The sequence below is a fragment of the Mitsuokella sp. UBA4253 genome (assembly GCF_002395285.1).
In the GTDB taxonomy this organism is placed as follows: Bacteria; Bacillota; Negativicutes; order Selenomonadales; family Selenomonadaceae; genus Mitsuokella; species Mitsuokella jalaludinii.
Genome location: NZ_DGWR01000004.1, coordinates 115344 through 171162, shown reverse-complemented (window position 1 = coordinate 171162; position 55819 = coordinate 115344). Strand labels below are relative to the sequence as shown.

Below are 55819 nucleotides of genomic sequence, written 5' to 3'. Positions count from 1 at the left end.
TCCATGCTCTCATCCTGCTCTTCCATGCCCATCTCCCAGAGTGTCTGGGCATCCTCGAACTTGCTGACGAGGTTCTTGTACTTGTCGACGCTGATCTTGACGTCATTGAGTTCCTGGTTGATCTTCTGGGCCTTCTCTGCATCGTCCCAGAACGTCGGTTCACCCATCTTGTATTCGAGCTCGGCAATCTTCTCTTCCTTCGCCGGGACCTCGAGCGATTCGCCCATCTGGTCCAGCTTCGTCTTGAGTTCGCCAAGCTGCGGTTTGATATCTTCGAGCATAATATCCTTTCCTCTTCGTGATCTATATCCATCGCGATGCGCTACATTCGCTGCATTGCATCATTCCCTATCATTTATCGTCATTCATCTTTGCCGCAGCAGTTCTTGTACTTCTTGCCGCTGCCGCACGGGCACGGGTCGTTGCGTCCAACCTTCTTGCCGTCCTTCGTCACAGGCTTCTTCTTGACTTCAGCCGCGCTGACCTCATCACCATGCGAAGCCTGTGCGTTCTGCAGGTGATCCTGCAGCTGCGACTTCTGCTTCTTGATGATTGCTTCCATCTTGGCCTTGTCCTGCTCCGAAGCGGGAGCTTCCTGTGCATCAGGCTGCTGTGCTGCGGCCTGCTTTGCGGCGGCTTCCTGCTGCTGCTCCGGCGTGATGATGCTCACATGGTACATCAGCGAAGCGATCTGGTCCTGGATGTCGGCTTCCATCTCCTCGAACATGTCGAGCGCCTCGATCTTGTACTCGACGAGCGGGTTGCGCTGACCGTAAGCGCGCAGGTTGATGCCGTCGCGCAGCATGTCCATGTGGTCGAGGTGCTCCATCCACTTCTTGTCGACGACGCGCAGCATGACGACCTTCTCGAGCTCGCGCATGTTCTCCTCGCCAAAAAGCAGCTCGCGGTTGTGGTAGCCCTCCTCGGCGAGCTTCTCGAGGCATTCCTGGAGCTCGTCGCGGCTCATCGCGGCGAGCTCTTCCTTCTTGAGGCGGCCCTGCGGCGCGTAGATCTTCTCCGCGTCCTCGATGAGCCCATCGAGCTGCCACTCCTCCGGATAGAGCTGCGCGTTCGCGTACTGGTCCATCTCCGCGCGGATGATGTGCTTGACCATGCCCATGATGTTCTCGCGCAGGTTCTCGCCGAAGAGGATCTTGCGGCGCTCGCCGTACATGACCTCGCGCTGCTGGTTCATGACGTCATCGTACTCGAGGACGTGCTTGCGGATGTCGAAGTTGCGCGCCTCGACCTTCTTCTGCGCGTGCTCGATAGAATTCGTGATGAGCTTGTGCTCGATCGGTTCGTCCTCGTCCATGCCGAGCTTGTCCATGATGCCCGAGATGCGGTCCGAAGCGAAGAGCCGCAGCAGGTCATCCTCGAGCGACAGGTAGAAGCGCGAAGCGCCCGGATCACCCTGACGGCCGGCACGGCCGCGCAGCTGGTTGTCGATGCGGCGTGACTCATGGCGCTCCGTGCCGATGATGAAGAGGCCGCCGAGTTCCGGCACACCCTCGCCGAGCTTGATATCCGTACCGCGGCCTGCCATGTTCGTCGCGATCGTCACGGCGCCCTTCTGGCCGGCGCCTGCAATGATCTCGGCTTCCTTCTCGTGGAATTTCGCGTTGAGCACGTTGTGCGGGATGCCGTTCTTCTTGAGGATGGCGCTGAGCTCTTCCGATTGCGTGATCGACGTCGTGCCGATGAGGACCGGCTGCCCCTTCGCGTGCAGCGAGGTGACGGCGCGTCCTACAGCTTTGTACTTCGCGCGCTTCGTCTTGAAGATGAGGTCCGGGTAGTCCTTGCGGATGACCGGCTTGTTCGTCGGCACGACGATGACCGGCAGATTGTAGATCTTGAGGAACTCGTCTTCCTCCGTCTTGGCCGTGCCCGTCATGCCGCCGAGCTTGTCGTACATGCGGAAGTAGTTCTGGAATGTGATCGTCGCGAGCGTCTGGCTCTCGCGCTGGATCTTCACACCTTCCTTCGCCTCAATGGCCTGGTGCAGGCCGTCCGAGTAGCGGCGGCCCTCCATGAGGCGGCCCGTGAATTCATCGACGATGATGATCTCGCCGTTGCGCACAACGTAGTCGCGGTCGCGCTTCATCAGGGCCTTGGCGCGCAGCGCTGCCGTGAAGCAATGCGAGAGCTCGATGTTCTCCGGCGCGTAGAGGTTGTTGATGCCGAGGATCTTCTCGACCTTCGGGATTGTGTTGTCGGCCGGCGCGACTGTCTTCTGCTTCTCGTCGACCGTGTAGTCGATGCCTTCCTTGAGGCCGGCGACAGCCTTGGCCATGACGGCATACATGTCCGTCGACTTGGCGCCAGGGCCCGAGATAATGAGAGGCGTGCGCGCCTCGTCGATGAGGATCGAGTCGACCTCATCGACGATGGCGTAGTGGAGCTTGCGCTGGACCATCTGCTCCGGGTAGATGACCATGTTGTCGCGCAGGTAGTCGAAGCCGAACTCATTGTTCGTGCCGAAGGTGACATCGCGGCTGTACGCGAACTTGCGCTCCGGGAAGTCCATGTCGTGCACGACGAGGCCGACCGTCAGTCCGAGGTAGCGGTAGAGGCGGCCCATGTCCTCGCTGTCGCGGCGGGCCAGGTAGTCGTTGACCGTGACCATGTGGACACCCTCGCCCGTCAGGGCGTTGAGGTAGACCGGCAGCGTCGCGACGAGCGTCTTGCCTTCGCCCGTGCGCATCTCAGCGATCTTGCCCTCGTGCAGGCACATGCCGCCGATGAGCTGAACGTCAAAGTGGCGCATGCCGAGCACGCGGCGCGAACCCTCGCGGACGACAGCAAAAGCTTCGGGCAGGATATCGTCAAGCGTCTCACCATTCGCGAGGCGCTCACGGAACTTGTTGGTGTATCCCGTCAGCTTGTCATCCGTGAGAGCCTGCATCTGCGGCTCCAGTGCATTGATCTTCTCGACCACCTTGCGATAGCGGGCAATCTCTTTATCGTTATTGTCACCTAAGAATCTCTTGATGAATCCCAGCAACCAAATCACTCCTTACTGCGTATAGGAACGCCTCTTGCGCGCCCAGTCCCCGATAGTTAACCTACCTTACAATATTATCAGACTGACCTTTAGAAGTCAATTTTCCCTTTGCGCCGCCGCGCCTTTGAGATGACGGAAGTTGACTGACTCGATCTGCCCTTCCCGCAAGGCCGCCATGACGCGCGGCGAGGTGATGGCGCGCAGCTCTTCTTCAAAGTCATGCTGCCATCCGCTGTCTTCCTGCAGCACTTCATTGCAGGTGCCCGGATGCATCATGACCTCCGTCGTGCCCTGCGGCAGATGCGCGATGAGCTTGAGAAGCTCCGCCTCACTGACGGCCTCGCCTGCCACGATGCCCGAAAAGTGCTCCGTCACCGCGAGCCCCCGGCGGTGCGCCTTAACGGCGGCGAGCTGTGCCAGCGTGCTGAGCCCGAGCCGTCCGACAAGCTGCCCGAGGCCGCCGAACGCACCGGCAAAGAGCGGCGTGCGCGGCGCGCGCACCGCCCCGATGCGCGCGCTTACCGCGAGGTCCAGCACGATGTCGATGATGCCGGGCAGCGTGTGCATATGCTGATGGCTGTCCACATGCGAGATGGGCACGCCCGTCGCCTCGACCTTCCGGAGCTGTGCAGCGAGTTCCCGGCGCACCTCTTCGAGGTTGACGCCGCCCTTCAGGTAGCGCCTCAAAAGCGCTGTGTGGTCGGGCAGGAAGCGGCCATCCTCTGCCACGAGCGAAGGGATCTCTGACGGCGGCAGGATGGGATTGCCGTCCACGAGCGTGAAGTGCACGCCGAGCCCGAGCGCTTCGTGGCGGCGCGCGATGTCGATGGCCCCCGCAAAGGCGGCGCCGCCCGGCATGACGGTCGCCGAGCGCAGGCAGCCATGCACAAGCCCCTGCTCCACCGCCCGGTTGATCTCCGCATGGCGGCCAAAGTCGTCGGCATTGATGATGATATATCGCAAGACAGGCACCTCTTTCTTGTACATTCGTCCTTATATCTCTCTGAATGGCATGGAAAAAGGAGCCTGTGAACAGGCTCCTCTCGTTTCAGTCTCGCTGCATGCAATCAGTTATTCGACTCAATGAGGCCGTAGTTGCCATCATTGCGGCGGTAGACAACATTGACAGCCTCCGTCTCCGAATCGCGGAAGACGAAGAAATTGTGGTTCAGGAGGTTCATCTCCATGATGGCTTCCTGGACATCCATCGGCTTGACGATGAAGTGTTTCGTCTTGACGACCTTATAAGTATCGCTCTCATCGTGTACATCCGGCAGCGGGCTCGACTTGAGCTCCTCCGTCTTGAACTGGCCGGAACGCAGGCGGCGCGAGAGTTTCGTCTTCTGTTTATGGATCTGACGCTCGAGTTTCTCGACGACAAGGTCGATGGACGTGTACATATCCATCGTCGACTCCTCGCCGCGCAGCAGGATGCCACCAGGGATCGGGACAGTGACTTCTACGATGTGACGCCCCTTCGAGACGGTCAGCAGAACCTTGATGTCGCCGACGGACTCAAAGTATTTCGTGACTTTGCCAACGCGTTTCTCCACGTACTCACGCAGGGAAGGAGTGATCTCGATGTTCTTGCCTCTTACAGTGAATGTTGCCATACGACACATCCCCTTTCTTATTTCTATGCCGACGAACGGCACAAGTGATCGAGTAAAGCAGAGCGCTGGATGTTACACTTTCTTCAGATAATCCATTCATCCTGACGTCTTCTGTTTATATTGATAGTATTCGCCAAAGCCGCAGGAAACCCTTCTTCCAAATCAGGAAAATCGAATTATTTTATTGAGGATCTGGCCGCAAGGGGAGGCGAACATGCCAGGATACAAGAAAAGCCAGGTCCTTTACCGGGACCTGGCTCCTTTTCATCCGTTCTTATGCCGTCTTGATGACGTTGGCAGCCTGCGGGCCACGCGCACCTTCGACAATCTCGAACTCGACATCCTGACCCTCATTGAGCGTCTTGAACCCTTCGTCCTGGATTGCAGAGAAGTGAACGAAAACATCATCCCCGCCTTCGCGAGCGATGAAGCCGTAGCCTTTCTCAGGACTGAACCATTTTACCTTGCCAACCATAATGATTCCTCCTAGCGTAACGAAAACCTATCAGGTTGCTAAAACATCCTGACTCACTCTCGATTATACTGAGTCGCTGCGAGGTTGTCAATGAGATTGTTCCCTGTTAACACAACTGTACTGGGAGAAGACTATCATCCTTCCAACTTGATGGGACGGGGTTGCCAAGGGCCATCGCACACCATAGGAATCCGAGATCAGAGGACTTTCGAGAGGAAGAGGCGCGTGCGTTCCTCCTGCGGATGCTCGAAGACTTCCTTCGGATCGCCCTGCTCGATGATGCGTCCATCATCGACGAAGAGCAGGCGGTCGCCGACTTCGCGGGCAAAGCCCATCTCGTGCGTGACGATGACCATCGTCATGCCCTCTTCGGCGAGCTTGCGCATGACGTCGAGTACCTCGCCGACCATCTCCGGGTCGAGAGCCGACGTCGGCTCATCGAACAGCATGACCTTCGGCTTCATCGCCAGAGCGCGTGCGATGGCGACGCGCTGCTGCTGGCCGCCTGAGAGCTGGCTCGGGTATGCATCCGCCTTGTCGGCCAAGCCGACGCGCGCGAGCAGCTTGCGCGCCGTGTCCTCGGCCTCCGCCTTCGTGATGTGGCGCACCTTGATTGGCGCCAGCATGATGTTGTCGAGGACCGTCATGTGCGGGAAGAGGTTGAAGCGCTGGAAGACCATGCCAACTTCCTCGCGCACCTTGTTGATGTTGGCCTCGCCGTCAAGCACGATGCCATCGACGCTGACCTTGCCGGACGTCGGCTCCTCGAGGTAGTTCATGCAGCGCAGCAGCGTGCTCTTGCCCGAACCGGACGGGCCGATGATGACGACGACTTCCTTCTCCTTGATCGTGAGGTCGATGCCCTTGAGCACCTCGACGTCGCCAAATGATTTTCTCAGATTCTCAATGTCGATCATCCGTCTTGTATCTCCTCTCCAGATATGCTACGAAGCGGGAAATCGTCAGCGTCATGGCCAGGTAGATGACCGCAACGCTGATCCAGATCTCCAGCGAACCATACGTCTTCGCGATGATCAGCTGGCCGCGGCGCGTGAGTTCCTCGAAACCGATGACGGAGACGAGGGACGAGTCCTTCAACAGGGCGATGAACTCATTGCCGAGCGGCGGGATGACGCGCTTGAAAGCCTGCGGCACGATGATGTAGCGCATCGTCTGCACCCAGGTCATGCCGAGGGAGCGGCCGGCCTCCATCTGGCCCTTGTCAATCGACTGGATGCCGGCGCGGAAGATCTCCGCCACGTAAGCACCCGAGTTGATGCCGCAGGAGCCGATGGCCGCGACGAACGGGTCGACACGCTGGCCCGTGATGACCGGCAGCGCGAAGTAGACCAGGAAGATCTGCACGAGGAGCGGCGTGCCGCGGAAGAAATCGACGTAGATTGCCGCGAGGACGCGCAGGATCTTGATGCGCGAGATGCGCGCGATGCCGACGAAGAGGCCGATGACTACACCGAGGGCTACCGAGAGGGCTGTGATCTTGATCGTGACGCCCGCGCCCACGAGCAGAAGCGGGAAGGAATTCACGACCAAATCGAAGTTAAACTGCATTTGCTTTCACCTTACCATTGGGATTCATAATTATTCATCATCATCAATTGGAAAAACCTGTCTACTATTATATTTCCTGCCCCTGTTCCTGTCAACGGATTGTCGGTGCATTGTCAGCAGAAAAGCAAAACACCACGCCGAAAGCGTGGTGTTTCTTTATGCATGTTCCGTGATTATTTCTGACCACCGAACCATTTTGCGTAGATCTTGTCGTACTCGCCGTTCTCTTTGAGCTTCTTGAGTGCTTCGTTGATCTTGGACTGCAGTTCCGTGTTGTCCTTCGCCATGGCGATGCCGTAATCCTCAGCCGTCAGCTTCTCTTCGAGTGCCTTGACACCCGTCTCGCCGCTCTTCGTGATGTAGTAGTCATTGACCGGGCGGTCATTGACGACGGCATCGACACCGTTGCCCTTGAGCTCCATGAAGCAGTCAGCCGGGGTGTTGAGTTCCTTGACCTCTACGCCGCCGAGCTTCTTGACAGCCTCAGCGCTCGTCGTGCCAATCTGGACAGCGACCTTGTGGCCCTTGAGGTCCTGGAAGCTCTTGATGGCCTGCTCATCCGAGCGGACGACCATCGTCAGGCCGGACTGGTAGTACGGGTCAGAGAAGAGCACATTTTCCTTGCGCTCGTCGTTGATCGTCATGCCCGAGATGATGACATCGATGTTCTTGGCCTGCATAGCCGGGATCAGGCCATCAAAGCCGATGTTCTGGATCTCGACCTCATAGCCCATCTCCTTGCCGATGGCGCGGATCAGGTCCATATCGAAGCCCTGGTATTCCTTCTGGCCTTCATCCTGGAACTCGAACGGCGCAAAGTCGATGGACGAACCGACCTTGAGCACCTTGGCACTCGAGCCGCTGCCCGACGATGCCGAGTTGCTGCCGCCGCAGCCAGCCAGTGCAAACGTCGCAAAGACGCAGGCTGCCAGAAGGACGAATAACTTCTTGAATTTCATAAAGATTCCTCTCCCTCCATAGCTTTTCAAGCTTTTCATAGCTCTTCATGGATTCTTTCAGAGAATGAGGCCCGGAAATGGATCCGGGCCTCGTCGCTCTCACGCGATTCATTATACCATAATCGCGTATGTCATGCCAGTCTCACGAAAAAATTTCGACCGACTGCCTCTCAGTGCTGTGCCTTTCTCTTGCTGAAGCAATCGCGGCAGTACACCGGGCGGTCGTTCTTCGGTTCGAACGGAACTTCCGTTTCTTTACCGCACTCTGCACAGACGACCTTGTACATCTGGCGCTGCTCGCCGCCCTCGCGGCTGCGGCGGCGCTTGTCGCGACAATCACGGCAGCGAGCCGGTTCGTTCTCGAAGCCCTTCTCAGCGTAGAATTCCTGTTCACCGGCGGTGAAGATGAACTCCTTGCCACATTCTTTGCACGTGAGTGTCTTGTCCTGGAAAGCCATAAGATAATCCCCTTACTGAAAAATAGAATAACGCATCAGATGTCCGGTTCCCTCAATGCAGTCAATGCAGATATACGAAGAAAATAGAACGTCTATAAGATAGTATATAGGCAAAGTCCGTAAAGTGCAAGTAATTTTTATTTCAAGAGTTTTCTGCCAGTATCGCACAATAAAAAAGCTGGGGAATCCCAGCTTTTTGTCAGGCAGCCCTGCGGCGCAGCCGGCTCTTTCTCTGCGGACGCAGGATCCGGCAGCTGTTGAGCACGACGGCCAGGGTTGCTGTATTGTGGATGACAGCCGCCCAGAGCGGATTGATCTTGCCGAGTGCACCGAGCAGCATGGCACCGCTGTTGACGAGGATCGTCGCCATGAAGTTCTGCTGGACGAGATCCATCGTGCGGCGGCCGAGCTGCAGCGCCTCCATGAGGCGCGACGGATCTTCCGAGTGGATCGTGACGGCCGACGATTCCGCCGCGATATCCGTCTGGCGCCCGCCCAACGACACGCCGACATCCGCAAAGGCCAGCGCCGGCGCATCGTTGATGCCGTCGCCGACCATCATGACCGTGCCGCGCTGCTTGAGCTTATTGACGTAGCTCGACTTGTCCTCCGGCAGGATCTCCGCATGGTACGAGTCGATATCCATGCTGCGCGCGACTTCCTGTGCCACGGCCTTGCTATCGCCCGTCAGCATGACGATCTCGTCGATGCCATAACGGCGCATCTGGTTGAGTGTCTTCTTCATCTTCGGGCGGATTGGGTCCTCGATGCCGATGACGCCGATGAGCTTCTCGTCGCGGGCGACGTAGAGGAGGTTCTTGCCGAGCAGTCCCGCATCGAGCTGCGCATCATCCGCGATGCCGTTCTCCCGCAGGAATTTCTTGCTGCCGACGCGGATGACGCCTCCCGGGAAGCCGTCAAAATCAGGGACTTCCGCCTGCATGCCGCGCGCCACGATGGTCTTGGAGCTTTTGTGGTGCGGCGTCTGCCAATCGTGCTCCTTGACGTACTTCTGGATGGCGACAGCCAGCGGGTGGACCGAGTGCAGTTCCGCCGAAGCGGCGAGCAACACCGTTTCCTTCTCCGTCACGCCGCCCGCCGTCTTGACGAAAGCGATCTGCGGCACGCCGACCGTCAGTGTGCCCGTCTTGTCGAGCACGACCGTATCCGTCTCGGCCAGGGCTTCAATGTAATTGCCGCCCTTGACCAGGATGCCGCGCTTGGCCGCAGCGCCGATGGCCGCCGAGATGGCCGTCGCCGTCGAGAGCTTCAAGCCGCACGAAAAATCGATGAACAGGAGGTTCAGCACACGCTGCCAGTCTCTCGTCGCGCCGTAGACGATGGCCGCACCTAGGAATGAGATTGGCACGAGAAAGTTCGCCATCTGGTCGGCGAAGTTCTGCACGGGTGCCTTGCGCGTCTGTGCCTCCTCGACGAGGTGGACGATATGCGCGAGGCTCGTATCCTTGCCCACCTTCTCGACCGCGATGACGAGCTCGCCCGCCTCAACGACGGAGCCTGCATAGACGGGCATCCCCTTGTGCTTCATGGCCGGATTCGATTCACCCGTGATCGATGCCTGGTTGATGGCGGCATCGCCGCGGATAATGCGGCCGTCGATAACGATCTTCTCGCCCGTATGCGCGGCGATGATGTCGCCGGCCTTGACCTGCTCGACCGGCACCTTGCGCTCCACCTCGCCATCGACGAGCCAGACATAGCGCTGGTCGAGGGACAACAGGCCAGAGATCTGCGTGCGGGCGCGCTCGGCCGCATAGCTCGTGAGCATCTCCGCACCATTCGAGATGGCGAGCAGCGTCAGGCTCGATTCCGGCTTGCCGGCGAGCACCGAGGCGATGACGGCCGTAGCCGTCAGTGTGTCGGCATTTGGGCGGTGTTCCTTGACCATGCCCTGCACGCCGTTCTGGATGAACTTGCGCGCGATGGCGAGCACCAGCAGGCTGCGCACGACCTTCATGCTCCAGAAGAGCTGCGGCGACGTGCGCTTCAAGACCTCCATGCCGGCAAAGCTGGCTAGTGAGAAGATCGCATCACGGCGGTATCCCGCCAGGCGTTCCGAAGGCGTCACAGCGGCTTCCTGCACGCGCCGCACTGTCGCGATGGCCAGCTTCTGGATCTCGCGGATGGGCAGTGCCTCCCGATACCATATCTGGACGCGCTTATCCGCAACTGTCACCGCCCGGACCGCGCGGAATCGGCGGATCTTTGCAGCCAGCATCGCGCTCTCTTCGCGCGGCAATGCGGTCTGCAGATGAAGATAACAGCTCCCATACATCATACTGTACGCCATCCTCTCATCAACGACAGAGCCCACCAGAGCATCTGCGCTCCCGATGGGGAAGAATACGTCATGAGCACCTTGCGCAGGCCGCGCAGCGCAAAGAGCAGCGAGACGAGCGAGCTCATGTCGAACCAGCCAGCCGTGTGGCGGTTGATCCAGGCCGAGAACGCGCGGCCGGTATTGCGCACGCTGCGCGTGACCCTGCCGGCATGCGACTCATCGAGCCCGGCACAGGCCGCCTCAGCGGATGACGGCTCAGAGAAGAGATGCTCCTTGAGCCAGGCGGCCAGCGCATCGACGCGCAGGCAGTCGGCCTCATCGAAGGTGATGAGGATGCTGCCGCTCAGCGCATTCACCTGGATATCCTTGATGAAATCCAGCGATGAGAGGTGCTCCTCCAGAGCAGTTGCGATGGCGGGCGCGATGCGGGCCGCGCGGTAGCGGCGGCGCCCCGGCAGCGTCGACACGAGCGCAAAGGACGGCGCGCCCCCAACGGCCGCCGCCTGTCGCGGCAGATCAGCTGCCCTGCCGCGACGTCCCACAGCAGGATTGTCGGATGGAGCTGCAGCGGCAGAGCCGCCGAACATCTGCCGGATGCTCTTGCCGATTGCCGCCCCCATCATGAAACCAGATACGTATGACATTAAGTTACCTCCTTGCATGCGCCATGATATATTCTTCGACCTTGCGCAGGTCGGGATTCCGCCTGAGCGTCTCCGGCTCATAGTGGATGAGGATCGAGCCTGTGACGATGCTCGTCTCCACGCGCGTGAGCTCTGGGAACGCGCAAAGTTCACGCTGCACCTGGCGCTCGAGCTCCAGGTTGCCCCGAAGTTTCTGGCTGCGCAGGCGGATGCGCCCAGGCAGATATGAAGCGATCTCGACAGAACGGATGAATAGGTCCAGTTTATTCGTAGGGATCTGCAGACTTCCCATGAGATTCAAGATAGTTCCTCCCTTGACGTATGACAGAATATCATTTACAGAAAGAGACTGCCAAAAGTCTTGGCAGTCTCCCCCCTCATTCTGCAAGAAATCAGTTCTTCTTTGCCTGCTGGGCTGCGATGAGGTCCTCGAGTTCTTCTTTCTGGCGCTGGAGCTCAGCAAGAGGAATCTCGCCTGCCGGTGCAGCCGGCTGCATAGCTGCCATCTGCTGCTCGCGCTCCTGCATGAAGCGGTAGCCAAAGATGCCAGCCACAGCACCTACTGCGAGGCCAATCCAAAAGTCGGTTTTCTGGAACATCGTATCCATCCTCCTTTTCGTTTCTGATAGGCTGTGCTGCCCATCGCTGGAACAAGACAGATGTCTTGCTTTTTTATCTTATCACTAATGGGAATCATTGTCAAAGAATATAAAAATCACGCATACCTCAGATGAAGCATGCGTGATCTTTATCCTGAATGGCTTTCTCAGCCAATCACATCTTCTTGACAGGGATTGGGCCGCGGGAGAGCGCAATGGCTCCCGTGCGGGCAATCTCGATGATGCCGTACTCCTGCAGGACCTCGCAGAGCGCGTCGATCTTGCTCTGTGCGCCTGTGAGCTCGATGACGATGTCTTCCGGCGTGACATCGACGATGTTCGCGCGGAAGATGTTGACGACGTTGACGATGTCGCTGCGCGTCTCGCGCGTCGCCGCGACCTTGATGAGCACGAGCTCGCGCTCAATTGCGTCCTCCTCGCTGAGGTTGACGATCTTGATGACGTCGATGAGCTTGCTGAGCTGCTGGATGACCTGGTCCAGCTCGCCCTCCGACTCGACGGAGACGACGATGTTGATGCGCGTGACATCCGGCTCTTCCGTATAGCCGGCCGAGATACTCTCGATATTGAAGGCGCGCCGGCTGATGAGGCCCGACACATGCGTCAGGACGCCCGGTTTGTTGTCGACCAGCACGGCAAGCAGGTATTTCTTCATCTTTAATTCCTCCTACACCCAACTACGCGAAATCTCAGAGATAGCCGAGGACCATCTGGTCTAGGCGCTTGCCGCCCGGCACCATCGGCAGGACGTCTTCCTCCTCGGGGATGACGACATCGATGAGCACGGCGCCCTTTTCCGCCAGGATCTCCGGCAAGCGCGTCTCGAGTTCCTCTTTCTTCGTCAGGCGGTAGCCCTTGACGCCCATGGCCTCCGCGAGCTTGACGAGGTCCGTCTTGCCCTTGAGTTCCGACTGCGAGTAGTGGTGGTTGTAGAACAGGCGCTGCCACTGGCCGACCATGCCGAGGATCTCGTTGCGGATGACGACGACCTTGACGTCGATGTCGTTGTCAGCAAGCGTCGCGAATTCCTGGCAGTTCATCATGATGCTGCCGTCGCCCGTGAAGAGGACGACAGGGGTATCGGGGCAGCCTACCTTGGCGCCCATCGCGGCCGGCAGGCCGTAGCCCATCGTGCCCTGGCCGCCGGACGTCAGGAAGTGGCGCGGCTTGTAGACCTTGAAGAACTGTGCCGCCCACATCTGGTGCTGGCCGACATCCGTCACGCCGATTGCATCACGGCCCATGAGACTGCTGACCTTGCTGATGAGTGCGCCCGGCTTGATGGCATCGCCTTCCTCGCGATAGCCGAACGGATGCTTTGCCTCGAGCTCGAGCGCATGCTCGAGCCACGGAGCGAACTTAGAGGCAAAGTCATCCTCGCACGCATTGAGCTTGTCGCGCAGGAGGGGCAGCGACCAGCTGAGGTCGCCGAGCACGCTGTAGTCGGCCTTGACGTTCTTGTTGATCTCAGCGCGGTCAATCTCGAAGTGGACGACCTTCGCGTGCGGCGCGAACTCATCGACCTTGCCCGTCACACGGTCGCTGAAGCGCATGCCGATGCAGAGCAGAAGGTCGCATTCCTGAATGGCCATGTTGGCACCGTACGAGCCGTGCATGCCCGCAAAGCTCAGATAGCCCTTCTCGTCGGCCGGGATGGCGCCAAGGCCGAGCAGCGTTGTCGTGCTCGGCACACCGAGGCGGCGCACGATGTCGCGCATTGGCTCTGAGGTATCCGAGAGGATAATGCCGCCGCCCGCAAAGACGAGCGGCTTCTTGGCCGCGCGGATGGCCTCGACGACAGCGTCAATCTCGCTCTCGTCTCCGATGTTCTCACCGCTGTAGCCGCGCAGGTGCACTGCCTCCGGATACGAGTAGTCGAATTTCGTGTCAAAGACATCCTTGGCCACGTCGACGACGACCGGGCCAGGACGGCCCGTGCGGGCGATGTAGAACGCCTCCTTGAGCACGCGCGGCAGGTCCTCGACCTTCTTGACGAGGTAATTGTGCTTCGTGATTGGCGTCGTGATGCCGCAGACATCGGCCTCCTGGAACGAGTCCTTGCCGATATAGGGATTCGCCACCTGTCCCGTGATGCAGACGAGCGGCACCGAATCCGTGTAGGCCGTCGAGATGCCCGTGACGAGGTTTGTCGCACCAGGGCCGGACGTCGCAAAGACGACGCCGACCTTGCCCGTCGCGCGCGCATAGCCGTCTGCCGCATGGACAGCACCCTGCTCATGGCGCGTCAGGATGTGCGGGAATTTCATTTTATAGACAGCATCGTAGAGCGTGAGCACCGCGCCGCCGGGGTAACCGAATACGACGTCCACGCCTTCATTCTTCAGGCTCGTGAGCACAGCCTCTGCACCATTCATCAACAAGTGAAAGCCCCCTTATATCTCGAATTCAACAAATGACCAATTGAAAATGGGATTCTTTAATTATACAACAGGAGTATACAACATTACAACTGGAATAGCCAAGTTTTCTCAGAATGGAATCCCATGCCATTCAGCGATGGTCGCTGGCAAAGACGAGCGCATCGACGCGCGCAGCCCCGGCTTGGCACAGGACAGTCGCACAGCCAGAGAGCGTCGCCCCCGTCGTCAGGATGTCGTCGAGCAGCAGGATGTGCTTCCCCCGGACGTCTGCGCCTGAGGCCAGAGAGAACGCGCCCTGAAGGCTCTTCTTCCTCTCCTGCTGCGCCATCTTGTAGAGTGGCTCCGTCTTGCGCGTGCGCACGAGGGCCTGCTCCATGGCGATGCCGTGTGCGCTGAGCCATTCCCCGAAAATCAGCTCGACCTGATTGAAGCCGCGCTGGCGATAGCGCGCTTCATGCAGCGGCACCGGCACAGCGACGTCGACGCCCTCGGGCAGCACGAAGCTGCTCTCCTGCAGGAACGAAGCAATGCACGGCAGGGCGCTGCGCTTCTTCCTGTACTTGAGCGCATGAATCAGGCTGCGCAGGCCGCCGCGGTAAATGCCGAGCGCCCAGACCGCCCCGATGAACCGCTGCGATAGAGCGGGCAGCAGGATGGCATGAGGCTGCTGCGCCGCCTTCATGCAGGCGGGGCACCAGTCGCCGAGCTGCTCGACGTAAGCGCGGCAGACCGGGCAGCGCGGCGGGAAGAGAAAGTCCAGGACAGACTGGATAACACCCTTTCCCATCGCATCATCTCCTCATCTGCTAGCCGGCAGGAATCAGTGGCCAAAGAAGCGATGCTTCGGCTTCTCGCTCTCCCAGGCCATGACGGCCTCAAGGACAGAGCCGCCGATGCAGCGCGCCTTGTCCGAGATCGTGTAGCACTCTTCCTGCCCCATCGTCGGGTGGATGTCAGCGATTTTCTGACCGGCCTCGACCTTGCTGCCATCGTAGATGGCGCCGCGCAGGACGCCGTCGATCGTCGCCTTGATCTCGACGGCCTCGCCGTCCTTGACGTGGAGCTGTCCGATGACCTCGCCCTGCTTGACCATCAGTGAGATCGTGCGCAGCATCTCGACGCGTCCGTCGGCCGGGGCAAAGACGAGATGCTCGATGTTCGGGTTCTCTCCGACCGTGCCATTGCCGTGGTCGAGGTCCTTCGAAGAATAGCCTTCGTAGATCAGGCGGCCGAGGTTGTGACCGCGTCCCGTCTCCACGACGGTATCGACATCGCGGCCCGCGCAGAAGCCCGGCCCGAGCGCTATCGTGTGCTCAGCCAGGCCTTTCTCCTTGCCGTGGGTCTTGTGGGCGACGATGGCGTCGATGAGCACATCCGGCTTGAGGGCAGCCACGCACTTGGCCTCCGGATCGGCGATCATCATGATCTCCCCCTTCTTCAGTCGCTTCTGCGCATCCTCGATGCTCTTGGCCCGATAGCATTTGACGCGCTCAACCTCCGACTCACCGCGGTACATGGCATCCGAGAACGTGACCTTGCGCCGCGTCGCCGTCGGCTTCTTCTGTTCGAGGATCAGAACGCGGAATCCCGCGCGATGAAGGCAGTGCGCAATGCCGCTGCCCAGTTCGCCGCCGCCGCGGACAATGATCAGGTGTTTCATAGATGGAACCTTCTTTCCCTAAAGTCTTTCCTCTATTATACTATAAATTGACACAATCTACCTGAAATAATTTATTTTTGTCAGCCTTGTGTAAAGCATTGCAATTGTCTGACACACGTGTTATAATATAACTGTAAAGAGGAGATGGACAAGCAAACCACCGCCGAGTAGTCCTGGAGGTCGAAAGACAGAAGGTGCATGTCCTGCCGAAAAAGGCGCTCTTCAAAACCTTACACGAAAGGATGTGGATGGTTATTGAAGATTATGATGAGCAGAACTTCTCTCCATCCTGACTAGCAAGCGCACTGGTGAAGTACAAGAATATCCATAGCGCGGGGAATGCACGTAATGATGGCCAGGGGCCGCCAGTCGTGCTCGATGCCAATGGAAGTCTGGAGCGCAACGTCAGTAACTGGATTGAAGGAACGCAACCCTGGGTAACGGTAAATCATCGAGAATCCATCGAGAAGTAGTCGGTATCTCCTATGTTATCGGTAACGGACCAAGATGAACCAGATGTGCACAACGTGATTTTGAGATCACAACTGTTTCAGCTGAGCATGATGAGATATTTGCAAAGTTCCTGTTCGCGAGGGAAATTTGCTAGATGACAACAGAATATTGAAGAAGGATCACATTATTTATGGTTAACTACGTATAAAGCGGCTTACATTTACGAGAGAAATGTAAGCCGCTTTTGTTGTGCCGATTCGGTTGTATTGCCAGGATATCTGCTCAGGTACTCAAGATCGTAACGACGCCTCAAGAATCTTCATACGGGCGCACGCGCAGCGTCAGGCCGCGTTCCTCGCAGATCTTCCGGCACTTCTCGATCTCCTCCGGCCCCTCGACGTGGTCGACGATCGTCAGAACGACATTCGGCACGTAGGGCTTGCAGTGCTGCGCAAAGGTCAGCATCGCGTCGTACGACTGGACGCCGAACTTCGCGCGCGTGAGCTCGAAGTAGCGCTCAGCGTTCGACGCGTTGAGGCTGATGGAGACTGTGTCGAGGATGCCTTGGAATTCCGAAGCAAACTCGCGGCCGTTCTCCAATTCGCCGAGGCCGTTCGTGTTGAGACGCGTCGGCAGTTCCGGATGATGCTGCTTGACGTAGCGCAGGAGCTCTAAGAGCACATCAAGGCGCATCGTCGGCTCGCCGAAGCCGCAGAAGACGACCTCCTTGATGTAATCCCAGGGAACTGTATCAAGTGCGGCCTTGACCTCCTCGACCGTCGGCTCCTTGCCCTTGAACCACAGCGAGGACTGCTCGGCCATGTGCTTCATCGTGCGCAAGCAGAACGTGCAGGCGCAGTTGCAGTGGTTCGTGATGTTGACGTAAAGGTTGCGCTTGCCTTTCGGCTGCACGCGCAAGGATTCATCGAGCGGCAGGTACTTGCCGCCGGCATGCGTTGCATAGACAATCATGGAAATCCCTCCCAAAAACAAAAGAAAACGCCTCAGCGAAGCTCGGTCAGGTATTCCTCAAACGGCAGGCCGTAATTCCATGGCAAGTCGAGCTCCAGCGCATAGGCGAGACAGCGGCTGATGAAGGAAGCGGCCTTCTGGACGGCTGCCTCCAGCTCCTCGCCGCGGATCAGGCTCGCCGCGACGATGGCAGCGAAGGCATCGCCGCTGCCGCTGCGGTCGCCGCCAATCTTCGGCGCGCGCACGATGGCGATTTTGCCCTCCTCATAGAGGAAGTTCTTGATGGTGTCACCCTCGTGGAGCCCCGTGATGACGACCTGCTTCGGTCCGCGCGCCGCCAGGGCCTCTGCCATCTCGCAAAGCTCATCGTCCGTGACAATCCCGTCCGTGGGATACGGGATGTCGAGCAGCTGGCAGGCCTCTGTGAGGTTCGGCGTGACGAGGTCCGCTACGCCGAGCAGGCTGCGCATCTTGTCGCACATCTCCTGCGTGTACGACGGGTAGAGCTTGCCGTAGTCGCCCATGACAGGGTCGACCATGACGCGCGTCCCCGCCCCCTTGAAGCGCCGGATGAAGTCGAGCACGATGGCTATCTGCTCGGCCGACCCCAGGAAGCCCGTGCAGATGCCGTCGAATGCGAGCCCATTCTTCTCCCAGCTCGCGATGTACGGCGCCATGCGCTCCGTGTAATCGTCGAGGTAATGGTCGGGAAAGCCCGTGTGGACCGAGAGGATGGCTGTCGGCAAGGGACAGGCCTGTATCTTCATGGCCGATATGAGCGGCAGTTCCACCGTGACAGAACAGCGCCCGAAGCCAGTGATGTCGTTGACGAGCGCAATTCGCTTTTGTCGTTTCATTTCTCTATCTGCGTCCTCCCCTGCCTGTTTCAGCGGTTGTCGACCTTATCCATGGCGACGAGGTCGTGCTCCATGAAGCGGTGCTCCGCCAGCCGCTCGTACTTCGTATCCGGACGGCCATAGTTGGCGTACGGGTCAATCGAGATGCCGCCGCGCGGCAGGAACTTGCCCCAGACCTCGATGTACTTCGGATCCATGAGGCGGATGAGGTCCTTCATGATGACATTGACGACGTCCTCGTGGAAATCGCCGTGGTTGCGGAAACTCACGAGGTAGAGCTTCAGCGACTTGCTCTCGACCATCCGGCGGCCCGGGATGTACGAGATATAGATGGTCGCGTAGTCCGGCTGGCCCGTGATGGGGCAGAGCGCCGTGAACTCCGGGCAGTTGAACTTGACCCAGTAATCATTGTCCGGATGACGGTTCTCGAACGTCTCGAGGATCTCCGGACAATAATCGTAGTGGTATTTGACATTTTTCTTGCCGAGGAGCGTGATGTCCTCCTGGGATTTATCGCGTGACAATGAGCGTCCCTCCATATATCCATTGAATCGTAATCAGTAACGTCTGAATCTATAACTCCTATCATAGCGAATCCTAAAAAAATAATCAAGCATGCTCGTCACACCGAGCATACGCCGAGCGTACACCGAGCATACAAAGAGCCCCGCACCCAATCCGAGGATCGTGATGCGGGGCTCTCGTTGCTCAGTCTTATCAGGCTCAGTGATTGAAGATATTCTTCAATGCCTGCTTGTTGACATCGCGGTTGAGCTGTGCGAGATACGTCGTCAGCTTGATGTTCTTCGGGCAAGCTTCGACACAGTTCTGGCTGTTGCCGCAGCTCGTGATGCCGCCCTTCTCCATCAGTGCGTTCAGGCGCTTCGGAGCGTCGAACTTTCCGAGCGGATGGAGGTTGAAGAGGTAAGCCTGTACCGTCGGAGCCGGTCCGATGAAGTCGGACTGCGGGCCGACGTTCGGGCAGGCCTCGAGGCAGCAGCCGCAGGTCATGCAGTGCGAGATCTCGTAGGCCGTCTGTGCCGTGTACGGGTTCTGGATCGGAGCATCCTTGACCTCCCACGTGCCGTCGACTTCGACCCAGCCGTGGATGCGCTTGAGGCTCTCGAACATGACGGAGCGGTCGATGAGCAGGTCGCGGATGACCGGGAACGTGCGGGCCGGCTGCAGGTGGATCGGCTGCTTGAGCGTATCAACGAGCGTGCAGCAAGCCTGACGAGCCTTGCCGTTGATGACCATCATGCAGGCGCCGCAGACCTTCTCGAGGCAGTTGCATTCCCACGTCACTGGCGGGACTTTCTTGCCGTCGACCGTTACCGGGTTCTTCTGGATTTCCATCAGGGCAGCAACGATGTTGAGGCCCGGACGATAGTCGATCTCGAACTCCTGGTTGTACGGCTTCTCTTTCGGACCGTCCTGGCGCTCGACGATGATTCTGACTTTTTTCTGTTCTGCCATTTCTATTTGTCCTCCCTCTTACTCTTTCTTAGCTACGGCATAGTTGCGCAGACGCGGCTTGATGAGAGAGTGCTCGAATTCACGGTAGGAAACGACCGGCTCTTCCTTCTCCTGGTCGAAGGTAACGATGGTCGTGCGCATGAACTTCTTATCGTTGCGCTCGAAGAATACGAGGTCGTCGTTGCCGTCATCCGTCGTGCCACGGCCCGTCTCAGCGTCGAAGTGGAACTTGCCGTACTTCTTCGTGAGGGCTTCCTTGAGCTGGTCGTCCATCTTATCGTAATCGGACTTCAGGACGATCTTCGCATGAGCACCGCGGCTCTCGTCACGCTGCAGAGCGGACTGCGTGATGGCCATCGCATAGATGATCATGTTGCGCAGCTGGCGGACGAACATCGCTTCCTGGTTTGCCCAAGTGCCGTGGTCCGTAACGCCGATGTTGTCCCAGCGCTTAAGGATTTCCTTGAGCTCCTTGACGCATTCTTTGAGGCCGTTGTTGTCGCGCTCGATGGAGACGTACTTGTACATGATGTCGCCGAGCTCGTGATGGAGCTTATGCGCATTCTCCGTGCCGTTCATGTTGCGGATCTTGTCGAACTCTGCGACGCACTCCTGGCGGGCAGCCTCGAGCTCTTCTGCCGTCAGGGCAGAGCCGAGCTTGCCGCTGCGTGCGAGGCGCAGGGACTCTGGGCCAGAAATCGTGCCCGAATACGTTGCCGAGAGCAGCGAGTTTGCACCGAGGCGGTTTGCGCCGTGGTACTGGTAATCGCACTCGCCGGAAGCGAGGAGGCCCGGGATGTTCGTGTGATGCTCGCGATCGACCCAGATGCCGCCCATCGAGTAGTGGATCGACGGGAAGATCTCCATCGGGACCTTGCGCGGATCCTGGCCCATGAAGTCGCTGTACATCTCGAGGATGCCGCCGAGCTTGCGCTCGAGGTAATCAGCCGGGATGTGCGAGAGGTCGAGGTAGACGCGGTTCGGGTTGTGCATGCCGAGGCCCATGTGGACGACGACCTTGTAGATGGCACGCGATGCAACGTCACGCGGTACGAGGTTGCCGTATGCCGGGTACATATCCTCGAGGAAGTACCAGCGCTCTTTTTCGCCCGTCTGCGGGTTCTTGCGGTAAACCCAGACGCGGCCGCCCTCACCGCGGCAAGCCTCGGACATCAGGCGGTTCTTGTCGGAACCCGGGATAGCTGTCGGATGGATCTGGAGGAACTCCGGGTTGCCGAGTTCAGCGCCCTGCTGGTAAACAGCGGAAACAGCCGAACCGTTGCAGATCGTCGAAGCCGTGCAGCGGCCGTATACCTGGCCAGGGCCGCCCGTTGCGAGGATGACAACGTCAGCCGGGAACGAGACGATCTCGTTGGAGTTCATGTTCTGCGCGACGATACCGCGGCAGATGCCCTCTTTGTTCTTGATGATCTTGATGAATTCCCAGAACTCATACTTCTTGACGCCGCCCTTTACTTCCCAACGGCGAACCTGCTCGTCGAGAGCGTAGAGGAGCTGCTGGCCCGTCGTGGAGCCAGCGAAGACCGTGCGCTTGTTCTTCTGGCCGCCGAAGTTACGGAGGTCGAGAACACCTTCAGCCGTGCGCGTGAACGGCACGCCCATACGGTCGAACATCTTGATGAGCTTCGGTGCAGCTTCGACCATGCCCTTGACAGCGAGCTGGTCAGCGAGGAAGTCGCCGCCGTAGACCGTATCATCGAAATGCTCGTAGATCGAGTCATGCTCACCCTTCGTGTCCATGCAGGCGTTGATGCCGCCCTGAGCACAGAGGGAGTGGGAACGCTTGACCGGGCAGTAAGAGAAGAGGTCAACCTTGCCGCCGCCTTCGCAGATCTTCAGCGTAGCCATGAGGCCCGAGAGGCCGCCGCCTACGACAATAATCTTATTTTCTGGTTTCTTAGCCATTTATATTCTCCTTTTCTTACACAGCGTATCGGGTCTTACATGACAAAGTAGCTTGCCATGAACGCAATCGTGACAAGGCAGAGGAATGCGCAGAGGCACATCGAGAGAACGTTGATGACGTTCTGGATGCGCGGGCCCTTGGCGATGCCCCAGGTCATGCAGAAAGTCGTGATACCATTGCAGAAATGGAAGATAGCTGCGAACATGCCGATCGTGTAGAGCAGCGTCGTGATCGGGCTGCTCGTGAAGAGCGTATGCAGCAGCTCATACGAGATCGGCGTGCCGTTGATGGCCTTCGTGAAGATGCGCAGGTAGAATACATGCCAGATGAGGAAGATGACGAGGAACCATGCCGTCCAGCGCTGCAATGCGAACTGCCAGTTGCGGACGTAGCCATAGCGGCCCGGGTTGTTCTTCGCCTGAAGGGCGATGTAGATGCCGTAGATGGCATGGAAGAGGATCGGCAGTGCGACACCGAAGATCTCCAGGCCGAGGAAAATCGGATGCGGGATGAGCTCCATCATGGCCAGAGCACCGTTGAGGGACTCAGCACCGCCGAGTGCACGAGCATTCGTGATGATATGCTCGAAGAGGAAAATGCCGATTGCCAGCAGGCCGACTAACGAGTGCAGACGGCGCAGATAAAAAGTTGTATGGAACATTCTATACCTCCTGTTGATTCTTGAAAAAGAAAGGAAGCCTTCAAGCGAGCCTCCCAAAAGCTTCCCATCTTCTCTCGTTATCAGTAACCCTTCAGGGTACGATACTTCTCCTGGTTGACATCGTAAAGGTTATTGCCTTCGCAGTCGATGACAACAATAGCTGGGAAATCCTCAACGGTCAGGCGGGCAAGTGCCTCCGGGCCGAGTTCTGGGTAAGCGAGAACTTCGTACTTCTTGACGGACTTCGCGATGAGCGCTGCGGCACCGCCGACAGCAGCGAAATACGTAACGCCGTTCTTCTTCATGGAATCGACGACTTCCTTCGAACGGGAGCCCTTGCCGATCATGCCCTTGATGCCCTGCTCGAGCATCGTCGGCGTATAGGCATCCATGCGGCCAGAAGTCGTCGGGCCGCAGGAGCCGATCGGATCACCCGGTTTTGCCGGAGTCGGTCCGAGGTAATAGACCATCTTGTTGTGCCAGTCGATCGGCAGCTTCTCGCCTTTAGCGAGTGCCTCGCACATCTTCTTGTGCGCAGCATCGCGTGCAGCGTAGATCTCGCCCGTGATGAGAACGCTGTCGCCGATCTTGAGCTTGTGGGAATCTTCTTCCGTGAACGGGGTATGGATGCGAATAGGTTCTGCCATGATTATCTCTCCTCCTGATAGTTTTGCTCAGTCTTTCGACAGATCAAAGAACGCGCTTTGCATGACGGCATGCATGGCAGCAGATCGTCACAGCGACCGGCAGGCCGGCGATGTGCGTCGGGCCCCACTCGATGTTGACACCGAGGCAGGACGTCGTGCCGCCGAGCTGCGGTCCAATACCCGTTTCATTGATGAGCTCAAGGAGATCGTCTTCGAGTTTCGCATATTCTGGCATCGGGTTATGCGAGTCGATCGAACGCGTCAGGGCAATCTTGCTCATGACAGCGGCGCGGTCCATCGTGCCGCCGATGCCGATGCCGACGACCATCGGCGGGCACGGGTTCATGCTGGCATGCAGGATGATCTCCATGACAGCCTTCTTGACGCCCTCAAGGCCGTCAGCCGGTACGAGCATCTTGATGCCGCCCTTGTTCTCGGAACCGAAGCCCTTCGGCTCAACCGTGATCTTGAGCTTGTCGCCCGGAACGATCTTCGTGTAGATGACGCCCGGCGTGTTGTTCTGGGTGTTGACGCGGTTGAAGATTGGCTCTGCAACGACCGATTTTCTCAGGTAGCCTTCCGTGTAGCCCTTGGCGATACCGTCGTTGACTGCCTCTTCGAGGTCACCGCCGACGATGTGGAGGTCCTGGCCTACCTCGAGGAAGACGATCGTCATGCCGGTATCCTGGCAGTACGGGCGATCCTCATCGCGTGCGATTTCCGCATTCTTGATGATCTGGTCGAGTACAGCCTGGCCGACTGGGGACTTCTCCGTCTCGCGGCCCTTCTTGAGGCCCTCATAGACATCTTTCGGCAGGTAATAAGCCGCCTCCTTGCACAGCTGTGCAACGGTTTCCGTGATTTGTTTTGCGTCGAGTTCTCGCAAAGTGATCCCTCCCATAAATACAACTTATCACACATCTGTGGTTCATCATAACACATTTTATAGCGGCTTTCAAGCATTTCTGAAAGCCCGCGAACCCTTGAAAAAAGCGAATCGAGTTCACTTTTTTGCCTCTCTGCGATCAGCCACAATGTGATGCTTGTCACTCAAATTTTATATTAGTGATTCGCCTTTAAAATCCTTCTTTCGCGCAAGAAAAATTTTATTTCGGGAACAATTATCGATAGGATTATGGAATTATTTACTCCATGCATGATGATGTTGCAAAAAAATCATGCAAGGCGGATCAGATGGCAGGCTGGGGCTTTGCCCTGCTCGAGCTCCATGACGAGGAAGGAACCCTGCATCGCATCGCGCGGGCGCGCGACACTGCCCGGATTGAGCACAGTGATGTGCCCCGTCGAGATCTCTGCGACATGCGTGTGGCCGTAGACGGCGATGTCACAGCCCGATTCGCCGGCTGCATCGCAGAGCATCTTCGTCGTGAAGCGCACGCCGTACATGTGGCCATGCGTCAGGAAGATGCGGTGGCCGGCCGCCTCCACGACGTCGTCGTAGCGGGCACCGGGCTCCGGCCAGTCGCTGTTGCCCGCAACATAGCGGACCTTAGCCTTCCCTTCCGTCACCATGGCCAGATACTCTGCATCCGGCGTGATGTCGCCCGCATGGAGCCAGAGCGTCACGCCCTCTGCCGCCGGATGGGAAAGCATCCGGTCGATGGCACGCGTCGAGCCATGGCTGTCACTTACGATACCGATCTTCATCTCAAGCGCTCCTCCAACTCCTCGACCATCGCGCGCAGTGCCTTGCCGCGGTGACTGATCGCGTCCTTCTCCTCAAAGCTGATCTCGGCCATCGTGCGGCCGGGGTAGTCTTCGGTGTAGAAGTACGGGTCGTAACCGAATCCGTTCTCCCCCTTTGCCACCATGCGGACCGTGCCGTCGCAGCGACCCTCCGTCACAAGGCTCGTGCCGTCTTCATCGACAAAGACGAGCGCGCAGCGGTAGTCAGCCGGCGACGACTCAACACCGGCCTTCCTTAGCTCTGCGAGCAATTTCTCGTTGTTCGTCGCATCGTCAGCATGGAAGCCGGCGAAGCGCGCCGAGAAGATGCCAGGCATTCCGCCGAGCACCTCGACCTCCAGGCCAGAGTCGTCGGCGAGGCAGGCGCAGCCCGTCTGCTGCCGGTAGAACGCCGCCTTGATGCGCGCGTTCTCGGCAAACGTCTTGCCGTCCTCCACGGCATCGGGCAGCGCGCCGAACTCCGCCAGAGAGACGACCTCAACGGGCAGATGCGAGAGTGCCTCACGCATCTCGCGGACCTTGCCCTTGTTCTTCGTTGCAATCACGATCTTCTTCATCTTCTCACCCTCTTTGAATCAGCCTTCCCGGCCGACGAGCCAGACGAGCTCGCCGCCGAGCACATCCTTCTGATACGAGATGAGCTCCCGGCAGCCCTTCTCACCGAGCGCCAAGAGTGCGCCGAGCTCCTCGTGCGTGAACGGACGGCCCTCGCCCGTGCCCTGCACCTCGACAAAGCGCCCTGCGCCCGTCATGACGACATTCATATCGACGATGGCCCGCGAGTCCTCCTCGTAGCAGAGGTCGAGTATCGGCTCACCCTCGTGGCTGACGCCGACGCTGATGGCCGAGAGGAAGTCCTTGACGGGGAAGATCTTGCCCTTCTCGTAGAACGAAGCGCACGCCTCGACGAGCGCAACAAAAGCGCCCGTGATGGAGGCCGTGCGCGTGCCGCCGTCCGCCTGGATGACATCGCAGTCAATCATGATCGTGCGCTCGCCGAGTGCCTTCGTGTCGACGACGGAGCGCAGGCTCCTGCCAATCAGTCGTTCGATTTCCTGCGTGCGCCCAGACTGCTTGCCGCGCACGGCCTCGCGCTGCGTGCGCGTCTCCGTGGCACTCGGCAAGAGCGAGTACTCCGCCGCGATCCAGCCCTCGCCTGTACCGCGAAGGAAAAACGGCACGCGGTCCTCGATGGAGGCCGCGCAGATGACCTTCGTGTTGCCCATCTCGATGAGCACCGAGCCTGCCGGATATTTCTGGAAATGACGATGCATCTCATACGGGCGCAGGGCGTCTGCCATGCGCCGATCCGTTCTTGTCATGATGAACCTTCCTCTCTTTCACATCTTGCACTGGAACAAAAAAGAGGTGCCTACCTCGAGTTTTCGCGGTACAACACCTCTCCCGCTGCCGGGCAGCGGTCTTTATTTCTGCGACTCCTGATACTGTCTGTAGTTCTTGATGATGCAGATCGGCGTCTTCTGGCTCGCATTGCCGAACGGGTTGTCGATGAGCAGCTTCGCTGCCATCTGGCCATCGACCTTGTCCGTCACGCCGACGACGCGGGAGCGCTTGAGGTCGTTGACATCCGCGATCATCGCACCGAAGCAGCCGAGACGCTGCTGGATCTTCTTGACGACCTCATTCGGGTCCTTCGGGCCGTAGACGATGCACTTGTCGAACGGCGGCATCGTGCCCGTTACATCATCGATGAGTGCCGTCTGCTCACCGCCCCACTTGTAGAAGAGGCCGCTCTGGCCGACGAGCTTGCCGAGGAAGCCAGCAAACAGCGCAAAGGCCACACGCCACTTGCCCTCGACGTCCATCAAGGACTGCATGCCGTGCGGCGATGCCAGGCTGCCGTAGTCCGGAATGAAGCGGCAGCAGAACTGCGCCACACGCGTGATCTTGAGGTCTTCCGGGCGCACGAAGCGGCCCTGCGTGATGGCGACGACACTCTCTGCCGTGCAGAGCAGGTCATCCGGGCCGATCTTGCCCTTCGTATAGCGTTCAATGCTGTCGACAATATCGTCTTTCTCGGTCAGGATGCGCGTCGGGACCGGGATCAAATCGAGTTTTGCTTCTGCCATGATAATTCCTCCCTCAGTCCTTCACGAGTTCCACACCGGCGAGCTTGGCGATCTCCTCAGCGGAGAGCGTCAGACGGACCTTCGTGTAATGCCACGGCGTGCGGCCCGTCTCCATCCAGATGACATCGAGCGGCAGGTCGACCATGTGCGAGAGCGCTTCCTTGAGCGTCATGCCCTTGCGCGGCGTCAGCTTGACCTTCGCGAAAATGTTGAGCTTGTCCTCGTGGTTCGGGTCGCCGAGCTTCTGGATCAGCACGGCCTCGAAGTAATCGTCCTCGCGCGGTTCACCCTCGCGCTCCGCCTTGCCACGTGCCTCGATGCCATCGTACTGCTCATACGGCAGCTGCGGGCGCACGAGTGCGTCCATGATGGTGGCGCACTGCTTGCCTTCATTGACAAACGTCAGTTTTTTCGAGATCACGATTGCGTCGTCCGTCTGCGATTCCACCACGAAAGGCGCATCCGTCTTGACGACAATCTTCTCCTTGCCTGCGATGCAGAGATACAACTTCGCCACGATGACCGCAGCGACGATCAGGGCAATGATTGCATATAATACCGTCACGTTGATTCCTCCTGATTCTTTCTATCCAAAAATAAAACAAAGTGATGACCGGCTCATTTCCGGCGCGATGCAGTTCCTTGTGCCTCTTTTGCCTGCATTTCCTGCCAGTCGGCCTCGTCAGCCATGGCCTGCTGGAGCTTTGCGTAGTACTTCTCCGGCAGGCGCGTGATCTTGCCGCTCTCGCGATGCGTGAAGACGTTCTGCGTGAAGCCCGTGACCATGAGCTCGCCCGTCGCCTTGTTGAAGACGCGGTACTGGAAGGCCATCTTCGCTTTGGTCAGTGCCTTCGGGCGCGTCTCGATGCAGATGTCGTCGTCAAAGCGGCCCGGCGACACATACTTGGCCCGCACTTCCGTAATCGGGAAGACATAGCCGTCCTCCATCATCTCCCCCAGCGTGATGCCGTACTTGCGCAGATATGCCACGCGTCCCGTCTCGAACCAGCGGATATAATTGGAATGATGCACGACAGCCATCGCATCCGTATCGTAAAAATTCACATGATGCTCGGTAATGATGGGCAAGAGAACCCCTCCTCCAAATCGACTTTGTGATTTCCTTTACAAACACATTCTATAGCCTAGAACAAAAGAGTGGGAAAGTCAAGATTTTCAGAGGAATATTGCCCATTCCGCTAAATCCAGTGAATTCAGTGAATCTCGTAGACGAGGTTGAGCCGCTCCATGTAGCGCGCGATGCGCGCAAGCTCTGCCGCATCCTCGACACGGCGGCCGGAGTAATAGTAGTCGACCGTCTGGGGCAGGTTCTCGAGCCCGTGGCGCGCATCGAGCTGGCGCATGAGCTCGCGCACCGTTCCCTCATTGCCGTCGACGAAGTGCATGTTCTCCGGCATGATCTCGCGCATCGTGTCCTTGAAGTAGTTGAAATGCGTGCAGCCGAGCACGAGCGCCGAGTAATCCGCAAGCGGGAAGCGGCCGAGCTCCTGCTCAAGGTACGCACGGACCGCCCCCGAGCGGAACTCCTCGCGCTCCGCGAACTCCACGAGGCGCGGCAGCGGCAGCAGGTCGACGAGATGGTCTTTGTCGAAGCGATCGATGAGAATCTGCATCTTCTTGCCGTGCACTGTGATTGGCGTCGCCGCCACGAGCACGCGGTGCTCGCCGTCGAGGTCCAGCGCCTTCTTGGCCGCCGGCTCCATGCCGATGATCGGGATATCATAGCGGTGACGCATCTCGCGGACAGCCACCGACGTCGCCGTATTGCAGGCGACAACAATTGCCTTGACATCGCAGCCGACGAGAAAGTCGAACGCCTGCTGAACAAAGCCCATGACCTCTTCCCTCGTCTTGACACCATATGGCACATTGTCCTCATCCGCGTAAAAGACGAACTGCTCATTTGGCAATACGCGCATCGCGTGATGCAACACCGAAAGCCCGCCAATGCCCGAATCAAAAAACGCAATTTTCATTGCCAACAGCCCCCGAATCGATTATAATAAAGATAAATAAGGTGGCACCGCCTAGCGGCAGCCCTCTATAGTAGGTTTATCTAAAAACCCGCCTACAGCGTCCAACTAGAAGGCGGGTCTTTTTTATGCCTCAGTTCATTATAGCAGGTCTAGTTTCGTACTGCAATGGCGGACAGCCCGCTTCGAGTTGACAGACTTGTGCTGTTTTTGCTATAATAGGCTTACTGTATATGGAGAGGTGTCCGAGTGGTTTAAGGAGCCGGTCTTGAAAACCGGTGATGCAGCAATGCACCGTGGGTTCGAATCCCACCCTCTCCGCCATATGGAGTGGTACTCAAGAGGCTGAAGAGGACGGTTTGCTAAATCGTTAGACTGGGTAACCGGTGCGGAGGTTCGAATCCTCTCCACTCCGCCACGAAGAAAAATAAGGACTGCCAGATGGCAGTCCTTTTTCTATGTCGGATAGGCCCGGGGCATCCTGCGTGTATGCATCAGATGCCAAAGTACTTCTTGGTGTTCTCGTAGCAGACATCACGGATCAGGCGGCCCAGCGCGTCCTTGTCGGACGGATAGAGCCCCTCCTCGACGAGCGAGGCGAGCACATCGCAGAGAATGCGGCGGTAGTACTCGTGGCGCGGCCAGAACAGGGCGCTGCGCGCATCCGTCGAGAAGCCGATGGCCGTGCCGATGATGCCGAGGCTCGCCATGTAGCCGAGCTGCGCGCGGATGCCGAGCGGCGTCTGGTTGATCCACCACGACGGGCCGAGCTGCAGATGGCCCGCATCCTCCGTCTGGAAGGCGCCGAGGATTGAGCCGATGACGACTTGGTCCGACGGGTTCATCGAGCTCACGACGGTCTTCGGCAATGCCTCTTCGCGCGAAAGCAGGTCAAGGAGCGCCGCGAGGCCCTCGCCGTCGCTGCTCGCACTGATGCAGTCAAAGCCCGCACCGCTGCCGAGCCCTGCCGCCATCTTGCTGTTCGTATCGCGCAGGATGCCGTAGTGGAGCTGCATGACCCAGCCGCGCTCCGCGTACTTCTTGCCGAGGAAGCGCAGGACAGCCGTCTGGTACTTCTCGACTTCTTCCTGCGTCGGCGCCCCCTTGCTGTTGATGACGCGGCCGACGATGTCATCGAGCTCGTACTCCTCCGCCTCACGGTAGACAATGCGCGGGAAGGCGTGGTCAGCCGTGCGGCAGCCCATGCTGTCAAAGTAGGCGATGCGCTTCGCGAGCGCCTCGCGCACCTCCGTCATCGTCGAGATCTCGACGCCCGCCGTCTGGCCGAGGTCGTAGAGCATGTAATTGCCCCACTCCGGATTGGCAATGTCGAGCGCCGCATCGGGATGGAATACCGGCAGCACCTTCACAGGGAATCCCTGTTCCCTGATCTGGCGGTGCCACTTGAGGTTGTCCTCCGGATGGTCAGCCGTGAAGACCGCCTCGACATTGCCCTGCTCCAGGAGCGAGCGCACTGTCATCGTGCCATCTGCGAACTTCTCCGAGCAGACCGACCAGACATCGTCTGCCGTCTCTCCGCTGAGCACGTAGTGGCAGTCAAAGACGCGCTTGAGCACGAGATGGACCCACGTGTAGAGCGGATTGCCCGCCGCCCGTGCGAGCGACTCCGCGAAGTACTGGAAGCGCTCGCGCGCCGGTGCCTCGCCGCCCGTGATGAAGCGCTCCTTGACCCCATTGGCGCGCATGAGCCGCCGTGCGACGGGATTGTCGACGAGCACCTCCGTCAGATTGTGGTAGACGCGGTTCTCCGCAATGTCCCGCACGGGGATGTGCGTGTGGTAGTCGAGGATCGGCAGCTTCTCGGCGTATTCGTGATACAGGTCTTCCGCAAATTCCGAGTGCAAGAGAAAATCTTCATCCATAAAACGTTTCATAATAGCCAGCCTCGCTTTCCTATATCGTAATCTTGCTAGAATAATTCGCGCTTTGCCCGAAAAATCCCTGCTGAGTGGACAGAAAAGTCGAACAAAAATTTGCATACCGCACAGCTATAACCACCATACCGTTTTCGTCCGACCTCCCATCCCATTCTATGGTATAATGGCATCAGCATCACTTCACCACAAAGAAAGAAGGTCTTTTTCCCACATGGATATCCTCTTGTTCCTGCTGCTCGGCATCGGTGTCGGCACATTCGGCACGCTCGTCGGCATCGGCGGCGGCCTCATCTGCGTGCCGATCTTCATCCTGTTCCTGTCGGACGGCGGCGTCTACCCCTACTTCCACACGGCGGCCCAGATTGCGGGCACCTCGCTCGTCGTCGTCATGGCCAACGCCATGAGCGGCACGCTTGCCTACATCCGCCAGAAGCGTGTGCTCTTCAGCGCCGCCATCCCGTTCGCCATCGCCACGCTCCCCGGCGCCGTGCTCGGCTCGTGGATCGTCAACAAGTTCAGCACGACGATGCTTGACCTCTACTTCGGCATATTCCTGCTGCTGATGTCCGTCATCATGTACTGGAACTCCACCCATAAGCCCGTCTCCAACGCCATGGATGTGTCGGAAGACTTCCAGTACAACCGCACGCTCGGCATCATCGCCAGCCTCGGCGTCGGCTTCATCTCGAGCATCTTCGGCATCGGCGGTGGCGTCATCCACGTACCGCTGATGATCTACTTGCTCGGCTTCCCCGTCCACGTCGCGACGGCCACGAGCCACTTCGTGCTGACCTGCTCCTCCGCCTTCGGCGTCGTCAGCCACTTCATGCTCGACCACATCATCTGGATTCCCGCCATCTGCATCTCCATCGGCGCCGCCATCGGCGCCCAGATCGGCGCCAAACTCTCCAAGAAGACAAAGTCGAAAGTCATCCTCATGCTGCTCTCGCTCGCCATGTTCGCGCTCGGCATCCGCCTGATCCTCCTCGGCAGCGCCCACTGAGTTCCACAATCCTACACCCATATACACAAGAAAGGAAGTGCTCATCGGCACTTCCTTTTTGCTTATCGATTTACCCTTTCCCCATAGCTTTGACCAGGCCGCGCGCCTTCTCGAGATCCATATCCTTGAGCGTCGACGATACGACCGGTGCACCAAAGATGGAGCAGGCGTACTCGAAGGCGTCCTGCCCGATGTGCAGCGGGAAGTCACGGCTGCTGCCGATGCTCGTGCCGGTGATGCCGGTAAGCTCGCCGATGAGGCGGTAGCCTTCCGGCGCCTTCTGTGACTGGCCCAAGTGATACATGTCGAGATATAGGCGGTCGTAACGCGTGCCGTCGACGCTGACGAGCTCGAAGATGTCCACCATCGCGTCGAGCACATGAGACGTTGTCGAGCCGAGGCGGTGGAACGCCATGCGGCTCTCCGTGTCCGCCGTCAGCAGCCGCGACAGATACGTGACCTGCCCCGTCGGCCCGTTGACCGGGATGGGGTTGTCCGCGCAGCGGCCAAACTCGCCTACCGCGCCCGGCAGCTCATCCGGCGTCTGCGCACCATCGTCGAACTCCGCGAACATCATCGCCGGGTAGTCCGCATTCTGCAGCTCCACATCGTTCAGGATGCGGTACGAGCGCGAGAACAGCTTCATCACCGCCTTCGGCGACGGGTTGGGCCCCAGCGCCTCAAACTCCTCGACCGTCGGCTTGATGCTCTTCTTCTGCTTCTTCGAGCCAGTGCCCTTCTTGCCTTTAAAAAAGAAATCCTTGATTGTCATATTATCCTCTCCTCTCTGCGCATCTCCATCATAGCAGAGAGTGATGCCCGGATCGTGTCAAAAAACATGTGAAGTTTGCGCCGTCATAGATGCTCGCCGATCCCATACCGTGGCAGGCCAAAATCCGCCGCCATCAGCTCCACCTTGCCATGCCCGATGGCCTTCTGTATCAGACTGACCTCAGTCTAACACAGGAGGGACGCTCAGAGGTCGTTTGGCAGGCGACAATTGCTCTTGCCATCTGCAGGCAGATACTGTATCATAATTCATATAAGAATCATATTTTTTAGATAATAATTTTCAAGACAAGAAAGGATGATTGACATGGAACCATGGCTTTTCTACGCACTGCTCTCCGCCGTCAGCGCGGCATTCGTCTCCATCTTCGGCAAGGTCGGCCTGCAGGGCATCGACAGCAACGTCGCGACAGCCGTGCGCGCCGTCATCATGGCAGTGTTCCTGATCGGTGTCGTCTTCGTGCAGGGAAACTTCTCGCACATGGCAGAGGTGCTGCAGGACAAGAAGGGCCTGCTCTTCGTCGCCCTGAGCGGTATCGCCGGCGCGACCTCGTGGCTCTTCTACTTCCTCGCGCTCAAGTACGGGCCCGTCTCCAAGGTCGCACCGATCGACAAGCTCAGCGTCGTCTTTGCCGTCATCCTGGCCGTCATCCTGTTCGGTGAGAAAGTCAGCCTCGTCCACGCCTGCGCCATCGCGATGATTGCAGCAGGAGGGCTCATCCTGGCCATCTGGTGAGCATCAGCCCTGGGGATTGCGTCCCAGATAGGCGAGAATGCCGCCGTCCACGTAAAGGATGTGGCCATTGACAAAATCAGAGGCGTCCGATGCCAGGAACACGGCAGGGCCCATGAGATCTTCCGGCGTGCCCCAGCGGTGCGCCGGTGTTTTTGATAGGATGAACGCATTGAAGGGATGGCCTGGCGTGCGCAGCGGCGCCGTCTGTGGCGTCGCGATATAGCCTGGCCCAATGCCGTTGCACTGGATGTTCCGGTCGCCGAACTCCGAAGCGATGTTCTTCGTCAGCATCTTGAGACCGCCTTTCGCCGCTGTGTACGCCGCCACCGTCTCGCGCCCCACTTCGCTGAGCATCGAGCAGACATTGATAATCTTGCCATGCCCCTTGCGCAGCATGCCGGGCAGCACAGCCTTCGAGACGATGAACGGCGCCGTCAGATCGATGTCAATGACCTGGCGGAAATCCGCCGTCTCCATCTCGAGCATCGGCGTGCGCTTGATGATGCCTGCATTGTTCACAAGAATGTCGATGGTGCCGAGCGTCTTTTCGATATCGGCAACCATCTCGCGCACCGAAGTCTCGTCCGTGACATCACAGAGATATCCATGCGCCTCAATGCCGTCCTTCTTGTAATCCGCCAGTGCCTTGTCCATGTGCTCTTGACTGCGGCAGTTGAACGCGATCTTCGCGCCCGCATCAGCATATGCCTTCGCAATCGCATAGCCGATACCGTACGCACCACCTGTCACCAGTGCGACCTTACCCGTCAACGAGAATTGTTTCGTGACATCAAACATCATAGCCGCTCCTCTCCATCTCACTCACCCATTCAGCCATCATTCCGCAAATCAGCGGACAGTGACCTGGCACATCTTCATCGCCTGCAGCGCATTCTCATGGCTCTGCGGCGTCACGCCAGCACAGCACGACGCATCGACAGAGACAGGCACCTCCGGGAACGCCGCCTTGAGGATCATCGCATCCGCGATCACACAGATGTCCGTGCAGAGCCCCACAAGCTCAATCGCATCCGGCTCCAGCCCCGCGATGACCTTCGGCAGCTCTAGCGAGCCAAAGGTCGGCTTCTCCACAACAGCCGCCGCCTTCTCCACAAAAGGCTTCAGCGACGGTGCAATCTCCCAGCCCTTCTCCGGCTTGATGCAGTGCGGCACCGGCAGGTTCTTCCCCTCCTGCGTCTCAAGGTAATCCGCACCGTGCGTGTCCTGCGTGAACACCAGCAGCGCCTCCTCCCGCTCCAGCTTCTCCACCAGCCGCGGCAGCATCACCTGCGCCTCCTTCGTGCCCAGTGCTCCATCGATGAAGTCATTCTGCATATCAATCACGACAATTACCTTGCGCATAACGACCGATCCTTTCAAAAATCAACTTTTTCTTCATTATCGCACAAGGCAACTGTCTTGACAACGCCAAGTTGCAGATTGAATGCCGTTTATATCGCATAGGCCTATCTTATGATATAATGAAGGAATAGACAACGAACGAACCAAAAGGAGTAACTATGCTGACTTGTGTCGAGATTTGTGCAGGTGCCGGCGGGCAGGCCCTCGGGCTGGCGATGGCGGGATTTGTACATGTAGCATTAGTAGAATACGAAAAAGAATACTGCGATATCTTAAAAGAGAATCGACCAGAGTGGCCTATAATCTGCGCAGATGTCCATGATTTTGACGGCAAGCCATATCACGGCGTCGACCTGTTCGCTGGCGGCGTCCCTTGTCCGCCTTTTTCTGTTGCAGGCAAGCAACTCGGCGCTGATGATGAGCGCGACCTCTTCCCAGAGGCGCTGCGTCTCGTCCGCGAGATTGAGCCCCGAGCCATCATGCTGGAGAACGTACGTGGATTCCTTGACCCGTCATTCCGCGAATACCGCGAATACATACTGCGTTCCATCGCCCACATGGGATACGACGTGCAGATCAAGCTCCTGCAAGCGTCCGACTACGGCGTCTCACAATTGCGGCCGCGGGTTGTCATTGTCGGCATCCGCAATGACGAGCCAGGCCGTTTCACATTTTCATATCCAGCGCCTCATCCTGAACAGACACCGACAGTCGGCGCGCTCCTGCAAGACCTCATGGCAGAAGCTGGCTGGAAAGGTGCCAGGAAATGGGCAAAACAGGCAGACAAGATTGCACCTACCATCGTCGGAGGTTCCAAGAAGCATGGCGGTCCGGACCTGGGGCCTACACGTGCCCGTCGTGCCTGGGCAGAGATGCAGGTCGAAGGCAAGAGCATCGCGGACAAGGCACCTGATCCTGAATTTACCGGCATGCCACGGCTGACTCCGCGCATGATTGCCCGTATCCAGGGTTTTCCCGATACATGGGTATTCGGCAAGACTAAAACACGTGCTTGTCGCATGATTGGCAATGCATTCCCACCCCCTGTCGCAAAGGCAGTAGGAGAAAAGATAAAGGAGGCCCTCTATGCCAGTAAGCAAGGTTTTACTCTCACACGAGAGGAGTATATTTCATAAGCAACTCTTGGACACAATTCTTTCTGTCGATGCAGGTGGCATACCGTCCAACGCAGACCGGAGCAACAAGCTATCCGTACAACTCGCACAAGGAATCCACCAGAGAATCTTGCAGGAAGTTACCCTGCACGCGGACATTGCCCAGGAACAACCTACAACCTATATGAAACGCCAGAAGGCCCAGGGGCAGACAAGCGGCAGCATCTTTGAAGAGAAGACTATGGAATTCTTGCGTTCAACCTTTCCAAAACTGCAACATATCCGTCCAGGCAACTGGCATATCCTGAAACTCGGCAATAAGAACGCCATCAAGACCTCAGACTTTGCACAGTACGAGCACCTGGCCTATCTCAACGCACTAGTCAAGAGAGATTCTCATTTATCTGCCGCTCTCGGCAACGATTACATGGTAGCACCGGACATCATTGTCTATCGTGATCTCTATACAGACGAAGAGCTCAATACATCAGAAGCTATTGTCGATGACCATACAGCAAAGTCTGCCGCCATCCGTAAAATAAATGGAGGCAAGCCAATCTTGCATGCCTCCGTATCCGCAAAATGGACGATGCGAAGCGACCGTGCCCAAAACAGTCGTACCGAAGCCTTGAATCTTATCCGCAATCGCAAGGGCAGCCTTCCTCATATCGTCGTCGTCACGGGCGAGCCAACACCATCCCGCCTTGCCTCCTTAGCGCTCGGTACTGGTGACATCGACTGTCTCTACCACTTCGCACTCTACGAGCTCGTCGATACCGTCAATGAATTAGCCGCCGAGACACCAGCTGCAGAAGATACCCAACAACTCCTTCAAACCCTGATTGAAGGAAAGCGCCTCAAAGACATTTCCGATTTGCCGCTTGACCTAGGCGTTTAATGGTAAACATATAGGTACAGCCCAATAAAAGCGAGCATCCCCACTCACAGGATGCTCGCTTTCTTGTACTTTCTTATGCATTTGTCAAGGTAAAGTACGCGATCTCTGGTGGGCAGCCGAGGCGGAAAGGGAACCAGCTGCCGTTGCCGCTGTGGACGTAGCCGTAGGAATCGCCGAGTTTGACGAGGCCGCGGGTGTATTTGAAGACGGGGAAGAGCGGCTGGCCGAGGATGCCGAACTGGCTGCCGTGGGTGTGACCAGTCAGGGTCAGGGCGATGCTATGGGCGGCTCCGTCGTCGATGCATTCGGGGTGATGGGCGAGCAGGATAGAGGGGACATTTTCGGGCAGATTCTTGATGGCCTGTTGCATGTAATTCTTGCGCTGTGCCTCGAAATGGGAACGGTCCATCGGGTAGTCGACGCCGAGCATGTAGAGGTTCTTGCCGGGCACTTTGCGGCTCTCATTGATGAGGACGTTGATGCGCGTTTTGGCTAGATACTTGCGGATGGTATCGATGCCGCGGAAGTGCTCGTGATTGCCGAACGCAAACCAGATGCCGTCGGGAAATGCATCGGCGTATCGATTGAGAATCCTGGCAGCTTCTTCGTTCTGCGTCACGTCGTCAAAGAGGTCGCCGGTGACGGTGAGCATATCGGGCTTTTGGGCGGCAATGCGGCGCAGCAGGGAATCGAGTTCGGCGACGGAAAAGAAACTGCCGAGATGGACGTCGCTGATCTGCGCGAGGCGGTACCCCTCCCCCGCGCCGAGTCCCTTGACGGGTATCGTATAAGCGCGCTCGACGGTGGCCGTCCGCTCCCAGAAGCCACCGTAAATGCTCAGGCCAGCGGCCACAGCGGGATAAACGGCGGCATGACGCAGAAGGCGCCGGCGGCTCTCGTCGACTGGTACAGCCATCATGCGGCGCCAGAAGAAACGGATGATGACTGCAACAAGCACAAAGGCTGTGCAGATCAGCTGCGTCATGAAGCCGACGATGACCGTCTCAATGATGAGGCTCGGCCCCGATATGAGGTGATAGAGGATGGCGCGCCCGAGGAACCACCCCATGCCGATGACGTCGAACAGCAGCATGGTGATGCGGGCCCAAAACAGAGCCCTGCCTGAGAAGAGGTAGCGCGTCGTGAAGAGCAGGCCGAAGATAATGGAGACGACCATGACGATCATGATGAGTGTGAACCAGGTCAAAGGATTCCCCCCTAAATGTAACAACAAAAAGCAAATCTTGCAGAAAAAAATAGACCGGATGACCGGTCTTTGCCTCAATTGGCCTGAGGTTGGCGTGCCTCCTGGCACGGGCCTGGCTCAAGCCAAGCCACGAAGGTGAGCGGATTCGGCCTGCCGTTCCCGGTAGTACCAGCGGATGGATTTGCCGATTGCACAGCGCACGGCATCGAGCTCTCCGCGTTTCGCCAGTTTCTTGAGCTGATTGACGTCAAAGCCACTGACGGACAAGTAACTTGCAGAAAGGAAACCTCCTCGTTTCAACATCTTGCGATAGCTCGCACTGTCACGACGGTCCATTTCAATGTTCTTGATTGCCATATTCAATCCCCCCACAATGTTGGTCTTATTTACAAAGACACCTTCGGGCAAGTACATTATACCACAAAATTGTAAGCCGGGCTACACTTCCAAGATACCTTTCCATTTATTTTTGCATAAAAATACGCTATAATGAGGATGTTATCTCTGTGTATTGGTATGCTACCTTTTTGCCTTTTAGGAGGGTTACTATGCTTACTGCCTTGACGAAGGAATATCCTCTGCCGAGTGAGCTGCAGGAGCGCATCGATCTAGTGCTTGAATCCCACGACTGCGACCCGACGCAGATTGTCGGCATCCTGCTCGAGGTGCAGGCACTAAACGAGCGCCACTATGTGCCAGAGCCGACGGCTTACTACATCGCGGACCGCCTCAAGATGCGCGTGACGAATATCTTTGACTGCCTGAAGTTCTACAGCGAGCTCTCGCCGGTGCCGCGCGCGAAGTATCCGATCCAGGTCTGCTGTTCGCCGGCCTGCCGCGTCAACCGCGTCGATTCGCACCGCCTGATCTCGACGCTCGAGCAGCTGCTCGACATCAAACTCGGCGAGACGACGTACGACGGCCGTTTCACGCTCGAGCAGGTCACCTGCATCGGCGCCTGCGACCGCGCACCGGCCGTGCGCATCAACGGGCACGTCTACGACCATCTCGACACGCAGGAAAAGATTGAAGCGCTGTTGCGCTCTTTGCCCTGAGCTGGAGGAGGTTAACACATGCAAGTACATTTTCTGACCAAGAACTTCGGCAAGTACGACACTTCGTCGATCGGTTCCTACATGAATGTCGGCGGCTTCGAGGCGCTGCGCAAGGCGGTGACGATGGACCCGGAGAAAATCACAGACCTCTTGACGAAGGTCAAGATCAAGGGGCGCGGCGGCGCGGAGTACCCGCTCGGCCGCAAGTGGTCGCAGGCACGCGCCGTCCGCGGCGAACGCAAGGTCGTCATCTGCAATGCCGACGAGGGCGAAACGACGACCTTCAAGGACCGCGAGCTCATCTGCCACGACCCGTTCAATCTCATCGAGGCCATGATCATCGCAGCCTACGTCGTAGGCGCCTCGGACGGCTTCATCTACATGCGCGCGGAGTACGCCTGCTACCGCCCGCTGCTCCTGAACGCAATTCGCCAGGCGAAGAACTACGGCTTCCTCGGCACGAACATCCTCGGCCGCGGCTTTGACTTCGACATCCACCTCTACTCGGGTGCCGGCGCCTACGTCTGCGGCGAGGGCACCGCCCTGATCCGCTCGATTGAGGGCAAGGCGGGACGGCCGCGCATGAAGCCGCCGTTCATCAAGGTCAGCGGCGTCTTCGCCCGCCCGACCTGCCTCAACAATGTCGAGACGCTGTCGCTCGTGCCGCACCTCTTGCTCGACGATGCAGGCGTCTACGCCTCCTGCGGCAGCGGCGAGTCGATTGGCACGAAGCTCATCAGCGTGGCGGGCAATGTCAACCGCCCGGGCGTCTTTGAGATCCCGTTCGGCACGACGGTGCGCGAAATCCTCTACGACCTCGCCGGCGGCATCCAGCACGATCGCAAGATCCAGCTGATCCAGTTTGGCGGCGCCTCGGGCAAGATTGCGGACGCTTCCATCCTCGACACGCCGTACACCTACGAGGATCTGCGCGCAGCCGGCGTCATGGTCGGCTCGGGTGGCATGCTCGTCATCGACGAGCGCACGAGCGTGCTCGACTTCCTGCGCATGAATCAGGAATTCTTCTGGGAGGAGAGCTGCGGCCAGTGCACGCCGTGCCGTGAGGGCAATCTCCACATCAAGATCATCCTCGACAAGATGGCCGCGGGGACGGCCACGCGCGAGGACATCGCCATCATGATCAAGATTGCCCGCGTCATGAGCATGTCCTCGCTCTGCGGCCTCGGCGAGACGGCACAGAACACGCTGATGTCGGCCATGAAGGTTTTCCCGGATCTCTTTGATATTGGAGGAGCGCGCGCATGAGTACGGAGACTGCAAAAATGACGAATCAAGAACAAGAGATGGTCCACCTGACCATCAACAACATCCCGCTGGCCGTGCCGAAGGGCACGAAGATCATGCAGGCGGCGCAGGAGCTCGGCATCGATATCCCGCATCTCTGCTACCACGAGGACCAGCGCATCAAGGCGCGCTGCCGCCTCTGCTCCGTCGAGGTAGTCGGCAAGCGCCGCTTGCTCGCAGCCTGTTCGACAGAGGTCTGGGAGGGCATGGAAGTCCACACGGACACGCAGATTGTACGCGACACGCAGGTCGCCATCCTGCAGCTCATGCTCGCCAACCACCACAAGGACTGCCTCTCCTGCCCGCGCAACCAGAACTGCGATCTGCAGCGCCTCTGCAGCCGCTTCAATATCCAGCATTCCTCGCTGCCGTCGGTCTGCAAGGAGGAGCCGCGCATCGTGACGAATCCGGCCATCGTGCGTGACCCATCGAAGTGCATCCGCTGCGGCCGCTGCATCCGCGCCTGCAAGGATGTGCAGGGCATCGCGGCACTGACGTATGCGGGGCGCAGCAGCGACATCATCGTCACGACGGCCTACAACAAGCCGATGGAGACGACGGACTGCATCCTCTGCGGCCAGTGCAGCCTCGTCTGCCCGACGGGCGCGCTCGTCGAGAAAGACGATACGGAAAAGGTGCTCGACGCGCTGCAGAATCCGAAGAAGCATGTCATCGTGCAGGTCGCGCCGTCGGTGCGCGTCTCCCTCGGCGATGCCTTCGGCATGGAGCCCGGTGCCATCGTGACAGGCCAGATGGTCACGGCGCTGCACCTCCTCGGTTTTGACAAGGTCTTCGACACGAACTTCGGCGCCGACCTCACGATCATGGAGGAAGGCACGGAGTTCCTTGACCGCCTGCAGCACGGCGGCGTCCTGCCGATGATGACCTCGTGCTGCCCGGGCTGGGTCAGCTACGTCGAGAAGCACTACAGTGATTGCCTGCCTCATCTCTCCTCGACGAAATCGCCGATGAGCATCTTCGGTGCCGTCGCCAAGACGTACTACCCCAAAGCTGCCGGCATCGACCCCAAGGACATCGTGACGGTGTCCGTCATGCCGTGCACGGCGAAGAAGTTCGAGGCGGCGCGCCCGGAGATGGGCCGCGAGGGCCGACAGGATGTCGACATCGTGCTGACAACGCGCGAGCTCATCAAGCTCATCAAATACGTCGGCCTCTCCTTCGGCCAGTTGCCTGAGACGGACTTCGACAGCCCGCTCGGCACGGCCTCGGGCGCCGGCGCGATTTTCGGCACGACGGGCGGCGTCATGGAGGCCGCCCTGCGCACGGTCTGCGACAAGCTGACGGGCAAGACGCTCGAGCATCTCGACTTCCAGGAGGCGCGCGGCTTCCAGGGCATCAAGGAGTGCACGCTCGAGATTGGCGGCCATACGCTGCACATCGCGATCGCGCACACGCTCAAGAACGCGGAGGTTCTCATGGAGCAGGTCCGCAAGGGCATCTCGCCCTATGACTTCATCGAGGTCATGGCCTGCCCCGGCGGCTGCATCGGCGGCGGCGGCCAGCCCGTCGGCACGACGAACGCCGTCAAGAAGAAGCGCATGCAGGCACTCTACGAGATTGACCGGAATCTGCCTGTCCGCAAGTCGCACGAGAATCCCGTGCTGCAGGTACTCTACCGCGACTTCCTCGGCGAACCGGGCCAGGGCAAGGCACACGAACTCCTGCACACGAGCTATAATGCCGTGCCAAAAGAGTACCGATTCTGATGCGCTTCCATCCGCTTGACAGACAGGGGCCGCAGTGGTATGGTAGAGACAATATGAAACCGTTGAAGCGAGGATAACGTCAGATGAGCGCCTGCAGAGAGTCCGGGGAGCTGCGATCCGGATGGCATGCAGTCTGGCAAATGGGTCGCTGAGGGCGCACTGAACCTCTCGGGAATAGTCCGGGAGCAGTAGGCTGCGACGTCAGGCACGCGTCAGTTGCCGGGAGCATGCCTGTGCTCCGCTAAGTGCATGGCTCGTCCATGAAACAGGGTGGCACCGCGAGAATTTCGTCCCTGGCAGTATAAGAGATACTGTCAGGGATTTTTGTTTTCCTGACAGCTGAGCCGATGAACAGAAAGGAAGCTTCATCATGGAAAACGAAACAAAAAAAATCATCCTCTCCGGCATCCAGCCGACGGGCGTCTTCACGCTCGGCAACTATCTCGGCGCAGTCCGCAGCTGGAAGCAGATGCAGGAGGACTACAACTGCTACTACTTCATCGCCGACCTGCATTCCATGACCATCCACATTGACCCGCAGAAGCGCCGCCAGCAGACGCGCGAGGCCTTCGCCCTGCTGCTCGCCTGCGGCATCGACACCGAGAAGAGCCTTGTCTTTGTACAGAGCCACAACAAGTGCCACGCCGAGATGGGCTGGATCATGGACTGCTGCTCGCAGTTCGGCGAGCTCTCGCGCATGACGCAGTTCAAGGACAAGTCGGCCAAGCATCCGGACAACATCAATGCCGGCCTCTTCACCTACCCGGCCCTGATGGCAGGCGACATCCTGCTCTATCAGGCGGATTACGTGCCGGTCGGCGCTGACCAGACGCAGCACCTCGAGTTCACGCGCGATGTCGCCACGCGCTTCAACCACACGTACGGCGAGGTCTTCAAGCTGCCGGAGGGTTACTTCCCGAAGGCCGGCGCGCGCGTCATGAGCCTGCAGGATCCGACAAGCAAGATGAGCAAGTCGGACACGAACCCGAAGGCCACGATCTCGATCCTCGATGATGAGAAGACTATCCTCAAGAAATTTAAGAGCGCCGTCACGGACAGCGAGGCCTGCGTGCGCTTTGACCCGGATAAAAAGCCGGGCGTCAGCAACCTCATGACGATCTACTCGGCCATCACGGGCAAGACCATGGAGGAAATCGAATCCGAATTTGTCGGCAAAGGCTACGGTGATTTCAAGGCTGCCGTCGGGCAGGCCGTCGCCGATGAGCTGCGCCCAATCCGCGAGAACTTCGCGCGTCTCATGGAGGACCGCGCTTATCTCGAAGAGGAGATGCGCAAGGGTGCCGAGCACGCGACGTACATCGCCAACAAGACGCTGACAAAGGTCAAGAAACGCGTCGGCCTGTTGCTCGCAAAATAATCGCAATATCACACAAAAGGCATGCCCCGGAATCAGGGGCATGCCTTTTTGTGTGTGATGTTGTCTTATAGGTATAAGTATAGGTGCGGGATCAGCCGATCTTGAGTTTCTCCTGCGCCGAGACATGGCGGTCGAAGCCGATGTCCTTCTTGCTCATGCCGAGTGCCAGTCCGATGAGCTGCTGCAGGTGAAGGATTGGGATCTCGACGGACGACTGGACAGCCTGGCGGCCTTCCGGCTCGTACATGTCGAGCTGCATCTGGCAGAGCGGGCACGGTGTGACGATGAGGTCGGCATGGGCGCGGCCGGCGCTGTCGACGATCTGGCCCGTGACCGTCAGCACATCGTGCTCGGCGGCGAGCTGGGCGTGGAATCCGCAGCACTTGCGGTGCGCGTCGAACCAGACCGGCGTGCCGCCGAAGCGGCGGACAAGGCGCTCCAGCGACTCTGGGTACTTGCCGTCCTCATGGCTCATGATGTCCTGCGGGCGCAGGATATGGCAGCCGTAGTAGGCAGCGATCTTCGTGCCCTGCAGTGCGTCCGTGACCTTGCCCTCGAAGAGCTCCGGATGGTCATCGAGGACCCAGAGGAAGTGCGTGATTTCGCTCGTGCCCTTGTACTCGTACGGATGGCCGGCCTCCTTGAGGATAGCGTTGACCTTGTCCTTGAGCGCCGCATCGTGGTCGAGGCGGTACTTGGCCGTGCGCAGCTGCAGCGTGCAAGTGTTGCAGACCGTCAGGATGGGCAGGCCCATGTTCTCGGCAATCGAGATATTGCGCGCATTGACGGCGAGCGCCGCGAGGTCATTGACGCCCTGCGCGTGCGAGGCGCCGCAGCACGTCCAGTTCGGGATCTCCTCCAGCTCGATGCCGAGCGCTTCGCATACCTTCTGCATGGAGGTATAGGCTTCGGCTGCAGCCCCCTTGAGGACACAGCCCGGGAAAAATGCAAATTTCATCGCTTACTCCTCCTCTTTCTCTGCCGCCTTGACGATGGCTGCGATGGTCTTGACCTCCGGATTGACCGGATGCGACTCCAGCGGGTTCATCTTGCCGACATGCATGAGGCGCAGGGCCATCGGGGCGCGCAGGCCAGCCATGAAGAAGCCCTCCGACTTGATGTTGAGCTTCGACTCGTCGAGCGTGCCCGACTCCTGGATGTCGTCGTAGATTGCCTTGGCATGGCGCGCACCGACATTGTCGTCGAGGTGGTACTTGAACGTCGCAGCCTTGAGCTTCTCGATGGCACCAGCCGGGTCGAGATGCTTCGGGCACTTCGCCGTGCATTCCTGGCAGTTGAAGCAGCGCCAGAGACCGGCGTCGAGGACGGCCTTGAGGTGTTCCTTCGGGTCCTTGTCACGCGAGTCAGCCGTGATGCGCTCCGCTTTGACGAAGGCGAACGGGTCGAGGAAGTCCTTCTGGTTCAGCGTGTTCTTGTTGCACTCCGAGACGCACGAGCCGCAGAGGATGCAGCCGGCGTACTTCTTGTATTTGTCGAAGTCGGCCGGCGACTGGCGGCAGCCGTCTTCGGCGCTGAACTCGTCCTTCGGATGGACAACGGGCTTGACTTTCTTGATGCGCGCGTACTTCGGGTCCCAGTCGACGATGAGGTCGCGGATGACGCGGAAGTTGCCGAGCGGCTCTACTGTCAGCGTCTCGGTCTGGTAGCGCGCGATGAGGTCAGCGACGAGCTTCTCGCAAGAGAGCTCGGCATTGCCGTTGACGCGCACGGCGCAGGCGCCGCAGATACTCGAGCGGCAGGAGCATGTGAAGGAAAGGGTCGGGTCCTGATGCTCCTTGATGCTGATCAAGGCCTCGAGGACCGTCATGCCCTTCGTGACCTCGACCGTGTAGTCCTGCACCCACTTGCGCCCTTCTACAAAGCGATGGATTCTGAGTGTAGCCATGATCAATACTTCCTTTCCTTCGGCTCATATTTCGTGACGACGACATCCTTGTATTCAAAGCGGTACTTGCCGTCCTCCTTGAATACGAGCGTGTGCTTAAGGAAGTTCTTGTCGTCGCGCTTCGGGAAGTCGCGGCGCGTATGCGCTCCGCGGCTCTCCTTGCGGGCAATGGCGCCCTGGACGATGGCCTGCGAGATCTGCAGGAGGTTGCCGAGCTCGATGTACTGCTCATAGGCCGTATTGTAGATGTGCGACGGGTCGCCGACGTAGCAGTTCTTGTACTGGTCTTCGAGGACGGAGAGCTCTTTGGCGGCTGCCTCGAGGTCCGGGCCGTTGCGGAAAACGCCGGCCTTGAACCACATCGTCTTGACCATGTCGTCGCGGATTTCCGGCACCGTGCGATTGCCGTCATGCGGGCGCGAGGTGACCTCTTCGAAGGAGTCGAGCCACTTCTTGCTGTCCTTCGTCAGCTGGTCCTGGCTGCCTTCGTACTTGTGTTCCTTAGCGTAGGCTGCGGCGCCGTCGCCGGCCGTGTGGCCGAAAACGAGGACCTCCGAGAGGGAATTGGCGCCGAGGCGGTTGGCACCGTGGACCGAGACGCAGCTGCACTCGCCGGCCGTGTAGATGCCCGGCACGCGCGTCTCGCCCGTGTGGAAGTCGGCCATCTCGAGGCCGCCCATTGAGTAGTGGCAGGTCGGGCTGATGAGGACCGGCTCCTTCGTGATGTCAACGCCGGCAAAGCGCTTCGCGAGGTCTGCGACCTGGCCGAGGCGCTGGTGGATGCGCTCGGGTGGGATCTTCGTGAAGTCGAGATAGACGCCGGCCGTAATGCCCTCGCCGATGCCGCGGCCCTGCTCGATCTCCGTCGCGATGCCGCGGGCGACGATGTCGCGCGTCGCAAGTTCCATCTTCTCTGGCGCATACTTCTTCATGAAGCGCTCGCCGTCCTTGTTGACGAGCAGCGCGCCCTCAGCACGGCTCGACTCAGAGAGCAGGACGCCGTTGACAGAAAGGCCCGTCGGGTGGAACTGCACCATCTCAGGGTCCTTGAACGGGATGCCGACGTTCATGCCGGCGACGATGCCGTCGCCCGTCGAGCTGTACGGGTTCGACGTGCGGACCCAGTAGGCGCGGCCGTAGCCGCCCGTCGCGATGACGATGGTCTTGGCGGGGATGCCGATGATGTTGCCGCTGCGCATGTCCATGGCGACGACGCCAGCGAGCTTGTCCCTCTTCTCGCCCGCCATCGAGATCTCGAGCATCTGGCACTCGGAGATGAAGTCGATGTCGTGCGCAAGGCACTGCTCAAAGAGCGTGTGGACCATCGCGTGGCCGGCGCGGTCCTCGAAGTAAGCGGCGCGTGCATGGGCGTGGCCGCCCATCTTGCGCTGATGGAAATGGCCGTCATCCTGGCGGTTGTAGGGATAGCCCATGTAGTCCATCTCGTAGATGTTCTTGCCGGCGCGCTCGACGAAGTACTCGACGGCATCCTGGTCGCAGAGGTAGTCGCCGCCCTTTATGGTATCGAAGGCATGCGACTCGAAGCTGTCGTTCGGGTCCGTGACGCCCGTGACGCCGTTCATGCCACCCTGTGCCATCGTCGAGGCCGAACGCGTCGGCACGAGCTTCGTCAGCACGGCAACCTTGAGGTCCTTGTTCTCCGCTGCAGCGAGCGCGGCGCGCATGCCGGCACCACCGCTGCCGATGATCAGAACATCGTATGTGACATCCCCCTTTTGGACTTTTTCCGGTATGTTCCGGCCATTCCAGGTGAAGTACGATCCCGCTGCCAGGACGACACCGGCTGCCGCTGCGCCCTTGATGAAGGTGCGGCGCGAAATTTCCCTTGACATTGCTGTCCCCTCCCGATTGTTGACGAGTAGTGAATAGGAAGCAGGATTCCTGTTTGCTCCAGTTCCCGATAGATGATTCCATGTATGTATTGGATGTTCCTATTCTACCATTAAATACAGCTATCAAGAAAATACATTCTGCTTATAGTGTCTATTCGAGAAACCTATAGGCTGCTGTCAGTCGGCGCGCAGGAAGTCGATAAAGCGCTGTGCGGCAAGGGAGAGCTGGCGCTGCTTGCTACAGACGGCGAGCAGCTGGCGGTCCTCCACCTCTTCCTCGAGCTCAAAGAAGAAGGCCTGCTCCTTCCAACGCCAGCTCTGCACGAGCATGTCAGTCACGAGTGTCGCGCCGAGCCCCGCCGCGCAGAGCTCTGACGCCTCGATGATGCTGTTCGCCTCAAAGATCACCTGCGGCTTTGCGCCCGAAGACTCACAGAGCTTCTCGTAGACCTCCGCCATCTGACGCGTCGGCTGCAGGCGGATGAAGGGCTCGCCCGACATAGCGGCAAACGAGATGCGCGGGAAGCCCGGAGCCTTGTCCTCCGCATGGGCTCTCGCGAGCGGATGCGCCTTCGGCACGGCCAGCATCGTGTGCTCGCGGCAGAGCGCGACAGAAGTGAAATCCGGGCGCAGGGAGTTGCCGTAGAGCAGGGCGAAGTCGACGGTGCCAGAAGCGACGTACTCCTCGAGCGTACGCACGGGCGCTTCCTTGATGGCCAGCTGGATGCCCGGGTACTGGCGGTGGAAGGCGACGAGCGGGTCGATGAGGAAGCAGGCCGTCCGCGTGCGCGAGCTGCCGATAGTCAGGCTGCCTGTGCGCAGTTCCGAGAGATCCGCGACCTCCTGCACGAGCGACTGCTGGATGCGCAGGATCTCCTTCGCCTGGCGCACGTATATCGTGCCGGCCGGCGTCAGCGCGAGCGGTGTCTGGCTGCGGTCAAAGAGGCGCACGCCGAGCTCCGTCTCGACTTTCTTGATGCACTGCGAGAGCGACGGCTGTGAGATGTATAGATGCTTAGCAGCAGCCGAGAAGGTCCCGTCCTTGGCGACCTGCAGGACGCTGCGCCATTCGTGTTCATCAATCATGATATCATCCTTCCCTATCGACCCAATCAATTCAATAAATAGAGAACATCGTGCGGATGGAGGCCGTGTCACTCGTCTTCAGCAGAGCGAGCTGCAGCAGGACGCGCGCCTTCGCGGGATTCAACGTGTCGCTCGCGATGAAGCCATTTGCCTCGTACGATGCCTCGGCCCTCGTCACGCGGCCGGCCGCGCTGCGCGTGCTGCGCACGACGGCAATGCCCTCTGCAACAGCCTCGGCAAGTGCCGCCTCCGCGCGCTCGGGGATGCTGCCGTTGCCCATGCCCGCGTAGACGATGCCCTGACAGCCTGCCTTTTGGGCCGCCACAACGAGGAAGCCGTCGTCGTCAGCATGCGCGTAGAGGATGGCGACGCGCGGCAACGCAGCGATGCCCTCGACGGAAAACGCGCTATGGACCGTATGGCGGCGCAGCGGACTCCGGTAAAAGACAGGCTCGCCGTCCTGCACGCTGCCAAGCAATCCCATCTCCGGCGAGCGGAATGTATCCAGTGATGTCGTATGCATCTTGACGGCATCGCGAGCACTCTCAATGGTGCCATTAAGCACGATCAGGACGCCCTTGCCCGCCGCTTCATCGTCGGCGGCGACGCGCACGGCCTGCAAGAGGTTCATCGGGCCATCGGCACTCATGGCCGTCGCGGGACGCATGGCCCCCGTCAGCACGATTGGCTTCTCGCTGTGGACCGTCAGATGCAGGAAATACGCCGTCTCCTCCATCGTATCCGTGCCGTGCGTGATGACGATGCCATCGACATCCTCACGCGAGAGCAGCGCATTGCAACGCGCGGCGAGGCGCAGCCAGATCACTTCCCGCATGTCCTTGCTGTCAATGGCGGCAATCTGCTCGCCTTCCACCTCTGCATAGCGGCGGATCTCCGGCACAGCCGCCAAGAGATCTGCAACGCCGATGGCACCGGCCTCATACCCTGTCGTCGCCTCTTCTGACGCTGCTCTGCCGGCAATCGTCCCGCCCGTCGCAAGGATGTAGATGTGTTTCTTGATCATGGTCTCCTGTCCTTTCTCTCTGACGCTTTCTTTATTCTGTCTTAATTATAGCGTACCTGTTACAAAAGAAAAGCTCCCACGTGCGCGCAGCACCATGGGAGCTTTTCCTGACTTCGGTGAATTTATGGGATTATTTACGTTGACTGTGGGGAACAGCAGGTCATTCCTGCGTTGCCGGCTCTTTCTCTTGCTCTTTCGTCATGCGGCTGGCGAGGTAGTTCGCGGCAAGCGAACCAGAGATGTTGTGCCAGACACTGAAGATTGCACCCGGGATTGCTGCTGCTGCGCCGAAGTGCATCATGGCGAGGGAAGTAGCGAGGCCGGAGTTCTGCATGCCGACTTCGATGGAGATGGCCTTGGCCTTGGCCATGTTCATGTGCAGGGCCTTAGCGATGCCGAAGCCGAGTGCATAGCCGAGCAGGTTGTGGAGCATGACGACGAGCATGATGAGAGCGCCCGTCTCCATGATGCGCTGCGAGCTGACCGCGACGACGCCGCCGACGATCAGGACAATAGCGACAACGGAGATCAGCGGCAGGAGCTTGACGTACTTCTGGATGAAGTTGCCGAACAGCGAGTTGACGATGATGCCGCCGACAATCGGTACGATGACGACCTTGACGATCGACATCATCATGGCCGAGAGGGAAATCTCAACCCAGGCACCGGCGAGCCACCAGGTTAAAAGCGGCGTGACGACCGGGGCGAGGATTGTCGTCGTCATCGTCATCGAGACGGACAGCGCGACGTCGCCGCGTGCCAGATACGTCATGACATTCGAAGACGTGCCGCCTGGGCAGGTACCGACGAGGATGACGCCAGCGGCGAGCTCCGGCGGAAGGTTAAAGCCCTTGGCGAGCAGCCAGGCAAGGCCCGGCATGATCGTGAACTGTGCCAGAGCACCGACGAATACGTCGCGCGGACGCTGGAATACCAGGCGGAAGTCGCGCAGGCGCAGCGTCGTGCCCATGCCGAACATGACGATGCCCAAGAGCATCGCGATATTCGGCGCGGCCCACTTGAACGTCCACGGCTGGAACAGGGCAATGACAGCGACAATGATGACGAAAGCCGCCATGTACTTCGATATGAAATCACTGAGTTTACCTAAGAACTTCATAAGTTCGTCCTCCTTTGAGTATTTTGTATACCGTATGATTCCTTGGTAGATTGTTTACAATCATACAACCAGTCTTGTCTATTGTCAATGGTTTTTATAAAAAATATCAGTCGTTTGTCCTTTGCAAATGGATTCCTATCGTTTGTTATCTTTTGAGGGATGACGTATAATAGAAGCAGATTAATCGGGAGGAAGGAATCATGGAAGATATACAGACCTGCAATACACCCTTCGATGAGACAGGCGACCTCTGCCTGACGACATTCGGCCATTCTGTGACACATCCCGGCCATACGTACGGCCCGGCCGTGCGTTCCTATTACCTGATCCACTTCATCCTTGCGGGGAAGGGGACGTTCTGTGTCAACCAGCACATGTATCACCTGTGCGCCGGACAGGGCTTCCTCATTGAGCCGGATTATCAGACCATCTACAAGAGCGACCAAACGGAGCCGTGGACGTACAGCTGGGTCGCGTTCAGCGGCAGGCGCGCTGCTGAGATGGTCGCATCACTCGGCCTGAGCCAGGATGAGCCCATCTTCTCCTGCACCAAAGAGCAGGGATGGAAGCTCGCCGCCTATGTCCAGGATATGCTGCAGCACAACAGCTTTACGCAATCCGGCCGCTACTACCGCCTGGGGCTGCTGCTGCAGTTCCTGTCCATCCTCTCAGAGGCGCAGCGCGAGCTGCTCCCGCAGACAGACGGCAATGCCTACATTGCACACATGACGAAATTCATCCGCCTACACATCGAAGAGCCCTTCACCATCCAGGACCTCGCCGATTACATGAACCTTAACCGCAGTTACATGACGACACTCTTCAAGAAACATCTCGGGGTCTCCCCGCACGTCTACATCGAGAACTGCCGCATCACCAAGGCAAAGCATCTGCTCGAGACCACCACGTTTTCCATCGAATCCATCGCCTGCTCGTGCGGCTATGCCAAAAGCGACTCCTTCACGCGCGCCTTCTTGCGCAGGGTCGGCATGAGGCCAAAGGAATACCGGCAGCGCCAGCGCCGCTATCTTCCCAAAACGTAAAAGATTCCCCGACAGGATTGTCGGGGAATCTTTTCTCTGTTCATTCTCTCTCTTTTATCAATGAAGGAATCACTTCGCCTCGACGACAAACAAGCGCGACCAGAAGTCCGTGCAGTGCCTGCCCTCCTCACGGCTCTGCTCGCCAGCAGAAAAGTCCGTCGTATCGAGTCCGGCGCGCATGAGCTCGGCACCCGTAAACTGGCCCATCTCCTCGCGGTCGTCAATGCGGACCGTGTAGTCAGCCGCTTCATCGAGGCCGGCGAGCTTCATCCAGGTGTACGGCGTGCACGGGTGGGCGAGCATCTTGTAGTAGCCGACAATTGCCTGACGGCGGTCATCCGAGACAACCATCCAGGCTACGGCATTGCCCGTGAACGGGTCTTTGAGGCGGTAGAACGTGCCCTGCTGGATCAGCTTGCGGTACTTCTTCATGAAGCGGATCTGCTCGCGGACCTCATCGAGCTCCTTTGCTGAGAGCTTGCCGAGGTCGAGCTCATAGCCGAACGTGCCGAAGTAGGCCACGTCGCCGCGCAATTTGAGGCTCGTATTGCGGAAGATCTGGTGGTTCGGCGCAATCGAGACGTGCGAGCCCATGAAGGACACCGGGTAGGCGTAACTCGTGCCGTACTGGATGCGCAGGCGCTCGCCGCCGTCGGAGTCATCGCTCGTCCAGCACTGCGGCGCGTAGTAGAACATGCCCGGGTCAAAGCGGCCGCCGCCCGAGGCGCAGGACTCGAACAAGATGTTCGGGAATTCGCTCGTCAGCCGCTCGTAGAGGCTGTAGACGCCGAGGATGTAACGGTGGAAAATCTCGCCCTGATGCTCAGGCCCCCAGCCCGAAGAGCCGCACTCCGTGATACTGCGGTTCATGTCCCACTTGATGTAGTCGACCTTAGCCGTGCTCAGGACCTTGTAGATGGAGTCGTGAATGTAGTCGACGACTTCCGGACGCGAGAAGTCGAGCACGTACTGCTTGCGGCCATGCGAAGCGTGGCGGCCTTCCGTGTGCAGGATCCAGTCGGGATGCGCGCGGTAGAGCTCGCTGTCCTTGTTGACCATTTCGAGCTCGACCCAGAGGCCGAACTTCATGCCAAGGCCATTGATGCGCTCCGCGAGGCCCGTGATGCCGTTCGGCAGGCGGTCTGTGTTCGGCCACCAGTCGCCGAGGCCGCTCGTCTCGCCGCAGCGCGTGGAGAACCAGCCGTCATCGAGGACGAAGAGTTCCACGCCGACATCGTGCGCCGTCTTGGCGATGCGCACGAGCTTCTCCTCATCGAAATCGAAGTACGTGGCCTCCCAGTTGTTGATGAGGATGGGGCGCACCTTGTCGCGCCAGACACCGCGCGCCAGACGCGTGCGGTAGAGCTTGTGGTAGTTCTGGCTCATGCCGTTGAGGCCATGATCCGACCAGACCATGACAGCCTCCGGCGTCTGGAATGAATCCTCAGGCGCGAGCTGCCAGCAGAATTCCTGCGGATGGATGCCCATCGTCACGCGCGTGACATCGAACGTATCGACCTCTGCCTGCGCGAGGAAGTTGCCGCTGTAGACGAGCGAGAAGCCGATGGCCTCGCCCTGCTGCTCATCCGCCTGCGGGCGCTTGAGGATGAAGAACGGGTTGTGGACATGGCCCGACTGGCCGCGCAGGCTGCCGATGGACTGGATGCCAGGGCGCAGATGCGTCGCGTTCTTCTGGCGCTCACGGCCCCACCAGCCGGAGAACTGGACGAAGTCGTAGTCCGCATCGGGAAGGTCAATGGCAAGGCTCATCGCGCGCGTGAGCGCCACGGTCTCATTGCCCCTGTTGACGAAACGGACATTGCGGGCAATCGCGTCGAAATCGCGGAAGATCGTGTACGAGAGCACGAGCTCGACGCCCGTCTTCTCATCGCGCAGCGTCACCAGCAGCGTATCTGCCTCCGCATCTTCCTCCACATACGTGGCCGGCAGGCCCTGCAGCTTCGGCTTACCTGCGACAATCTCGTGCGAGACGTAGCAAAAATCCGTGATGTGGCTGCCGTCCGGCTGTGCAATCTCCACCGCTCCCTCGCGGAAATCCGTCGTACCGTACGACGGGTACTCCTGGCGCAGGTGCTCGCGCGAGAATCCGTACTCGTTGTCAAAGACATAGGCACTGGTCGGGCGGTAGTAATCCGTGTGGACAAAATACCCGTAGTCGCGGTTTTCCGGCAGTCGTGCGCCAAAGTAGAGCTGGCCGAGATGGCCGTCGCGCAGGACCTTCATGATATAGCTGATCCGATCGTTATAGAGGTGGAATTGCTGATTCGTTGCGTCAAAAGAGATTCCCATCAAAAAACCCTCCCATAATTGTTTCTTAGCGTTTCTATCTGTTACGCTTCAATTATAGGAGGGTTGTTCGTTTTGTACCATCCGCAGCTGTTAGGATTTAGCGGATTTTTGTTGTCACTTGCCCGTCAAACGGTCAAAATGCTCGAGCAGCCAGACAATCAGATCATCTTCGGCGCGACAGCCGGTGAAGTCGGCAAGTGCCTTGAGCTCATCGTGCGCGTTGCCCGAGGCGATGCCGATGTCCGCGGCCTCCAGGAGTTCCCTGTCATTGAGGTAATCGCCGAGCGCGATGATCTTTGTCTGCGAAAATTCGGGCATCTGGCGGATTGCCTCGAGCATCGAGCCTTTGGAGACGCCCTTGGCGACAAATTCGTGGTAATTGGCCTCTGAGTAGAAGTGATGCGAGCAGGCGGCCGTGCCAAAGGCTTCTGCCTCCCGCTCGAGTTCGCGAAGGTCCGCCGGGTCGGCGCAGACAAAGAACTTGAGCCACGGCGTCTTCCTGACGTCGGCCACCTCCGCGAGGTCGCTGTGGCAGTAGCGGTAATGCTCGTGCGGCAGGCGCGGGTCATCATTTGCAGGATTACTGATGATGTGGCAGTCCTCTTGCGTGTAAACCTCGATGCAGGCCTTCGGGAAACGCTCGAGGCAAAGCGCGGCAAAGCGCGGCCAGAGGTCAGGTGCCCCCTGTGCTGTCAAAGGCTTCGTCACAAGGACGTGCTCGTGCGGCCAGTCATAGAGCATCGAGCCGTTGAAGAAAATGCTCGGTGCCGTGATGGCCACGCCGCCTAGATAGCCCGCCGCCGCTTCCGGCGTGCGGCCCGTCGCGATGCCGAAGTGGCCGCCGCCCGCGCGGAACGATTCAATCGCTCGCTTGTTCGCCTCCGACACGACACCGCCGTGCGGGATGATTGTGCCGTCGAGGTCGCTGATGATCATGTAGGATCCGTATGGTTTCGTGGATTTCATGTATCTCTCTCTTTCTGCTCTGATTCATTCAAAGGCCCTGCATAAACTGGGAGGGCGTCATCTCGAGGTACTTGCGGAAGACCTGCGCAAAATTCTTGTAGTCGCCAAAGCCCACCTGCTCGGCCACCTCGTAGACGCGCAGCCGCCCCTCGCGCAACAGGGAGAGGCTCTGCTGCAGGCGGTAGCGCGTGACGAGCGAGTTGAAGGTGTGACCGGTCTGATCTTTGAGCTTGCGCGAGAGGTAGCTCGCGGATATGCCGAGAGCATCCGCAGTCTGCTCGACGCTCAGCCGCTCCCTGTAGTGCGCGGCGATGAGCCCGAGGACATCGCGTACATAGGGATTGAGATTGTCCTGCTGCAAGAGGTCCAACCAGTCCACCAGTTCCGGCAGACAGCGCTCTGCCTGTCTTCCTTTCTCTCCCCCTGCCCGCACCAGCTTCTGCAGGACGGCGCGCAATGCCTCTTCTTCCACGGGCTTCAGCAAGTAGTCGACCGCCCCGAGGCGCAGGGCCTCCTGTGCGTAGGTGAAATCTGCATAGCTCGTCAAAAAGACAATGGCAATATGGCTGCCCGACTGCCGCAATGCCTCGGCCATCGCGAGCCCGGAAAGGCGCGGCATGCGGATATCCGTCAGGACGACATCCGGCTGCTGTTCCCGGACGACCTGCAGTCCTTCCTCTCCGTCGGCAGCCTCGCCGACGATGCAAGCGCCCATGCTCTGCCAGTCCACTGTGCAGACGAGTCCCTTCCTGATGATGTCCTCATCCTCTACGATCACGACTCGAAGCATCGTATCCCTCCTTCTCCCACGGCAGTGTCAGGCAGACGAGCGTGCCGCCCTCTGCCGGACACTCTATTGTCAGTCCGTAGCCATCGCCGTACATGAGCTGCAGGCGACGGTGGATGTTGTAGATGCCCGTGTGCACCGATGAATCTGCTCCTTCTGCGAGCATCTGGCGGAGTTCCCGCAGCCGTTCCGGCGGAAGGCCTTGGCCCCAGTCCTTCACTCGCAGGACGAGCAGCCCGCTCTGGCGTTCCGCCTGTACCTGCACACGGATAATCCCATCGGCAGAGGCACCGTACCGGATGGCGTTCTCGATGACCGGCTGGCCGATAAGGCGCGGCACACGGCAGTCGAGCACCTCCTCGGGAATCTCTTCCTCATAGATGAGACGCTTCCCGAAGCGGTACTTCTGGATCTCGATATAGCTGTGCGTATAGGCGAGGTCCTCGGCGAGGTCGACAAGGCGGTCCCGCCCCTTGATACTGTAGCGCAGGAGCTTCGAGAGATCCATGAGCATGCGCTGCGCCGCCTCCGGGTCAAGACGCACCATGAACTTGATGTTCTCAAGCGTGTTGAACAGGAAATGCGGGTTGAACTGGCTCTCGAGCCGGCGAACCTCCGACATGGCCATGGCGCGCCCTTCCTCCTGCGCGATGGCCTGCACGCGGGCCCTGCTCTCGCGCTGGATGCTGATGAGCAGGATGGGGATGAAGATGGCGAGCACGCCCAACAGGACGAGGAGGCCGAGGGCATAGCGATGCAGCAGGTCCGTCACCGGCATGACC

57 protein-coding genes and 2 tRNA genes (2 of these 59 only partly in view) are annotated in these 55819 nt (G+C 58.9%); 11 read left to right on the top strand and 48 right to left on the bottom strand.

Annotated features, from left to right (window positions below; all coding sequences use genetic code 11):
* From prfB to murI, 32 genes are all read right to left on the bottom strand, one after another.
* Positions 1 to 281, bottom strand: the beginning of a protein-coding gene (prfB, locus tag B2X55_RS02495) for a peptide chain release factor 2 (protein WP_036374059.1). Its footprint begins 826 nt before the window's first position; 281 of the gene's 1107 nt are visible here — the first part of the coding sequence; it begins with the start codon at positions 279 to 281; its stop codon lies beyond the left edge, outside the window.
* A gap of 80 nt (positions 282 to 361) precedes the next feature.
* Positions 362 to 3004, bottom strand: coding sequence for a preprotein translocase subunit SecA (secA, locus tag B2X55_RS02490; protein WP_278823697.1), 2643 nt, complete (start codon positions 3002 to 3004; stop codon positions 362 to 364).
* 96 nt (positions 3005 to 3100) lie between these two features.
* Positions 3101 to 3967, bottom strand: a complete 867-nt coding sequence (locus B2X55_RS02485) for a ChbG/HpnK family deacetylase (RefSeq protein ID WP_286820741.1) — start codon at positions 3965 to 3967, stop codon at positions 3101 to 3103.
* Between the two features lie 104 nt (positions 3968 to 4071).
* The gene (hpf, locus tag B2X55_RS02480) at positions 4072 to 4617 is read right to left on the bottom strand and encodes a ribosome hibernation-promoting factor, HPF/YfiA family (RefSeq protein WP_036374065.1); all 546 of its coding nucleotides are present in this window, start codon (positions 4615 to 4617) and stop codon (positions 4072 to 4074) included.
* Positions 4618 to 4891: 274 nt separating this feature from the next.
* Positions 4892 to 5092 (bottom strand): cold shock domain-containing protein, encoded by a 201-nt coding sequence (locus B2X55_RS02475; protein WP_005841449.1) that lies wholly within the window; start codon positions 5090 to 5092, stop codon positions 4892 to 4894.
* A 197-nt stretch (positions 5093 to 5289) separates the two neighbouring features.
* Positions 5290 to 6009, bottom strand: coding sequence for an amino acid ABC transporter ATP-binding protein (locus B2X55_RS02470; protein WP_036374071.1), 720 nt, complete (start codon positions 6007 to 6009; stop codon positions 5290 to 5292).
* Entirely contained in the window at positions 5996 to 6661 is a 666-nt protein-coding gene (locus B2X55_RS02465) for an amino acid ABC transporter permease (RefSeq protein WP_036374074.1), read from the bottom strand. The genes B2X55_RS02470 and B2X55_RS02465 overlap by 14 nt, the downstream gene beginning before the upstream one ends.
* A 173-nt stretch (positions 6662 to 6834) precedes the next feature.
* A complete protein-coding gene (locus B2X55_RS02460) occupies positions 6835 to 7620 on the bottom strand; it encodes a basic amino acid ABC transporter substrate-binding protein (RefSeq protein WP_036374077.1) in 786 nt (261 codons plus the stop codon).
* Positions 7621 to 7790: 170 nt separating this feature from the next.
* Positions 7791 to 8078 carry a zinc-ribbon domain containing protein gene (locus B2X55_RS02455; RefSeq protein ID WP_036374080.1) on the bottom strand — a complete coding sequence of 96 codons (288 nt, stop codon included), beginning with the start codon at positions 8076 to 8078 and terminating at the stop codon, positions 7791 to 7793.
* 199 nt (positions 8079 to 8277) lie between these two features.
* Positions 8278 to 10389 carry a heavy metal translocating P-type ATPase gene (locus tag B2X55_RS02450; protein WP_082427658.1) on the bottom strand — a complete coding sequence of 704 codons (2112 nt, stop codon included), beginning with the start codon at positions 10387 to 10389 and terminating at the stop codon, positions 8278 to 8280.
* Positions 10374 to 11024, bottom strand: coding sequence for an HMA2 domain-containing protein (locus B2X55_RS02445; RefSeq protein WP_286820739.1), 651 nt, complete (start codon positions 11022 to 11024; stop codon positions 10374 to 10376). Before B2X55_RS02445 ends, B2X55_RS02450 begins: the two co-directional genes overlap by 16 nt.
* A 4-nt stretch (positions 11025 to 11028) precedes the next feature.
* Entirely contained in the window at positions 11029 to 11316 is a 288-nt protein-coding gene (locus B2X55_RS02440) for an HMA2 domain-containing protein (protein WP_404810287.1), read from the bottom strand.
* 100 nt (positions 11317 to 11416) lie between these two features.
* Positions 11417 to 11623 carry a hypothetical protein gene (locus B2X55_RS02435; RefSeq protein WP_036374092.1) on the bottom strand — a complete coding sequence of 69 codons (207 nt, stop codon included), beginning with the start codon at positions 11621 to 11623 and terminating at the stop codon, positions 11417 to 11419.
* A gap of 175 nt (positions 11624 to 11798) precedes the next feature.
* Complete coding sequence (ilvN, locus tag B2X55_RS02430; RefSeq protein WP_286820736.1) at positions 11799 to 12299, bottom strand: acetolactate synthase small subunit; 501 nt, start codon at positions 12297 to 12299, stop codon at positions 11799 to 11801.
* A 34-nt stretch (positions 12300 to 12333) separates the two neighbouring features.
* The gene (gene ilvB / locus B2X55_RS02425) at positions 12334 to 14019 is read right to left on the bottom strand and encodes a biosynthetic-type acetolactate synthase large subunit (protein WP_286820858.1); all 1686 of its coding nucleotides are present in this window, start codon (positions 14017 to 14019) and stop codon (positions 12334 to 12336) included.
* Between the two features lie 136 nt (positions 14020 to 14155).
* Complete coding sequence (locus B2X55_RS02420) at positions 14156 to 14812, bottom strand: ComF family protein (RefSeq protein ID WP_286820735.1); 657 nt, start codon at positions 14810 to 14812, stop codon at positions 14156 to 14158.
* Positions 14813 to 14845: 33 nt separating this feature from the next.
* Entirely contained in the window at positions 14846 to 15685 is an 840-nt protein-coding gene (gene yqeB, locus B2X55_RS02415) for a selenium-dependent molybdenum cofactor biosynthesis protein YqeB (protein ID WP_226866857.1), read from the bottom strand.
* 762 nt (positions 15686 to 16447) lie between these two features.
* Entirely contained in the window at positions 16448 to 17110 is a 663-nt protein-coding gene (locus B2X55_RS02410) for a TatD family nuclease-associated radical SAM protein (protein WP_279182871.1), read from the bottom strand.
* A gap of 32 nt (positions 17111 to 17142) precedes the next feature.
* Complete coding sequence (locus B2X55_RS02405) at positions 17143 to 17967, bottom strand: pyridoxamine kinase (RefSeq protein WP_036374103.1); 825 nt, start codon at positions 17965 to 17967, stop codon at positions 17143 to 17145.
* Between the two features lie 29 nt (positions 17968 to 17996).
* Positions 17997 to 18491 carry a preQ(1) synthase gene (gene queF / locus B2X55_RS02400; RefSeq protein ID WP_036374105.1) on the bottom strand — a complete coding sequence of 165 codons (495 nt, stop codon included), beginning with the start codon at positions 18489 to 18491 and terminating at the stop codon, positions 17997 to 17999.
* Positions 18492 to 18690: 199 nt separating this feature from the next.
* Positions 18691 to 19443: a succinate dehydrogenase iron-sulfur subunit gene (gene sdhB / locus B2X55_RS02395; RefSeq protein ID WP_005841427.1), complete on the bottom strand. Its 753-nt coding sequence runs from the start codon at positions 19441 to 19443 to the stop codon at positions 18691 to 18693.
* A gap of 18 nt (positions 19444 to 19461) precedes the next feature.
* The gene (gene sdhA / locus B2X55_RS02390; protein WP_036374108.1) at positions 19462 to 21369 is read right to left on the bottom strand and encodes a succinate dehydrogenase flavoprotein subunit; all 1908 of its coding nucleotides are present in this window, start codon (positions 21367 to 21369) and stop codon (positions 19462 to 19464) included.
* 35 nt (positions 21370 to 21404) lie between these two features.
* Positions 21405 to 22031 carry a succinate dehydrogenase gene (locus tag B2X55_RS02385; RefSeq protein ID WP_036374111.1) on the bottom strand — a complete coding sequence of 209 codons (627 nt, stop codon included), beginning with the start codon at positions 22029 to 22031 and terminating at the stop codon, positions 21405 to 21407.
* A gap of 80 nt (positions 22032 to 22111) precedes the next feature.
* Positions 22112 to 22678, bottom strand: coding sequence for a Fe-S-containing hydro-lyase (locus tag B2X55_RS02380; protein WP_036374114.1), 567 nt, complete (start codon positions 22676 to 22678; stop codon positions 22112 to 22114).
* A gap of 43 nt (positions 22679 to 22721) precedes the next feature.
* Entirely contained in the window at positions 22722 to 23564 is an 843-nt protein-coding gene (locus B2X55_RS02375) for a fumarate hydratase (protein ID WP_036374117.1), read from the bottom strand.
* A gap of 290 nt (positions 23565 to 23854) precedes the next feature.
* Positions 23855 to 24346, bottom strand: coding sequence for a metallophosphoesterase (locus tag B2X55_RS02370; protein ID WP_286820731.1), 492 nt, complete (start codon positions 24344 to 24346; stop codon positions 23855 to 23857).
* The gene (gene rdgB / locus B2X55_RS02365; RefSeq protein WP_286820730.1) at positions 24343 to 24942 is read right to left on the bottom strand and encodes an RdgB/HAM1 family non-canonical purine NTP pyrophosphatase; all 600 of its coding nucleotides are present in this window, start codon (positions 24940 to 24942) and stop codon (positions 24343 to 24345) included. Before rdgB ends, B2X55_RS02370 begins: the two co-directional genes overlap by 4 nt.
* 18 nt (positions 24943 to 24960) lie before the next feature.
* Positions 24961 to 25707 carry a ribonuclease PH gene (gene rph, locus B2X55_RS02360; protein WP_286820729.1) on the bottom strand — a complete coding sequence of 249 codons (747 nt, stop codon included), beginning with the start codon at positions 25705 to 25707 and terminating at the stop codon, positions 24961 to 24963.
* A gap of 102 nt (positions 25708 to 25809) precedes the next feature.
* The gene (locus tag B2X55_RS02355; protein ID WP_036374127.1) at positions 25810 to 26475 is read right to left on the bottom strand and encodes a F420-0--gamma-glutamyl ligase; all 666 of its coding nucleotides are present in this window, start codon (positions 26473 to 26475) and stop codon (positions 25810 to 25812) included.
* Between the two features lie 13 nt (positions 26476 to 26488).
* The gene (locus tag B2X55_RS02350) at positions 26489 to 27040 is read right to left on the bottom strand and encodes a hypothetical protein (RefSeq protein ID WP_081828378.1); all 552 of its coding nucleotides are present in this window, start codon (positions 27038 to 27040) and stop codon (positions 26489 to 26491) included.
* 53 nt (positions 27041 to 27093) lie between these two features.
* A complete protein-coding gene (locus B2X55_RS02345) occupies positions 27094 to 27564 on the bottom strand; it encodes an acyl-CoA thioesterase (protein ID WP_051652131.1) in 471 nt (156 codons plus the stop codon).
* A 125-nt stretch (positions 27565 to 27689) separates the two neighbouring features.
* A complete protein-coding gene (gene murI / locus B2X55_RS02340) occupies positions 27690 to 28472 on the bottom strand; it encodes a glutamate racemase (RefSeq protein ID WP_286820727.1) in 783 nt (260 codons plus the stop codon).
* 232 nt (positions 28473 to 28704) lie between these two features.
* Here murI and B2X55_RS02335 point away from each other — a divergent pair.
* Together B2X55_RS02335 and B2X55_RS02330 are read left to right on the top strand one after the other, a co-directional pair.
* Positions 28705 to 28793: transfer RNA gene (locus B2X55_RS02335), tRNA-Ser, on the top strand.
* A gap of 3 nt (positions 28794 to 28796) precedes the next feature.
* Positions 28797 to 28887 (top strand) — tRNA-Ser (locus tag B2X55_RS02330).
* 76 nt (positions 28888 to 28963) lie between these two features.
* Here B2X55_RS02330 and uxaC read toward each other — a convergent pair.
* Complete coding sequence (gene uxaC / locus B2X55_RS02325; protein ID WP_286820726.1) at positions 28964 to 30352, bottom strand: glucuronate isomerase; 1389 nt, start codon at positions 30350 to 30352, stop codon at positions 28964 to 28966.
* 226 nt (positions 30353 to 30578) lie between these two features.
* On the opposite strand from uxaC, the gene B2X55_RS02320 reads away from it, so the two are divergent.
* Positions 30579 to 31370 carry a sulfite exporter TauE/SafE family protein gene (locus B2X55_RS02320; protein WP_286820725.1) on the top strand — a complete coding sequence of 264 codons (792 nt, stop codon included), beginning with the start codon at positions 30579 to 30581 and terminating at the stop codon, positions 31368 to 31370.
* Between the two features lie 70 nt (positions 31371 to 31440).
* Here the strand turns inward: B2X55_RS02320 and B2X55_RS02315 are convergent, their stop codons facing one another.
* A complete protein-coding gene (locus B2X55_RS02315; RefSeq protein WP_286820724.1) occupies positions 31441 to 32142 on the bottom strand; it encodes a hypothetical protein in 702 nt (233 codons plus the stop codon).
* Between the two features lie 324 nt (positions 32143 to 32466).
* On the opposite strand from B2X55_RS02315, the gene B2X55_RS02310 reads away from it, so the two are divergent.
* Positions 32467 to 32895 carry an EamA family transporter gene (locus tag B2X55_RS02310; RefSeq protein ID WP_036374141.1) on the top strand — a complete coding sequence of 143 codons (429 nt, stop codon included), beginning with the start codon at positions 32467 to 32469 and terminating at the stop codon, positions 32893 to 32895.
* A gap of 3 nt (positions 32896 to 32898) precedes the next feature.
* On the opposite strand, the gene B2X55_RS02305 is transcribed toward B2X55_RS02310, so the two are convergent.
* Both B2X55_RS02305 and B2X55_RS02300 read right to left on the bottom strand, forming a co-directional pair.
* Positions 32899 to 33693, bottom strand: coding sequence for a gluconate 5-dehydrogenase (locus B2X55_RS02305; RefSeq protein WP_286820722.1), 795 nt, complete (start codon positions 33691 to 33693; stop codon positions 32899 to 32901).
* Between the two features lie 51 nt (positions 33694 to 33744).
* Positions 33745 to 34257, bottom strand: coding sequence for a cysteine hydrolase family protein (locus B2X55_RS02300; protein ID WP_286820720.1), 513 nt, complete (start codon positions 34255 to 34257; stop codon positions 33745 to 33747).
* Positions 34258 to 34415: 158 nt separating this feature from the next.
* On the opposite strand from B2X55_RS02300, the gene B2X55_RS02295 reads away from it, so the two are divergent.
* Together B2X55_RS02295 and B2X55_RS02290 are read left to right on the top strand one after the other, a co-directional pair.
* Positions 34416 to 35393 carry a DNA cytosine methyltransferase gene (locus B2X55_RS02295; protein ID WP_036374489.1) on the top strand — a complete coding sequence of 326 codons (978 nt, stop codon included), beginning with the start codon at positions 34416 to 34418 and terminating at the stop codon, positions 35391 to 35393.
* Positions 35344 to 36270, top strand: a complete 927-nt coding sequence (locus tag B2X55_RS02290) for an NgoMIV family type II restriction endonuclease (RefSeq protein ID WP_286820719.1) — start codon at positions 35344 to 35346, stop codon at positions 36268 to 36270. Before B2X55_RS02295 ends, B2X55_RS02290 begins: the two co-directional genes overlap by 50 nt.
* A gap of 73 nt (positions 36271 to 36343) precedes the next feature.
* Here B2X55_RS02290 and B2X55_RS02285 read toward each other — a convergent pair whose 3' ends face one another.
* Both B2X55_RS02285 and B2X55_RS02280 read right to left on the bottom strand, forming a co-directional pair.
* Positions 36344 to 37477 carry a metallophosphoesterase gene (locus tag B2X55_RS02285; RefSeq protein ID WP_286820718.1) on the bottom strand — a complete coding sequence of 378 codons (1134 nt, stop codon included), beginning with the start codon at positions 37475 to 37477 and terminating at the stop codon, positions 36344 to 36346.
* A gap of 117 nt (positions 37478 to 37594) precedes the next feature.
* The gene (locus B2X55_RS02280; RefSeq protein ID WP_005841398.1) at positions 37595 to 37834 is read right to left on the bottom strand and encodes a hypothetical protein; all 240 of its coding nucleotides are present in this window, start codon (positions 37832 to 37834) and stop codon (positions 37595 to 37597) included.
* Positions 37835 to 38025: 191 nt separating this feature from the next.
* On the opposite strand from B2X55_RS02280, the gene B2X55_RS02275 reads away from it, so the two are divergent.
* The 4 genes from B2X55_RS02275 (at position 38026) to trpS (ending at position 42942) form a co-directional block, all read left to right on the top strand.
* Positions 38026 to 38532 carry an NAD(P)H-dependent oxidoreductase subunit E gene (locus tag B2X55_RS02275; protein ID WP_286820716.1) on the top strand — a complete coding sequence of 169 codons (507 nt, stop codon included), beginning with the start codon at positions 38026 to 38028 and terminating at the stop codon, positions 38530 to 38532.
* Between the two features lie 18 nt (positions 38533 to 38550).
* Positions 38551 to 39798, top strand: a complete 1248-nt coding sequence (locus B2X55_RS02270) for a complex I 51 kDa subunit family protein (RefSeq protein ID WP_036374156.1) — start codon at positions 38551 to 38553, stop codon at positions 39796 to 39798.
* Positions 39799 to 39815: 17 nt separating this feature from the next.
* Complete coding sequence (locus tag B2X55_RS02265) at positions 39816 to 41564, top strand: NADH-dependent [FeFe] hydrogenase, group A6 (RefSeq protein WP_286820715.1); 1749 nt, start codon at positions 39816 to 39818, stop codon at positions 41562 to 41564.
* Between the two features lie 370 nt (positions 41565 to 41934).
* Positions 41935 to 42942 (top strand): tryptophan--tRNA ligase, encoded by a 1008-nt coding sequence (gene trpS / locus B2X55_RS02260; protein ID WP_286820713.1) that lies wholly within the window; start codon positions 41935 to 41937, stop codon positions 42940 to 42942.
* 91 nt (positions 42943 to 43033) lie between these two features.
* On the opposite strand, the gene B2X55_RS02255 is transcribed toward trpS, so the two are convergent.
* The 6 genes from B2X55_RS02255 to B2X55_RS02230 all read right to left on the bottom strand — a co-directional run bounded on the left by B2X55_RS02255 (position 43034) and on the right by B2X55_RS02230 (position 49931).
* Positions 43034 to 43900: a CoB--CoM heterodisulfide reductase iron-sulfur subunit B family protein gene (locus B2X55_RS02255; RefSeq protein ID WP_286820711.1), complete on the bottom strand. Its 867-nt coding sequence runs from the start codon at positions 43898 to 43900 to the stop codon at positions 43034 to 43036.
* 3 nt (positions 43901 to 43903) lie between these two features.
* The gene (locus B2X55_RS02250; RefSeq protein ID WP_303696180.1) at positions 43904 to 44848 is read right to left on the bottom strand and encodes a succinate dehydrogenase/fumarate reductase iron-sulfur subunit; all 945 of its coding nucleotides are present in this window, start codon (positions 44846 to 44848) and stop codon (positions 43904 to 43906) included.
* A gap of 2 nt (positions 44849 to 44850) precedes the next feature.
* Positions 44851 to 46701, bottom strand: coding sequence for an FAD-dependent oxidoreductase (locus B2X55_RS02245; protein WP_286820709.1), 1851 nt, complete (start codon positions 46699 to 46701; stop codon positions 44851 to 44853).
* Positions 46702 to 46878: 177 nt separating this feature from the next.
* The gene (locus B2X55_RS02240; protein ID WP_286820708.1) at positions 46879 to 47787 is read right to left on the bottom strand and encodes a LysR family transcriptional regulator; all 909 of its coding nucleotides are present in this window, start codon (positions 47785 to 47787) and stop codon (positions 46879 to 46881) included.
* 31 nt (positions 47788 to 47818) lie between these two features.
* Positions 47819 to 48811 (bottom strand): type II asparaginase, encoded by a 993-nt coding sequence (locus B2X55_RS02235; RefSeq protein ID WP_349678221.1) that lies wholly within the window; start codon positions 48809 to 48811, stop codon positions 47819 to 47821.
* A 160-nt stretch (positions 48812 to 48971) separates the two neighbouring features.
* Entirely contained in the window at positions 48972 to 49931 is a 960-nt protein-coding gene (locus tag B2X55_RS02230) for a bile acid:sodium symporter family protein (protein WP_036374168.1), read from the bottom strand.
* Positions 49932 to 50131: 200 nt separating this feature from the next.
* On the opposite strand from B2X55_RS02230, the gene B2X55_RS02225 reads away from it, so the two are divergent.
* The gene (locus B2X55_RS02225; protein WP_286820707.1) at positions 50132 to 50974 is read left to right on the top strand and encodes an AraC family transcriptional regulator; all 843 of its coding nucleotides are present in this window, start codon (positions 50132 to 50134) and stop codon (positions 50972 to 50974) included.
* Between the two features lie 69 nt (positions 50975 to 51043).
* Here the strand turns inward: B2X55_RS02225 and B2X55_RS02220 are convergent, their stop codons facing one another.
* The 4 genes from B2X55_RS02220 to B2X55_RS02205 all read right to left on the bottom strand — a co-directional run.
* A complete protein-coding gene (locus B2X55_RS02220) occupies positions 51044 to 53284 on the bottom strand; it encodes an alpha-galactosidase (protein WP_286820706.1) in 2241 nt (746 codons plus the stop codon).
* A gap of 114 nt (positions 53285 to 53398) precedes the next feature.
* Complete coding sequence (locus tag B2X55_RS02215; RefSeq protein ID WP_286820704.1) at positions 53399 to 54250, bottom strand: HAD-IIB family hydrolase; 852 nt, start codon at positions 54248 to 54250, stop codon at positions 53399 to 53401.
* A 28-nt stretch (positions 54251 to 54278) separates the two neighbouring features.
* A complete protein-coding gene (locus B2X55_RS02210) occupies positions 54279 to 55040 on the bottom strand; it encodes a response regulator transcription factor (RefSeq protein ID WP_286820703.1) in 762 nt (253 codons plus the stop codon).
* Positions 55012 to 55819, bottom strand: the 3' portion of a protein-coding gene (locus B2X55_RS02205; protein ID WP_286820702.1) for a sensor histidine kinase. The gene runs 764 nt beyond the window's last position; only the last 808 of its 1572 coding nucleotides appear in the window; its start codon lies off the right edge, out of view; its stop codon occupies positions 55012 to 55014. Before B2X55_RS02205 ends, B2X55_RS02210 begins: the two co-directional genes overlap by 29 nt.

What these genes read in the sequence shown, in the direction of transcription:
- B2X55_RS02355 (WP_036374127.1), bottom strand. Translation starts at nt 26,475, where the DNA reads ATGGCAGAAGCAAAACTCGATTTGATCCCGGTCCCGACGCGCATCCTG.
- B2X55_RS02455 (WP_036374080.1), bottom strand. Translation starts at nt 8,078, where the DNA reads ATGGCTTTCCAGGACAAGACACTCACGTGCAAAGAATGTGGCAAGGAG.
- sdhB (WP_005841427.1), bottom strand. Translation starts at nt 19,443, where the DNA reads ATGGCAGAACAGAAAAAAGTCAGAATCATCGTCGAGCGCCAGGACGGT.
- B2X55_RS02220 (WP_286820706.1), bottom strand. Translation starts at nt 53,284, where the DNA reads ATGGGAATCTCTTTTGACGCAACGAATCAGCAATTCCACCTCTATAAC.
- B2X55_RS02300 (WP_286820720.1), bottom strand. Translation starts at nt 34,257, where the DNA reads ATGCGCAAGGTAATTGTCGTGATTGATATGCAGAATGACTTCATCGAT.
- B2X55_RS02385 (WP_036374111.1), bottom strand. Translation starts at nt 22,031, where the DNA reads ATGTTCCATACAACTTTTTATCTGCGCCGTCTGCACTCGTTAGTCGGC.
- B2X55_RS02265 (WP_286820715.1), top strand. Translation starts at nt 39,816, where the DNA reads ATGACGAATCAAGAACAAGAGATGGTCCACCTGACCATCAACAACATC.
- ilvB (WP_286820858.1), bottom strand. Translation starts at nt 14,019, where the DNA reads ATGAATGGTGCAGAGGCTGTGCTCACGAGCCTGAAGAATGAAGGCGTG.
- B2X55_RS02310 (WP_036374141.1), top strand. Translation starts at nt 32,467, where the DNA reads ATGGAACCATGGCTTTTCTACGCACTGCTCTCCGCCGTCAGCGCGGCA.
- B2X55_RS02305 (WP_286820722.1), bottom strand. Translation starts at nt 33,693, where the DNA reads ATGTTTGATGTCACGAAACAATTCTCGTTGACGGGTAAGGTCGCACTG.
- B2X55_RS02410 (WP_279182871.1), bottom strand. Translation starts at nt 17,110, where the DNA reads ATGATTGTCTATGCAACGCATGCCGGCGGCAAGTACCTGCCGCTCGAT.
- ilvN (WP_286820736.1), bottom strand. Translation starts at nt 12,299, where the DNA reads ATGAAGAAATACCTGCTTGCCGTGCTGGTCGACAACAAACCGGGCGTC.
- B2X55_RS02230 (WP_036374168.1), bottom strand. Translation starts at nt 49,931, where the DNA reads ATGAAGTTCTTAGGTAAACTCAGTGATTTCATATCGAAGTACATGGCG.
- B2X55_RS02275 (WP_286820716.1), top strand. Translation starts at nt 38,026, where the DNA reads ATGCTTACTGCCTTGACGAAGGAATATCCTCTGCCGAGTGAGCTGCAG.
- B2X55_RS02405 (WP_036374103.1), bottom strand. Translation starts at nt 17,967, where the DNA reads ATGAAACGACAAAAGCGAATTGCGCTCGTCAACGACATCACTGGCTTC.
- B2X55_RS02280 (WP_005841398.1), bottom strand. Translation starts at nt 37,834, where the DNA reads ATGGCAATCAAGAACATTGAAATGGACCGTCGTGACAGTGCGAGCTAT.
- hpf (WP_036374065.1), bottom strand. Translation starts at nt 4,617, where the DNA reads ATGGCAACATTCACTGTAAGAGGCAAGAACATCGAGATCACTCCTTCC.
- B2X55_RS02225 (WP_286820707.1), top strand. Translation starts at nt 50,132, where the DNA reads ATGGAAGATATACAGACCTGCAATACACCCTTCGATGAGACAGGCGAC.
- uxaC (WP_286820726.1), bottom strand. Translation starts at nt 30,352, where the DNA reads ATGGATGAAGATTTTCTCTTGCACTCGGAATTTGCGGAAGACCTGTAT.
- B2X55_RS02245 (WP_286820709.1), bottom strand. Translation starts at nt 46,701, where the DNA reads ATGTCAAGGGAAATTTCGCGCCGCACCTTCATCAAGGGCGCAGCGGCA.
- rdgB (WP_286820730.1), bottom strand. Translation starts at nt 24,942, where the DNA reads ATGAAGAAGATCGTGATTGCAACGAAGAACAAGGGCAAGGTCCGCGAG.
- B2X55_RS02210 (WP_286820703.1), bottom strand. Translation starts at nt 55,040, where the DNA reads ATGCTTCGAGTCGTGATCGTAGAGGATGAGGACATCATCAGGAAGGGA.
- sdhA (WP_036374108.1), bottom strand. Translation starts at nt 21,369, where the DNA reads ATGGCTAAGAAACCAGAAAATAAGATTATTGTCGTAGGCGGCGGCCTC.
- B2X55_RS02370 (WP_286820731.1), bottom strand. Translation starts at nt 24,346, where the DNA reads ATGAAGATCGGTATCGTAAGTGACAGCCATGGCTCGACGCGTGCCATC.
- B2X55_RS02235 (WP_349678221.1), bottom strand. Translation starts at nt 48,811, where the DNA reads ATGATCAAGAAACACATCTACATCCTTGCGACGGGCGGGACGATTGCC.
- B2X55_RS02470 (WP_036374071.1), bottom strand. Translation starts at nt 6,009, where the DNA reads ATGATCGACATTGAGAATCTGAGAAAATCATTTGGCGACGTCGAGGTG.
- B2X55_RS02240 (WP_286820708.1), bottom strand. Translation starts at nt 47,787, where the DNA reads ATGATTGATGAACACGAATGGCGCAGCGTCCTGCAGGTCGCCAAGGAC.
- B2X55_RS02450 (WP_082427658.1), bottom strand. Translation starts at nt 10,389, where the DNA reads ATGGCGTACAGTATGATGTATGGGAGCTGTTATCTTCATCTGCAGACC.
- B2X55_RS02270 (WP_036374156.1), top strand. Translation starts at nt 38,551, where the DNA reads ATGCAAGTACATTTTCTGACCAAGAACTTCGGCAAGTACGACACTTCG.
- B2X55_RS02315 (WP_286820724.1), bottom strand. Translation starts at nt 32,142, where the DNA reads ATGACAATCAAGGATTTCTTTTTTAAAGGCAAGAAGGGCACTGGCTCG.
- B2X55_RS02440 (WP_404810287.1), bottom strand. Translation starts at nt 11,316, where the DNA reads ATGGGAAGTCTGCAGATCCCTACGAATAAACTGGACCTATTCATCCGT.
- B2X55_RS02295 (WP_036374489.1), top strand. Translation starts at nt 34,416, where the DNA reads ATGCTGACTTGTGTCGAGATTTGTGCAGGTGCCGGCGGGCAGGCCCTC.
- B2X55_RS02435 (WP_036374092.1), bottom strand. Translation starts at nt 11,623, where the DNA reads ATGTTCCAGAAAACCGACTTTTGGATTGGCCTCGCAGTAGGTGCTGTG.
- B2X55_RS02255 (WP_286820711.1), bottom strand. Translation starts at nt 43,900, where the DNA reads ATGAAATTTGCATTTTTCCCGGGCTGTGTCCTCAAGGGGGCTGCAGCC.
- B2X55_RS02290 (WP_286820719.1), top strand. Translation starts at nt 35,344, where the DNA reads ATGCCAGTAAGCAAGGTTTTACTCTCACACGAGAGGAGTATATTTCAT.
- rph (WP_286820729.1), bottom strand. Translation starts at nt 25,707, where the DNA reads ATGACAAGAACGGATCGGCGCATGGCAGACGCCCTGCGCCCGTATGAG.
- B2X55_RS02460 (WP_036374077.1), bottom strand. Translation starts at nt 7,620, where the DNA reads ATGAAATTCAAGAAGTTATTCGTCCTTCTGGCAGCCTGCGTCTTTGCG.
- B2X55_RS02380 (WP_036374114.1), bottom strand. Translation starts at nt 22,678, where the DNA reads ATGGCAGAACCTATTCGCATCCATACCCCGTTCACGGAAGAAGATTCC.
- yqeB (WP_226866857.1), bottom strand. Translation starts at nt 15,685, where the DNA reads ATGAAACACCTGATCATTGTCCGCGGCGGCGGCGAACTGGGCAGCGGC.
- B2X55_RS02250 (WP_303696180.1), bottom strand. Translation starts at nt 44,848, where the DNA reads ATGGCTACACTCAGAATCCATCGCTTTGTAGAAGGGCGCAAGTGGGTG.
- B2X55_RS02475 (WP_005841449.1), bottom strand. Translation starts at nt 5,092, where the DNA reads ATGGTTGGCAAGGTAAAATGGTTCAGTCCTGAGAAAGGCTACGGCTTC.
- B2X55_RS02420 (WP_286820735.1), bottom strand. Translation starts at nt 14,812, where the DNA reads ATGGGAAAGGGTGTTATCCAGTCTGTCCTGGACTTTCTCTTCCCGCCG.
- B2X55_RS02445 (WP_286820739.1), bottom strand. Translation starts at nt 11,024, where the DNA reads ATGTCATACGTATCTGGTTTCATGATGGGGGCGGCAATCGGCAAGAGC.
- B2X55_RS02465 (WP_036374074.1), bottom strand. Translation starts at nt 6,661, where the DNA reads ATGCAGTTTAACTTCGATTTGGTCGTGAATTCCTTCCCGCTTCTGCTC.
- B2X55_RS02215 (WP_286820704.1), bottom strand. Translation starts at nt 54,250, where the DNA reads ATGAAATCCACGAAACCATACGGATCCTACATGATCATCAGCGACCTC.
- B2X55_RS02320 (WP_286820725.1), top strand. Translation starts at nt 30,579, where the DNA reads ATGGATATCCTCTTGTTCCTGCTGCTCGGCATCGGTGTCGGCACATTC.
- murI (WP_286820727.1), bottom strand. Translation starts at nt 28,472, where the DNA reads ATGAAAATTGCGTTTTTTGATTCGGGCATTGGCGGGCTTTCGGTGTTG.
- trpS (WP_286820713.1), top strand. Translation starts at nt 41,935, where the DNA reads ATGGAAAACGAAACAAAAAAAATCATCCTCTCCGGCATCCAGCCGACG.